The sequence below is a fragment of the Candidatus Avelusimicrobium sp. genome (assembly GCF_056976295.1).
Window position 1 is genome coordinate 57,672 of record NZ_DBMCTG010000005.1, and the last position, 43,844, is coordinate 101,515.

The 43,844-nt window shown below is 47.8% G+C and carries 47 protein-coding genes, 1 tRNA gene and 1 pseudogene (1 of these 49 only partly in view); 18 read left to right on the forward strand and 31 right to left on the reverse strand.

Annotated features, from left to right (window positions below; genetic code table 11):
- A protein-coding gene (locus ACZOTW_RS03330) for a glycosyltransferase family 2 protein (protein WP_483997480.1) crosses the window boundary here: on the reverse strand, window positions 1-320 show its start. Its footprint begins 442 nt before the window's first position; the window shows 320 of its 762 coding nt (coding positions 1-320); the start codon lies at window positions 318-320; its stop codon lies off the left edge, out of view.
- Between the two features lie 219 nt (window positions 321-539).
- Here ACZOTW_RS03330 and ACZOTW_RS03335 point away from each other — a divergent pair, with 219 nt between their 5' ends.
- From ACZOTW_RS03335 to ACZOTW_RS03350, 4 genes are all read left to right on the forward strand, one after another.
- Window positions 540-1,136 (forward strand): tetratricopeptide repeat protein, encoded by a 597-nt coding sequence (locus ACZOTW_RS03335; RefSeq protein ID WP_428046551.1) that lies wholly within the window; start codon window positions 540-542, stop codon window positions 1,134-1,136.
- Between the two features lie 76 nt (window positions 1,137-1,212).
- A tRNA-Met gene (locus ACZOTW_RS03340) sits at window positions 1,213-1,286 on the forward strand.
- Window positions 1,287-1,410: 124 nt separating this feature from the next.
- Window positions 1,411-2,196 (forward strand): hypothetical protein, encoded by a 786-nt coding sequence (locus tag ACZOTW_RS03345; RefSeq protein ID WP_483997481.1) that lies wholly within the window; start codon window positions 1,411-1,413, stop codon window positions 2,194-2,196.
- Window positions 2,197-2,232: 36 nt separating this feature from the next.
- Complete coding sequence (locus tag ACZOTW_RS03350) at window positions 2,233-2,508, forward strand: hypothetical protein (protein ID WP_177747199.1); 276 nt, start codon at window positions 2,233-2,235, stop codon at window positions 2,506-2,508.
- 64 nt (window positions 2,509-2,572) lie between these two features.
- On the opposite strand, the gene ribF is transcribed toward ACZOTW_RS03350, so the two are convergent.
- From ribF to rbfA, 4 genes are read right to left on the reverse strand one after another with little or no spacing between them, the layout of a single operon-like run.
- On the reverse strand, window positions 2,573-3,472 hold the full coding sequence (ribF, locus tag ACZOTW_RS03355; RefSeq protein WP_483997482.1) for a riboflavin biosynthesis protein RibF: 900 nt from the start codon (window positions 3,470-3,472) through the stop codon (window positions 2,573-2,575).
- Entirely contained in the window at window positions 3,469-4,185 is a 717-nt protein-coding gene (truB, locus tag ACZOTW_RS03360) for a tRNA pseudouridine(55) synthase TruB (protein ID WP_483997483.1), read from the reverse strand. The genes ribF and truB overlap by 4 nt, the downstream gene beginning before the upstream one ends.
- Window positions 4,163-5,158, reverse strand: coding sequence for a DHH family phosphoesterase (locus ACZOTW_RS03365; protein WP_483997484.1), 996 nt, complete (start codon window positions 5,156-5,158; stop codon window positions 4,163-4,165). Before ACZOTW_RS03365 ends, truB begins: the two co-directional genes overlap by 23 nt.
- Window positions 5,148-5,507 (reverse strand): 30S ribosome-binding factor RbfA, encoded by a 360-nt coding sequence (gene rbfA, locus ACZOTW_RS03370; protein WP_177747187.1) that lies wholly within the window; start codon window positions 5,505-5,507, stop codon window positions 5,148-5,150. The genes ACZOTW_RS03365 and rbfA overlap by 11 nt, the downstream gene beginning before the upstream one ends.
- 117 nt (window positions 5,508-5,624) lie before the next feature.
- Here rbfA and ACZOTW_RS03375 point away from each other — a divergent pair, with 117 nt between their 5' ends.
- The gene (locus ACZOTW_RS03375) at window positions 5,625-6,128 is read left to right on the forward strand and encodes a type IV pilin protein (RefSeq protein WP_483997485.1); all 504 of its coding nucleotides are present in this window, start codon (window positions 5,625-5,627) and stop codon (window positions 6,126-6,128) included.
- A gap of 219 nt (window positions 6,129-6,347) precedes the next feature.
- Here ACZOTW_RS03375 and ACZOTW_RS03380 read toward each other — a convergent pair whose 3' ends face one another.
- The 13 genes from ACZOTW_RS03380 to ACZOTW_RS03440 all read right to left on the reverse strand — a co-directional run bounded on the left by ACZOTW_RS03380 (window position 6,348) and on the right by ACZOTW_RS03440 (window position 18,558).
- Complete coding sequence (locus tag ACZOTW_RS03380; RefSeq protein WP_177747182.1) at window positions 6,348-6,695, reverse strand: DUF190 domain-containing protein; 348 nt, start codon at window positions 6,693-6,695, stop codon at window positions 6,348-6,350.
- Window positions 6,696-6,765: 70 nt separating this feature from the next.
- Window positions 6,766-7,731, reverse strand: a complete 966-nt coding sequence (gene mltG, locus ACZOTW_RS03385) for an endolytic transglycosylase MltG (protein WP_428045862.1) — start codon at window positions 7,729-7,731, stop codon at window positions 6,766-6,768.
- Window positions 7,731-8,891: a tyrosine--tRNA ligase gene (tyrS, locus tag ACZOTW_RS03390; protein WP_483997486.1), complete on the reverse strand. Its 1,161-nt coding sequence runs from the start codon at window positions 8,889-8,891 to the stop codon at window positions 7,731-7,733. The genes mltG and tyrS overlap by 1 nt, the downstream gene beginning before the upstream one ends.
- 91 nt (window positions 8,892-8,982) lie before the next feature.
- The gene (locus ACZOTW_RS03395) at window positions 8,983-9,315 is read right to left on the reverse strand and encodes a DUF805 domain-containing protein (protein ID WP_177747171.1); all 333 of its coding nucleotides are present in this window, start codon (window positions 9,313-9,315) and stop codon (window positions 8,983-8,985) included.
- Between the two features lie 12 nt (window positions 9,316-9,327).
- On the reverse strand, window positions 9,328-9,882 hold the full coding sequence (locus ACZOTW_RS03400; protein ID WP_483997487.1) for a DUF805 domain-containing protein: 555 nt from the start codon (window positions 9,880-9,882) through the stop codon (window positions 9,328-9,330).
- 9 nt (window positions 9,883-9,891) lie between these two features.
- Window positions 9,892-11,862 (reverse strand): replication restart helicase PriA, encoded by a 1,971-nt coding sequence (gene priA, locus ACZOTW_RS03405; RefSeq protein ID WP_483997488.1) that lies wholly within the window; start codon window positions 11,860-11,862, stop codon window positions 9,892-9,894.
- Between the two features lie 6 nt (window positions 11,863-11,868).
- Window positions 11,869-12,801 (reverse strand): uracil-DNA glycosylase, encoded by a 933-nt coding sequence (locus ACZOTW_RS03410; protein WP_483997489.1) that lies wholly within the window; start codon window positions 12,799-12,801, stop codon window positions 11,869-11,871.
- Window position 12,802: 1 nt separating this feature from the next.
- Complete coding sequence (locus ACZOTW_RS03415; RefSeq protein ID WP_177747162.1) at window positions 12,803-13,099, reverse strand: hypothetical protein; 297 nt, start codon at window positions 13,097-13,099, stop codon at window positions 12,803-12,805.
- Between the two features lie 17 nt (window positions 13,100-13,116).
- Entirely contained in the window at window positions 13,117-13,710 is a 594-nt protein-coding gene (gene gmk, locus ACZOTW_RS03420) for a guanylate kinase (RefSeq protein ID WP_428038329.1), read from the reverse strand.
- Window positions 13,711-13,758: 48 nt separating this feature from the next.
- The gene (locus ACZOTW_RS03425) at window positions 13,759-14,070 is read right to left on the reverse strand and encodes a S8 family serine peptidase (protein WP_483997490.1); all 312 of its coding nucleotides are present in this window, start codon (window positions 14,068-14,070) and stop codon (window positions 13,759-13,761) included.
- A gap of 353 nt (window positions 14,071-14,423) precedes the next feature.
- Window positions 14,424-16,703, reverse strand: coding sequence for a translation initiation factor IF-2 (gene infB / locus ACZOTW_RS03430; RefSeq protein ID WP_483997491.1), 2,280 nt, complete (start codon window positions 16,701-16,703; stop codon window positions 14,424-14,426).
- Window positions 16,681-18,057 carry a transcription termination/antitermination protein NusA gene (nusA, locus tag ACZOTW_RS03435; protein WP_177747149.1) on the reverse strand — a complete coding sequence of 459 codons (1,377 nt, stop codon included), beginning with the start codon at window positions 18,055-18,057 and terminating at the stop codon, window positions 16,681-16,683. The genes infB and nusA overlap by 23 nt, the downstream gene beginning before the upstream one ends.
- A 42-nt stretch (window positions 18,058-18,099) precedes the next feature.
- A complete protein-coding gene (locus ACZOTW_RS03440) occupies window positions 18,100-18,558 on the reverse strand; it encodes a ribosome maturation factor RimP (RefSeq protein WP_428046561.1) in 459 nt (152 codons plus the stop codon).
- Between the two features lie 138 nt (window positions 18,559-18,696).
- Here ACZOTW_RS03440 and ACZOTW_RS03445 point away from each other — a divergent pair, with 138 nt between their 5' ends.
- The gene (locus ACZOTW_RS03445; protein ID WP_483997492.1) at window positions 18,697-19,188 is read left to right on the forward strand and encodes a hypothetical protein; all 492 of its coding nucleotides are present in this window, start codon (window positions 18,697-18,699) and stop codon (window positions 19,186-19,188) included.
- 145 nt (window positions 19,189-19,333) lie between these two features.
- Entirely contained in the window at window positions 19,334-20,206 is an 873-nt protein-coding gene (locus ACZOTW_RS03450) for an outer membrane protein (protein ID WP_428062209.1), read from the forward strand.
- Window positions 20,207-20,290: 84 nt separating this feature from the next.
- On the opposite strand, the gene ACZOTW_RS03455 is transcribed toward ACZOTW_RS03450, so the two are convergent.
- The 7 genes from ACZOTW_RS03455 to ACZOTW_RS03485 are packed head-to-tail and all read right to left on the reverse strand — an operon-like array spanning window position 20,291 to window position 27,723.
- A complete protein-coding gene (locus ACZOTW_RS03455; RefSeq protein ID WP_483997493.1) occupies window positions 20,291-22,012 on the reverse strand; it encodes a proline--tRNA ligase in 1,722 nt (573 codons plus the stop codon).
- A 30-nt stretch (window positions 22,013-22,042) separates the two neighbouring features.
- Window positions 22,043-23,125, reverse strand: coding sequence for a flavodoxin-dependent (E)-4-hydroxy-3-methylbut-2-enyl-diphosphate synthase (ispG, locus tag ACZOTW_RS03460; protein WP_428062201.1), 1,083 nt, complete (start codon window positions 23,123-23,125; stop codon window positions 22,043-22,045).
- The gene (locus ACZOTW_RS03465) at window positions 23,112-24,233 is read right to left on the reverse strand and encodes a M50 family metallopeptidase (RefSeq protein WP_428040453.1); all 1,122 of its coding nucleotides are present in this window, start codon (window positions 24,231-24,233) and stop codon (window positions 23,112-23,114) included. The genes ispG and ACZOTW_RS03465 overlap by 14 nt, the downstream gene beginning before the upstream one ends.
- Window positions 24,234-24,241: 8 nt before the next feature.
- On the reverse strand, window positions 24,242-25,441 hold the full coding sequence (gene dxr, locus ACZOTW_RS03470) for a 1-deoxy-D-xylulose-5-phosphate reductoisomerase (RefSeq protein WP_483997494.1): 1,200 nt from the start codon (window positions 25,439-25,441) through the stop codon (window positions 24,242-24,244).
- Window positions 25,438-26,259: a phosphatidate cytidylyltransferase gene (locus ACZOTW_RS03475; protein ID WP_483997495.1), complete on the reverse strand. Its 822-nt coding sequence runs from the start codon at window positions 26,257-26,259 to the stop codon at window positions 25,438-25,440. The genes dxr and ACZOTW_RS03475 overlap by 4 nt, the downstream gene beginning before the upstream one ends.
- Window positions 26,260-26,311: 52 nt before the next feature.
- Window positions 26,312-27,028: a DNA alkylation repair protein gene (locus ACZOTW_RS03480; protein ID WP_483997496.1), complete on the reverse strand. Its 717-nt coding sequence runs from the start codon at window positions 27,026-27,028 to the stop codon at window positions 26,312-26,314.
- Window positions 27,025-27,723 (reverse strand): isoprenyl transferase, encoded by a 699-nt coding sequence (locus ACZOTW_RS03485; RefSeq protein ID WP_483997497.1) that lies wholly within the window; start codon window positions 27,721-27,723, stop codon window positions 27,025-27,027. Before ACZOTW_RS03485 ends, ACZOTW_RS03480 begins: the two co-directional genes overlap by 4 nt.
- A gap of 171 nt (window positions 27,724-27,894) precedes the next feature.
- Here ACZOTW_RS03485 and ACZOTW_RS03490 point away from each other — a divergent pair, with 171 nt between their 5' ends.
- A complete protein-coding gene (locus ACZOTW_RS03490; RefSeq protein WP_483997498.1) occupies window positions 27,895-28,623 on the forward strand; it encodes a type IV pilin protein in 729 nt (242 codons plus the stop codon).
- A gap of 68 nt (window positions 28,624-28,691) precedes the next feature.
- On the opposite strand, the gene frr is transcribed toward ACZOTW_RS03490, so the two are convergent.
- The 6 genes and pseudogenes from frr to ACZOTW_RS03520 all read right to left on the reverse strand — a co-directional run bounded on the left by frr (window position 28,692) and on the right by ACZOTW_RS03520 (window position 34,023).
- Window positions 28,692-29,255 carry a ribosome recycling factor gene (gene frr / locus ACZOTW_RS03495; protein ID WP_428038137.1) on the reverse strand — a complete coding sequence of 188 codons (564 nt, stop codon included), beginning with the start codon at window positions 29,253-29,255 and terminating at the stop codon, window positions 28,692-28,694.
- Between the two features lie 68 nt (window positions 29,256-29,323).
- On the reverse strand, window positions 29,324-30,055 hold the full coding sequence (gene pyrH, locus ACZOTW_RS03500; protein ID WP_177747115.1) for a UMP kinase: 732 nt from the start codon (window positions 30,053-30,055) through the stop codon (window positions 29,324-29,326).
- A gap of 150 nt (window positions 30,056-30,205) precedes the next feature.
- Window positions 30,206-31,030 (reverse strand): translation elongation factor Ts, encoded by an 825-nt coding sequence (tsf, locus tag ACZOTW_RS03505; protein ID WP_177747112.1) that lies wholly within the window; start codon window positions 31,028-31,030, stop codon window positions 30,206-30,208.
- Between the two features lie 335 nt (window positions 31,031-31,365).
- Window positions 31,366-32,070 (reverse strand): annotated as a pseudogene (gene rpsB, locus ACZOTW_RS03510) (30S ribosomal protein S2); the annotation flags it as partial.
- A 154-nt stretch (window positions 32,071-32,224) separates the two neighbouring features.
- Entirely contained in the window at window positions 32,225-33,388 is a 1,164-nt protein-coding gene (locus tag ACZOTW_RS03515; RefSeq protein ID WP_483997499.1) for an MFS transporter, read from the reverse strand.
- A 119-nt stretch (window positions 33,389-33,507) separates the two neighbouring features.
- Window positions 33,508-34,023 (reverse strand): LA_2272 family surface repeat-containing protein, encoded by a 516-nt coding sequence (locus ACZOTW_RS03520; RefSeq protein ID WP_428042285.1) that lies wholly within the window; start codon window positions 34,021-34,023, stop codon window positions 33,508-33,510.
- 117 nt (window positions 34,024-34,140) lie between these two features.
- Between ACZOTW_RS03520 and nadE the strand changes: the two genes are divergently transcribed.
- The 10 genes from nadE to ACZOTW_RS03570 are packed head-to-tail and all read left to right on the forward strand — an operon-like array spanning window position 34,141 to window position 43,344.
- Window positions 34,141-35,649 (forward strand): NAD(+) synthase, encoded by a 1,509-nt coding sequence (nadE, locus tag ACZOTW_RS03525; RefSeq protein WP_483997500.1) that lies wholly within the window; start codon window positions 34,141-34,143, stop codon window positions 35,647-35,649.
- 1 nt (window position 35,650) lies between these two features.
- Window positions 35,651-36,655 (forward strand): S8 family peptidase, encoded by a 1,005-nt coding sequence (locus ACZOTW_RS03530; protein WP_483997501.1) that lies wholly within the window; start codon window positions 35,651-35,653, stop codon window positions 36,653-36,655.
- Window positions 36,652-38,013 carry an MATE family efflux transporter gene (locus tag ACZOTW_RS03535; RefSeq protein ID WP_483997502.1) on the forward strand — a complete coding sequence of 454 codons (1,362 nt, stop codon included), beginning with the start codon at window positions 36,652-36,654 and terminating at the stop codon, window positions 38,011-38,013. Before ACZOTW_RS03530 ends, ACZOTW_RS03535 begins: the two co-directional genes overlap by 4 nt.
- 25 nt (window positions 38,014-38,038) lie before the next feature.
- Window positions 38,039-38,533 (forward strand): YceD family protein, encoded by a 495-nt coding sequence (locus tag ACZOTW_RS03540; protein WP_428042804.1) that lies wholly within the window; start codon window positions 38,039-38,041, stop codon window positions 38,531-38,533.
- Window positions 38,534-38,576: 43 nt separating this feature from the next.
- The gene (rpmF, locus tag ACZOTW_RS03545; RefSeq protein WP_177747091.1) at window positions 38,577-38,783 is read left to right on the forward strand and encodes a 50S ribosomal protein L32; all 207 of its coding nucleotides are present in this window, start codon (window positions 38,577-38,579) and stop codon (window positions 38,781-38,783) included.
- A 9-nt stretch (window positions 38,784-38,792) separates the two neighbouring features.
- The gene (gene plsX, locus ACZOTW_RS03550; protein WP_428038145.1) at window positions 38,793-39,836 is read left to right on the forward strand and encodes a phosphate acyltransferase PlsX; all 1,044 of its coding nucleotides are present in this window, start codon (window positions 38,793-38,795) and stop codon (window positions 39,834-39,836) included.
- Window positions 39,836-40,579 carry a 3-oxoacyl-[acyl-carrier-protein] reductase gene (fabG, locus tag ACZOTW_RS03555; RefSeq protein ID WP_428038146.1) on the forward strand — a complete coding sequence of 248 codons (744 nt, stop codon included), beginning with the start codon at window positions 39,836-39,838 and terminating at the stop codon, window positions 40,577-40,579. The genes plsX and fabG overlap by 1 nt, the downstream gene beginning before the upstream one ends.
- Window positions 40,580-40,627: 48 nt before the next feature.
- Window positions 40,628-40,873, forward strand: a complete 246-nt coding sequence (gene acpP, locus ACZOTW_RS03560; protein WP_177747059.1) for an acyl carrier protein — start codon at window positions 40,628-40,630, stop codon at window positions 40,871-40,873.
- Window positions 40,874-40,875: 2 nt separating this feature from the next.
- Window positions 40,876-41,541 (forward strand): ribonuclease III, encoded by a 666-nt coding sequence (rnc, locus tag ACZOTW_RS03565; RefSeq protein ID WP_177747056.1) that lies wholly within the window; start codon window positions 40,876-40,878, stop codon window positions 41,539-41,541.
- Between the two features lie 12 nt (window positions 41,542-41,553).
- Window positions 41,554-43,344 carry an ankyrin repeat domain-containing protein gene (locus tag ACZOTW_RS03570; protein WP_483997503.1) on the forward strand — a complete coding sequence of 597 codons (1,791 nt, stop codon included), beginning with the start codon at window positions 41,554-41,556 and terminating at the stop codon, window positions 43,342-43,344.
- Window positions 43,345-43,844: the final 500 nt, after the last annotated feature.

A 43,844-nucleotide genomic window follows, 5' to 3' on the forward strand; every position in this document is an offset into this window, starting at 1 on the left:
CCCGAAAAGGCCGGATTTTTGATGGCTTGGGCAATTTCCTCTTTTAATTCGGGCGAAAGTGTTTCGTCCGCATCCAGGTTTAAGGCCCAGTCGCCCGTTACCTTGGAAAGCGCATAATTTTTTTGCGAGGTAAATCCGTCAAATGCGCGGTTATAAACCTGTGCGCCCAATTCTCGGCAGACGAGGGCGGTTTTATCCTTGGAAAAGGAATTAACGACAATCACTTCGCTCACCAGACCGCGTGTGCTTAAAATGCATTTTGCAATTTTTGATTCTTCGTTTTTAGCAATAATAAAAAGGGAAATTCTAGACTTTTTCATATTCTTATTATACCATTTGCCTTATATAAAAAGGGGAACCGCAGTAGCAGGGTTTGGGACTACTGCGGTTTGGATGAAAAGTAAATTGATTGTTATATTAATAGATTACAATTTCAGGCAGAATTAAAAACAGGGTCTTTGGACCTATTTTTTTAAAAATAAGTACCTAGAAAAAAATAGGTCCAATGTGCTATAATTTTGAAAATACAGGAGGCTTATATGAAAAAAATGGTTTGTCTGCTCCCGTTTCTGTTGGCTGCTTGCACCACGCTGCCCACGTCTAGCGAATACTTGCTCCGCGGAGACGGATACTTTAAAGACGGGCACGCGGGTAAGGCTGTCCAATCTTATACCAAAGCCCTTAAATTAAACCCGGATAACTTGGAGGGATATGCTTCGCGCGGGGCGGTATATTTCTTTTTAGGTGAATACGATTTGGCAGAGGCCGATTTCCTACGTGTGTTGCAAGATAACCCTTATCAGGTGGATGCTTATACCGCATATGCCAGCACTTTGGCGGCCAAAGGCGATTTTGAAAATGCTTTAAGCGTGCTGAATTTGGCTTCCGGTTTAAAGCCGGACAAGGTGGAAATATTTTTTAGCCGCGGCGGGGTAAACTTTATGTTGGACCGCTACGAAGATGCGGTGCGGGATTATACCTCTGTAATCAATTTACACCCGGCGGCGGAAGTATATAATGCGCGCGGGGCTGTGTATATGAAAATGGGCAAAACGGACCTGGCGGAAAAAGATTTTAACACCGCCAAAACAGCCAAAATTCCCGAAAAGTTGAATATTTATTCAATGGTTGATTAAATATTTCTCCGACGGGAAAATGAAAAAGTTTGCGCAAACGGTGTTTGTTTTGTTATAATAAATATACGAGATTTACGTCACCGTAGCTCAGTTGGTTAGAGCGAGCGTTTCATAAGCGCTAGGTCGGTGGTTCGAACCCACCCGGTGACATTTTTTACGCCCTTTGCATTAGCAGAGGGCGTTTTTTGTGGGTGTTATGTTTGCAGGGGTGTATCTGCCCGATTTTCGTGCAAAATGCCCCAAAATGTACTATCATAAAAGTACGGAGATAAATATGAAGAAAACCTTCGCTTCTTTTTTTGTGCTTTTTAGCGCCGCTTTGCCGGCGGTTTGCGCCTCCACTTGTGAAACCCGCGTGGACGCGCACCAAGACGCTTCCACCCGACAGCGCGTGGAATATTGCTTAACGCCCGAAAAGGCCGCCCCTGTCGCCCCCGGGCCGGAAGTGGTATATTATGGTGTTTCCTCTGCCGCCCCGACAAATGAGGCCGCCGCTGATGAAAAACAGCGCAAGCAGGTTTATTTTGATAAGGACGGGGTGGCTGTTTCGCAAAACTATGTGGACACTTCCAAATTCCCTTCTTTTACAAACGATACATTAAGCGAACAGGAAAAAATCGCGCTGGAAGAAGCGCAGAAAAAACAGGCGCTTTTGCAAGCGGAACAAAAAGCCAAATCCGCACAGGAAAAACCGGCCAGAACAATGAGTGCGGAGCAAAAAGTAACCTTGGCAAACGAAACCAAGGCCGGCCTTTTGGCGCGCCAAACCAAGGCTAAACGCTATATGAAAGAAGTTGTGCAGCAGCCGGAGCCGGACGAGTTGGCGCAGGCTTACCAGCAGGGGAATAATGCGCCGGAAGCGTATAATCCTAATTATGAGCCGGAAACGTATTCCACGCAAACGGCTACCGCTCCCGCTAACGATTTTGAGTCGGATCTTAATGCCGCCACACCCGCATACAGTGCAGAGAGTGCCGCCCCCGCTGGGTTTACTGATCCGTCGTTAGCCTCGGACCAAGGCTTTGGCTATAACGCAACCGACCCGGCCATGCAGCAATAACTTGACAATTTGATAAAGGGAGAATAAAATAGTCTTATGCAAGCGATTATTTCTTATTTAAAAAAACCGTATGCCGAAAAGGGTTTTATTATCGGCACATTTGATTCGTTGTTAAAACTCCTGGCCTTGTGCGTGTGGGGGTATTTGGCGGTGATTTTGGGCTCTTTGTTGTGGGAGTCTTTGCTTACGGATTACAACCCGCTTAATAAGTTGTGGTGGTTTTCGTATTGCTTTTTTATTTTCTTCGGGGCTACCTGGTTGGCTTACATTGTTTTGTTTGTACGCAATTACAACGAAGAAGATGCCGAATAAAGTTAAATGCTTTTAGTTAAATATAAAAAACCCCGCCAAGTGCGGGGTTTTTTAATGGAGTGATTTACACCAAAAAGTCTTGTAACTTCTGTCGTGCTTCTTCGCGGTCCTGCTTTAATTGGCGGACCAAAGCCTCTAACCCGTTGAACTTGGTTTCCTCGCGCAGTTTGTCTGCAAACCAAATGGTAATTTTCCGCCCGTAAATACTTTGGCGGAAATCAAAAATATTCACCTCTACCAGCGGCAAAACAGTATGCAGGGTGTTTACGGTCGGACGGAAGCCGATATTGCAAAAGCCATCGTAGATTTTTCGTCCTACGCGCACTTTTACGGCAAAAACCCCTAATGGTAGAATTTTGTAAATTCCCGTATCCAGATTAGCGGTGGGAAAACCCAATTTGCGGCCCAATTTGTGCCCTTTTACTACGGTGCCGGAAAGTTCATACGGGCGGCCTAATAGCGTATTGGCCAGCGTAATATTGCCTTGTGCCAAGACTTTGCGGATAAGCGAGGAAGATATTTTCTCTCCGCCTGCGCGGTAAAAATCTGCCACCGAAAAAGGAATTTTATATTTGGTGCACTCCGCACGCAAGAACTCAACCCCACCTTGTCTGTTTTTCCCAAAGGCAAAATCCGGCCCGACAAGCAGCCCGCCCATTTGGTACTTTTCAAGTAATGTTTGTTGAAAAAAATCTTGCGCGGGCGTTTCCCGGCAGTTTTCAAAATCAAGTGGTTTTGCAGGTAATCCTATATTTTTTAGCAACTGTTTTTTTTCTTGCGGAAGTGTCAAAACGCTCATCTCCGGGTGTGCGGAAAGCAATGTTTTGGGGGGGAGCTGAAAATATAAAGCCAACGGCTTTAACAATGCTCCGGCCGCCAAAGTTTCCAACCGGGCAAACAAGTGGCGGTGTCCTGTGTGGACGCCGTCAAAGGTGCCGATAGTGATAAAATTTTTGCGTTTCATACGTTTATGGACTCCACACGCGCATAGAGAGTGTCCAAATCGCACTCCTTTAACAAGTTGCCGTCAAAGGCATTTTGAACGCTGTGCGGGCCGATTTCAAGCCTTCTTAGCGCGGTTAAATGCCCGGTCGTGCCCAATGCTTGCGCAAGTAAAAAACCTAACGAGCGTACATAAGTGCCGCACGAACAATGCACGGTAAATTCAATTTCATCCGGTTTTGTAAGTTGTATTTTGCGCCACTCTACGGTAACTTCGTTATAACGCCTTTCCATTTCTTTACCTTTTCGGGCAAGGTCGTACATATGCTCGCCGCCAATTTTTTTGGCACTAAAAAACGGAATCGGCTGGCGGATAAGGCCGGACAAGTTTTGCGCGGCTTGTTCCACCTGCGCTTGGGTAACCGGCGGAACGGGCATTTGATTTACCGCGCTTCCGTGCGCATCCCAAGTATCGGTTTCCAGGCCCAGTTTTAAGACGGCGCTGTACGTTTTGGAAAGGGTCAAAAAGGCCGTTTGCCGTTTGGTGGCCTCCCGGCCGATAAGTAAAATCAAAAGTCCCGTCGCCATCGGGTCCAGCGTACCGCTATGGCCTATTTTTTTTGTTTTTAAAATCCGGCGGGATATAGCAATAATATCGTGCGAAGAAAAATCCGCCGGTTTATCTATTAAAAGGAGTCCGCTTTTTTGCGGTTCAGGCAAGTTTTTTAACGACATCTAATACCACTTCGGCCAGGTCATCGGCTACTTGTGCTACACTCTTGCCCGTAACTTTAAAGCCTGAGGCGCGCGCGTGGCCGCCTCCGCCAAAAGTTTGGGCAATACGGCTTACATCTACACTTCCTCGGGAGCGCAAATTAACAGACACTTTATCCGGCTCCTCTTTAATCAGTGCCGATACCTCTACACCGGGAATCATTGTCGGTTGGCTGACAATCCCCTGCGTTTGGGCGGGCGTGGCTCCAAAGGCTTCAAAATCGTGGTGCGTTAGAATAATTTGGCTGTATTTATTATCAAAACGCATTTCCATTTTTTCCAGTGCGCGGCCCAAAAGTTTTAACTCAATGTAAGATTTGGTAAAGTAAATTACTTGGTTAATTTGGTTTACATCCGCCCCCAAGGCCACCAAGGCAGACCCCACACGCAGGGCTTCGGCGGTGGTGTTGGAGTGGACAAACCGCCCCGTGTCGGTAACCAGGCCCGTATAGAGACAGGTGGCTTCGTCGGGGGTGGGGAGTAAATTTTCTTCTCCGGAGGCTTCAAAAAATTGAAAAATAATTTCGGCAGTGGAGGAGGCCACGGAATCAATATGGTTGAGGTCGCCGTAATCGTCGCTCACCAAATGGTGGTCAATGTTAATTAGCGTTTTGGCTTGGCTGAGTACACTTTCCAAATCGCCGCCGCGCTTGCGGTCGGAACACTCCAACAAAATGACGGTGTCAAAGTCGGGCTTTTCGGGCAAAATGCCGACGTGAATTTTATTTAAGCCCGGCAGAAATTTTAAATCGTTACCGATAGCAGGCGCGCAGTAGGCATACACCTCTTTGCCTAATCGTTCCAAAAGCGAGGTCATTGTAAGCGTGCTGCCCAAAGAATCTCCATCAGGGTTTAAATGCCCGGCGATAAAAAATTTCTTTCCGTGGCGCACGGCTTGCCAAATTTGCTCTAAACTCGCTTCTCTATTTTCCATTTTCTTTTTCCTTTTCAATTACCTGAAAAATGGCTTCCACGCGGGATGCTTTTTCCGGTGTGTCGTCATATTCAAACGTAAAGGAAGGAATACGTTTTAAATGCAGGCGTCCGCGCAAATCGGCGCCGATTTCCTTGCGCAGCAGAGAAAGCGCGTCTTGTGTTTTTCTTCTGTCCTCGGGGCTGCCAAAGACGGAAAAATAAACCTTGGCGTTCGCCAAATCTTTGGACAGGCGCACCGCCGTAATGGTTACAAAGCCGCCAAAATCGCCGTTGGCGGCCATTTTGGTAATGAGAGTGTTAATCTCTTCTAAAAAAAGGGTTTCCAAGCGTTTAATTCTGTCTATCATATATTCTATTATAGCATTTTGCTTTTCGGGGAAAGAAAATACTTGAAATTGTGTTAAAATATATCTAAACTATTTAAGTAGCGCGTTTGGGCGCACAAAGAACAATAGGAGAATATTATGAATAAAGGTTTCACGTTAATTGAACTTTTGGTAGTAGTGTTGATTATTGGGATTCTGTCCGCTGTGGCGTTGCCGCAATACACCAAAGCGGTGGAAAAATCCCGCGCGACGGAAGCCATTACCCTCTTGGGTAACTTGGCCAACGCCGAAGAAATTTATAAAATGAGCACGGGCAGTTATACGGGCGATTTGAGCCTGTTGGATATTCAGTTGCCGGGGGTAACTTCTACCTCTGTCAATACGATTAACACGAAGAACTTTAAATTGACGATTACCAATCCGGCCACGGTTGCGGGTACTTCTTCCACTTTTTCTGCGGTGGCGGAACGCGCCAACAATGGCACGGTGTTGACCTCTGGCGATAACCAATATGCCATTACTTTGAGCATTACGGCAGCCGGCGTTATTAGCCGCAAATGTACTTCTGCCAAAGACGGTACTACGGTAAACGCCATTTGCAAATCTATTTCTAACGGTTCTACAGATGGCGTAATCAAATAGTTTTGCTAGCAACTTGAAAAAACGCCCCGGTACAATTCAGTATCGGGGCGTTTTTTGTGGGTAAAGTGGCGGTTGCCTAATGGGCTGTTTGTTGTCATCCCGGCGTGTTTCTCCCCGGGAACTGCCGTTTTTTTAGTTTGCAATCTTACAAAAACAGTGTGGCTCCATTAATCAAAAGGGCGCGGAGAAGTGGCGACGCGCAGCACGCCGTCCGCAGTCCTATTGGGCCTTGGTGCCGTGCTTTTTAAATAAAACCTCAATGTCTTGCACCAACATTAAGCACCCCTTGGGTTGGCTGTTTAATACCGGTTCAATAGTCTTGGCAAACTTGTCAATTTTGCCAGGCTCGTCCACCATTTCAATAAGCACCGGGTATTTTTCCACCAGTTCCAAAAAATGCGCCGAGCGCAGTTTGGTGCTTGGCCCAAACCCGAGCATTGCGCGGTGCGCGGTGGCACCTTCCAGTCCAAATTCTTGCGCTTTTTTGGCAATAATTTCGTAGAGCGGAACGTGATTAATCGTGTCCGTGCTGCTGACGTAAATTTTAAGTAATTTTGCTTTTTGCATAGTACGCTCCCCCGGGAAAGTATCCCTTTTGGGTATCGTAGCACTTGCAGGGGAGGTTTGTAAAGGCAAATTATTTGCCGCGGATTCGGCGGATATGGGCGCGGTGCTCATCAAACGTGCGGGAAAAAACGTGCCGCCCGCCGTGGTCTGCCACAAAGTAGAGCGCTTCAAAGCCGGCTTGCGGGTTAAGTACACCCAGTACGGATTCTTTGCTTGGATTACAAATCGGCCCCGGGGGCAACCCCGCGTTGCGGTAAGTATTGTACGGGGACTTTGTTTTCAGGTCCGAATAGGTCAGGCCTTTTTTCCAATAGCGGTTTTCTCTTAAATTAAAGCCCAGCGCATATTGCACGGTTGGGTCGGCTTCCAACCGTTTGCCGATGCGGAAACGGTTTAAGTACACCGCCGCAATTTTGGGGCGTTCGTCGTGCACAATGGCTTCCCGCTCCACAATGGAGGCTACCGTCAACACTTGCTTTTCGGTTAAGTCCGTTTTGTATTGTTTAAAAAGCGGAGAAATGTGGTTGCGGTACTGTTGTAACATTTCGTCCACCACCTTTTGGGCCGGGGTATTTTCGGCGAATAAATAAGTGGAGGGGAATAAATAGCCTTCTAAATCTTTTTGGCGCACGATATCCAAAAATGCGTGCGGGTCCGTAATGTTGCGTTCGGCTAATGCTTCTGCGATTTCTTCGCTTCGCCACCCTTCCAAAACAGTTATTTTTTCGTAGTGGGTGCATTTGCCGCTTTTAATGCAGTTGATAACTTCAAAGGACGAGGTGTTTTCCCGCAAATCAAAGCGCCCGGCCTTTAAGTCTCGCGCGGAAGAAGTCAGGCGCAAAATTAATTTAAAGAAAAATTGGCTTTTGATAATGCCCTTTTCTTGGAGGGTTCGCGCTACGGAAGAACCGCTTGCGCCCGGTTCAATGGTTACTACAACTAATTTCCCCTTGCTTAAAAAACAAGTTTTTACTGCCCAGCAACCACCGATTACCAGGCAGAAAAACAAGATTAAAAGCAAGAGGAATTTTTTCATTATTTAACCAATTTAAAGAAATGGCGCTTGCCCACTTGCAATACATCACCAGTTTCAAAATGCAGCGGCCCGTCCTGCGGGACTTTTTCGCCTTTTAAACGTACCGCACCTTGTTCAATGAGTCCGCGGGCTTTGTTTTTGCTTTGCGCCGCGCCCGCCGCAAAAATAATGGCGGAAAGAAGCGCGCCGTCCTCGGCTTTAAATTCGGGCATATCCGTAGGAAGTTCCTTTTTGGAGAATACCTTTTCAAAGTTTTCCAAAGCGGCCTTGGCTGCTTCCTCTCCGTGGAAACGCGTAACCATAATGCCGGCTAATTTCTTTTTGGCGGACATCGGGTGCATTGCTTTTATTTCGTCCATATTTTCGGACGTTAAAAGTTCATAGTACATTGGCATTAATTCGTCGGGAATAGACATTAATTTGCCAAACATATCATTCGGTTCGTCGTTTAAACCCACATAGTTGCCGTAGGATTTGGACATCTTCTTTACACCGTCCAACCCCACGAGTAGCGGTACCGTAATGGCTACCTGCGGTTCCTGCCCGTTGTTCTTTTGCAGTTGGCGGCCCACCAACAGGTTAAAAATTTGGTCCGTTCCGCCCAATTCTACGTCGGCTTGCAAAGCAACGGAGTCCTGCCCTTGGAACAAACTGTACAATACTTCCAGCAGGCTGATAGGACTGCCCGAAGCCATACGTTTTTTGAAATCGTCGCGTTCCAGCACCTGGGCTACGGTTACTTTTTGCAAAGTTTGGAGTAAATCTTTCCCGCTTACGAAAGGGTCCAGCCACTCGCTGTTGAAACGGATTTCGGTTTTGGACGGGTCCAATACTTTAAAGGCCTGCTCGGTATAGGTTTTGGCGTTTTCTAAAATTTTTTCACGCGGTAAAACCGGGCGGGTGGAATCGCGGCCGGAAGGGTCGCCCACCGCGGCGGTAAAATCGCCGATAACGAGAACTGCTTTATGGCCTAAATCTTGAAATCTGCGTAAGAGAGAAAGGGCCACGCTGTGCCCCAAGTGCAGGTCGGCGGAGGTTGGGTCGCAGCCGAGTTTTACTTTTAAGGTTTTGCCGCTTTCTAATTTTTTTGCGAGGTCCGCCTTGGACACAACATCCACACAGCCGCGCGTTAAAAAGTTTATTTGTTCTTCCAAAGTCATTGTTTTCTCCATAATATAAAAACGGGTTATCTTCTATATTTTACCATATACAAACTAAAACCGTCCGGTAATCAGGGCCGGACGGAAAAGGTTAATACCAAGGCGAGCCGAAACGGTTATATCCGCGTGTGCCCGGCCAAAAACACAGCACCAGCGTAACAAAAGGAGGAAAAAGGATAGCCAAAATAAACCACCAGCCGGATAAATTCATATCGTGAAACCGCCGCACGGTGGCAAACCACCACAGCAGAAGTGCCAAAAGCACAAAACCGCTCCCCAAAAAAAGACAAATTAGGCCCAAGAGCGATGTTCCCTCTCCGGGCAATGCCAAGTGAACGAGCAGGCCGCCAAGCGCGTAAAATATGCTGATAATACATAACCGGAGCAAATAGCCAAGTCTTGGTAATCTTCCGAAAAAGCCCATAGTGTAATTCTCCTATTTAAATTGCATTTGTTGCGTAACGGCCAATGCGCGCGGCATCAGCACACAGCGGGAATAAAATGTTTGTCCCAACGCAAACAATAAACCTAAAACCGCAAAAACTATTAATAACGGTTTCTTTGCTTGCCTGCGCACGGTTACAGAGCCGAAGCGGTTTTCGTCCGGAGAGCCTTTTTTAAAGCACAAAAAGAGCCAAACTATAAGCCCCAAAAGCGTAAACAGCCACCATTTTTCTTGAAAGAAAAGGGATACTCCTGTTACGGGGATAATGTATCCGGCAATCCACCAGGCGGATAAATTCATATCGTGCAGGCGGCGCGAAAACGAAGCAAAAGCCAACCAAGCCATCAAGATACTAAGGGCAAGTTGCGCAAGACTTAACAGCAAACTTGAAAACAACGCTCCGGCTGAAAGCGAAGCAGAATTTCCCAACACAAGCGTTTGCAAAACAAGGGAAATCAAGCCTAAACCCTGCCACAAGGCTCCCACGCAGGCAAATTCTAGGCGGTTGGCGCGCGGGGCAAAACGAAAGTAATGTTTCCAGTCCATAAAAACTCCTTAATAAAAATCGTACGGGTCTGCTGCTACTTTTATTGTAACTTTTTTTGCGGGAGTGTAGGAATCCAGCACCGCCAATAAATCAAGCCAGCGCGCTTCGTCCGTTTTAAACAGTAAATACTGCTTTTTTAATACGTCCGTTTTTTTGGCGCACCACACCGGGCCTAATACCTCTATGGCGCGGGTATGCCCCAAGCGTTTGATTTTGGCTGTTTCGGTGTTTAACAGGGTTGTATCTTTGGCTTTGATAAGCACTTTAATTAGGTGCGTGTAGGGCGGATAGGAAAAACTTTCGCGCAAAAGCAGTTCTGTTTCTGCGGTTTGGCTATAATCGCCGGATAAGAGGGGGGAATAGTCGTAGGCTTCTTTGTCGGCGGCTTGGACGATTAACCTTCCGTCAGGAACTCCCGACAAATGCCCGCGTAAGCCAAAGAGCATTTGACCGTATTTTTCGGAAGCGCGAAAATCCGGGCCGTCCAGTTCCAATTCCGCGTCCAATACGGCGGCTAATGTAACTTTGGCCCCGCGTAACGCGCCGGAGGCCAGGCGTGTGCCGACAATAATGTCTGCATTTCCGGTTTTTAGCGCATTTAATGCTTCAAAGCCTTGCCCCGCTTTTGTTTTTAAAGTGTCAGAATCCAGGCGCAAAAGTTTAGCCTTGGGAAAGAGTTTTTGTACTTCGGTAACGATTTTTTGCGTGCCTCCGCCGCGTGATTTAAAAATCAGGTTGTGGCACTGGGGGCACTCTTGCTGTAAACTTTCGGTGTGCCCGCATTTTTTGCAGACTAAACGGTCTCCGTGTTCGGGGGTGTTTTCGCGTGATAAAATGGCACCGCACTTTTTACATTTAGCATAAGAGCCGCAGTTTAAACAATAGTAAGCCGTAGAGTAGCCCCGACGGTTTAAAATTAAAAGAGAAGTTTCTTTTTTTTGCAGGTTTTCGGTCAGTTGGCGGACCAAAAAGTCGGATAGAAAGCGGCTTTTTTCGCCTTTTTTATCGGTGATTTTAATTTGAGGGGAAAAATGATGCCCCGGTACAGCCCCGGTAAACGGAATTTGCAAAACTTGTTTCTTTTGTACCATTTTAAGCATTTCCGCGCTCGGTGTGGCAGAGGCAAAAACCAACACCGCCCCGTGCGCTTGTGCGCGGAACATTAATAAATCGCGTAAATGGTAATAAGGTTTATTTTCCTCTTGCTTGTAATTGTCATCACCTTCGTCCAAAACGGCAGCCAGACGCAGGTTTTTAAAGGGTAATAAGGCCCCGGAACGTGTAGAAATTACCACACAGGGGAGTCCGTTGGAAATGGCGGAAAAATACTTTTTCTTTTTGGATAAAAGCATCCGGCTGTGCCAGCAAAATACATTATTTGCACCAAAGCGCGTTTCGGCCTCCGCTATGAACTGCCGTGCGGCCGCAATATCGGGTACAGTAATTAAAGTTTGCCCATAGCCGGCCAATACGTCGCCTGCCAAGCGTAGCACCGCTTCTGTTTTGCCGGTGTATGCAGGCCCGTTAAAAAGCACGGGGTGAAACTCATAGGCGGGGAATGCCCGGATAGTTTTTAAAGCGTTCTCTTGGGAAGAAGTCAGTGTAAAAGCCGGTGTTTTTATATCAATATGTATAGAAACAGGGGAATTATCTACTTTAAAATAAGGTTGGGGGGGAATAAGCGAAAAAAGGATTTGTCCAATAGGACAGCCCCAGTGCGTTTTCATAAAACGGGCTAACGGAAATAAATCGGAGCCAAACAAAGGGCGTTCATCTACCACGGAGACAATTTCTTTTAATTTCATATCTTCGGGTGCGGTACGGACCTCGCTTACAGATACAATCATACCTCCCGTTAAAATCCGCCCGAACGGAGCCGTTACGCGCACACCGGGAACAGCCTTTGCAGCCAATTCATCAGGCACCAGGTAGTCAAAATCGCGGTCCAGCGGTACGTCAAAAACAACTTTGCAATACATAAGGGGTTATTTGGCGGCGCTCTTTAAGCCCAGTTCCGCCATTACCATTTGCAGGTCCAGCCACGCATCTTTTTTCCACCCGGGGTTGCGCAAGAGGGCGGCGGGGTGGAACGTGGCCAATATTTTAACGGGGCGGGGCAAGGTTACGCTGTCTAAATGTAAATCATAAAATTTGCCGCGCAAGGCACCCAAAGATTTTGCGTCCGCAATAAGTGCTTTGGCAGACACTCCTCCCAACGCAACGACATATTTGGGGCAGATAATGGAAATCTGTTTTTCAATATATTTGCGGCAGCAGGCGATTTCTTCGGCATTGGGGGCGCGGTCGTTGCCGTGCTTTTCGGGATGGAGAGGGTCCGTCATTGGGTGGCATTTTGCAATATTGGCAATAAATACCTGCTCCCGTTTTAACCCCATAGCGGCAATCATTTTATCCAATAATTGCCCCGCGCGGCCTACAAACGGGCGGCCTTGGCGGTCTTCGTCAAAACCGGGGCCTTCTCCCACAAACATTAGGTCGGCATCTACATTTCCTTCCCCGGGTACCGCGTTTAAGCGCGAGGATCCCAGCGGACAACGGGTGCAGGATTTAATTGTTTCGGCCAGTTCGGCCAAAGCGGTTGTTTTTTGGGCGGTGGTCATAAGGCTCCCAGATAAAGAGATTTGGCTGTCGGCCGCTTGGCCGGTTTCGGCGGTCGGCTGAACCTCAACCGCCGCAGAGGGGGTAATGCTTTTAGGCTTGCGGGTAAATTCCACGGTTAAAGTTTCGCCCTCCGGCATTTTGGGCAAGGCTTCCTGCGCAGCAGGCTGAACGGATGCAGACGGTAAAATATCGGCCGCGCGCTGTGGCGCGGCCGTTAAAATAAATTCGTCTTCTTCCTGATTGGCAATAAAACGTCGCAGTTCTCCTGCCAACCGGCGCAGCGAATCCTGGGCCATATTACAGTTTCATCGGTTCTTTGGCTTTGCGTTCCGCTTCTTTACGGGCTTCTTCCTGGGCTTTGAGTTCGGCTTCCAGGTTTTTCTTGCTCACGGTTAAAACTTCTTCTTTGGAAACGCGGTTGGACAAAATGTCGTCCAGCGCCACTTTGATAACGACGGCGTTGGGCTGATGTTTGTATTCGTCTTTCTTTTTGAGTTCTTTGGCCCACATAGATGCCAAGACGACTACGTCGTAGCGGTCGCCGTCAAAGTTCATAAGTTTGGCATCAAATTCTTTGTCGTTTTTAAAAGACATATTATCCCTCGCAAGTTTTATTTTAGATTTTTAATTTTTAAATCTTGTCTGCATACGCGGCATTGTTCCGCGGCTACAATTCCGGCCATTTTATCCACGGCCTCCGCCAGTTCATCGTTGAGCAACGCATAGTCGTAACGGTCCAGTTCCTGCATTTCTTTTTTTGCCGTTTCTAAGCGGATTTCAATATCCTGCGTATTGTCGTTACGGCGCAAAATGCGGTTTTTGAGTTCTTTTAAACTCGGTGGAACGATAAAGACGGTGGCCGCGTTCGGGTATTGGGCTTTTACGGTGCGTGCGCCTTGCACGTCAATAACCAAAATGGGGCAAATGCCTTTCTTCATCAGGTCATCTACCGATTTTTTGGGAATTCCGTAATAGTGCGTATGCACTTGGGCCCACTCCAACATTTGGCCTTTTTTAATTGCCTGCTCAAATTGTTTAATCGTCCAAAAGTGGTAGTCCACACCGTTTTTTTCGCCGGTTCTCGGTGCACGGGTGGTGGCGGTAATCACGCGCGAGACAGATGTGTCGCGTTTTAAGACCGCATCTACAATCGTAGTTTTGCCTGCCCCAGAGGGCGAAGAAACAATAATAGGAAAAGGCTTCATTGATATATTTTAGTAAATATTTAGGCTTGGGTAAAGTAACCGGGGCTTTTACATTAAATAAGCCCGTTTGTCCATTTCCGCGGATAGTACGCCCGGCACTCTTTTGTAATATTTAATGGCCTTGGCGGGCGTTTTGTTATCCGGCACGCGCACGGCGGCGCCGTTTAAATTTTTATAATCATATAGAATTTCAGAGCCGTATTTTTGTGCAGCCTTAAAAAGCGGCTCCTTGCCTACTTGGGCATCATAAAAAATAATTAAGGTACGGTTTTGGGGGTATTGGTTGTCTGCCGTTTGGGGAGCAGTGTGGCAGGCCACCAACGAAAATAAAACTGTAAAGATAAAAAATAATTTCTTCATAATTACATTATAGCAGAGTTTGGGGAAAAATTTAGGCATAAGAACTCCCGAATTTTTCGCTTGGAGATTTGCAGAGAAGCCCCGCCAAAGGGCAGGGCTTCTCTGCTTAAATGATAATTGCGGCTTGCGCTTGAATTAATCTTACATCTTAATTCTGCGCGTTACAATCCGCGTTCATAGAAAAGCCCCGCCAAAGGGCAGGGCTTCAATGCTTAAACGATATTTGCGGATTGCGCTTGAATTAATCTTACATCTTAATTCTGCGCGTTACAATCCGCGTGCATAGAAAAGCCCCGCCAAAGGGCAGGGCTTCAATGCTTAAACGATAATTGCGGCTTGCGCTTGAATTAATCTTACATCTTAATTCTGCGCGTTACGTTATCTTTGCGGAAGCATTCAATTACGTCGCCTTCGGCTACGCCTTTGAACCCTTCAATCAAAATACCGCACTCATATCCTTTTTCCACTTCCTTTACATCGTCTTTGAAGCGTTTTAAGCCACCAATTTTGCCGTGGCCCACTTCTTCGCCGTTGCGTTTGATGCGTACTTCGTAGCCGCGTACTACTTTGCCACTATCTACGAGAGAGCCGGAAATTAAGCCGGAACTGAGTTTCATTACCTTTTTAATGGTGGCTGTACCTACAACCGTTTCCACCACATCGGGTTCTAATAAGCCTTCCATCGCGGCTTTGATATCTTCCAGCAGTTCAAAGATAATGGTGTAAAGGCGGATTTCAATGCCTTCGCGCTCGGCTTCGGCGTGGGCCTTGTTTTCTACATCCACGTGGAAACCGATTACCACCGCGTTACTGGCCTTAGCCAGCAGAATATCGGACTCGTTGATATTGCCCGGAGCGGAGAGGATAATATCCAATTCCACTTCGTCCGACGGAATACGCAGGAGCGCGTCTTTGATAGCCTCAATAGAGCCTTGTACGTCAGCCTTTAAAATAAGGCTTAACTTTTTAACGCGGTTTCCGTTTTCGTCCTTTTGCGCCAAGTTCATTAACGAAACTTGTTTGCGGTGGGCTTGGGAGTCTTCCTTCTGCGCCAGTTTACGTTTTTCGGCGGCATAGCGGGCTTCCTTTTCGCTGTCCATAATGTAGAGCGTGTCGCCCACTTGCGGCGGTTCTCCGTTGATACCTAAAATTTCAGCCGGAACGCTTGGCCCGATTTTTTGGTAGCGTTGGGAATTTTCGTCAATCAGCGCGCGGATACGGCCGTAGTTGGTCCCCACGATAAACGGGTCGCCTATTTTCATTGTGCCTTTTTGTACCAGCACGGTTGCCACGACACCGCGTTTATTATCGCGTTTGCTTTCCAAAATGACACCCACGCCCGGGCGGTCCGGGTTGGCTTTCAGTTCCATCATTTCGGCCTGCAAGGAAATCATTTCCAAGAGTTTATCAATATTGATGTTCTTTTTGGCTGAAATTTCCACATAAATGGTGTTTCCCTGCCACTCTTCGGGCACCAGCCCGCGGGCGGACAAGTCTTGCTTGACGCGGTCCGGATTGGCACCTGGCAAGTCAATTTTGTTGATTGCCACAATGATAGGCGCGCCGGCGGCTTTGGCGTGTTCCATAGCCTCAATGGTCTGCGGCATAATACCGTCTGTGGCGGACACCACGAGCACCACAATATCCGTGGCCTGGGCACCGCGGGCACGCATTGCCGTAAAGGCTTCGTGTCCGGGCGTGTCTAAAAACGTCAGTGTGCCGCGCGGAGTGGTTACGCGGTACGCGCCAATGTGCTGTGTGATAGCGCCCGCTTCACCCGCAACAACGTTAGATTTGCGGATAGCATCCAAAAGGCTCGTCTTACCGTGGTCCACGTGGCCCATAATGGTAATAACGGGGCTTCTGGGCTTTAAGGATGCCGGGTCGTCCGGCGTTTCCATAAGCGCGACGGTTTCTTTGCTTAAATCTTCTTCCGCCAGTTCCGCTTTAAAGCCACACTCGTCCACAATCAGTTCCAACATATCTTTTTCCAACCGCTGGTTAATCGTGGCGAAGATGCCCATCATCATTAACTTTTTGATAAAATCATTTGTTTTGATGTTCATCTTTTCGGCCAATTCTTTTACCGTCGGTTGGCCTACAATGCGGATAACCTTCGGGTCTTTGGTCGGAGCCTCTTGCACGGGCGCTTGATGATGATGGTGTCCGTGTCTCGGACCCTGCGGGCGGCTTTCCTTCGGGTGTTTTTCCTGCGGACGGTTTTGGGGCGCAGGCTGCTGTACCGGGGCCGCTTTCGGGGCCGGGGTTACTGGCACAGGCTTCGGCGCGGGAGCGACAGGGGCCGGTTTTGGCATATTGACAGCCTTTTGCTCTTGCGGTTGGGTAGCAGGTTTTGCTGCCGCCGCCGGTTGAACCGGTACTGTCTGTTCCTTTTCCGTTTTTACCTCTTCGGTAACGGGTTTGACGGCCGGTTTTTTAACCGTTGTTTTTGCGTGCGTTTTTTTAACTGCCGTCTTTTTGGCGGCAGTCGCTTTTGCGGACGTTTTTTTAGCCGTAGTTTTTTTGGCAGCCGTCGTTTTGGCGGTTGCTTTTTTGGCAGTTGTCTTTTTTACAGCCGTTTTCTTCTTGGCGGAGGATTCTTCGTCGGTATTAGTTGTTTTCTTTGTCGTCATTAGTTTCCTCCTGTGTGGACTTGTCCGCTAAATATTTTTTAGCGCCCTCAATAATCTTTGCGGCTGTTTTTTCGCCGATGCCCTGAACCGTGGACAAGTGTTCCACATCAAGTTCGGCGATTTGTTCTACGGTTGTAAAGCCGGATTTTTGCAATACTTCCGCCATTTTGGGGCCGATACCTTCTACATCTGCCAAGGTGGCCTGTACGGCGGCAGTGGCTTCTTTGCCTTCTTTTGCCTTTTGGGATTCGCTCTTTACTTCCAGGTTCCAACCTGTCAGTTTGGAGGCCAGTTTAATATTTTGCCAATCTTTCCCAATGGCGATAGCCAACTGGTCATCCGGCACAATAACGGTGGCCTTCTTTTCGGTGAGGCTTTCAATTTTTACAAAGTCTGCCTTAGCCGGGGCCAGCGAGTTCATAATGACGGTGGAAATATCGTCAGAATAGTTGATCAGGTCAATGCGTTCGCCGGATAGTTCGTTCATTACCGCGCGGATGCGGATACCGCGCATACCTACGCAAGTACCGATAGGGTCAATTTTGCTGTCAATGCTGGACACCATTACTTTGGCGCGGAAACCGGGGTCTCTCTGTACGTTTTTGATTTCCACAATGCCTTCGTTGATTTCGGGTACTTCCACTTTAAAAAGTTCTTCCAAGAATTTACCGTTGGCGCGGGATAAAATAACGTAAGGCCCGCGTTGTCCTTTATCCATTTTGAACGCGGCCGATTTGTAGCGGGAGAGCACCGGGTCGTCGCCGATATTGGCCAAATCATTTTGGTTGAGCACCTTGGCAATAATGGCTTTTACGCGGGAACCGTTTACATAGCGTTCCTTTTTGATTTGTTCGCAATACGGCAAAATGGCTTCTACTTTGCCTAAATCTACGATAATGTCGCGGTCGGAGAAGCGGCGCACGGAGCCTGTGATTACTTCGCCTTCGCGGGGTTTAAATTCTTTGTAGAAATTGTCGCGTTCAATGCCGCGGACTTTTTGAATTAACACTTGTTTGGCAATTTGCGCCGCAATGCGGGAGAAATCTTCCACTTCCAAGGTAATCGTTACCACGTCGCCGGCTTTGGGGGCCTTTAAGTATTTTTTTGCTCCTTCCACGTCAATTTCCATTTCCGGGTTGGTTACTACTTCCACCACATTTAGCGTTTGAAAGGCTTTAATGGAGCCGCTTTCTACATCAATTTTGGCTGAAATCTGGGCGGTTTTGCCCAAGTTTTTGCGCAAGGCGGACACCAAGGCATCTTCAATCGTTTTTAAAATGTCTTCGCGTTTGATATTCTTTTCTCTTTCCAAACCTTCTAACGCTAACACTAAATCTTTTGCACTTCCTTCCATTTTGATAATCTCCTTTTTGCTCGGTTTAATACCGCAGCGGGGTTAAAATTCAAGGACCGGGTCCAAATTGGCCTTCTTGATATTGTCGTACGCGAAGCGGAACTGGTTGGTTCCGTCATCAAGCACAAAGTGGTCGTCTTCCGCCGAGGCGATAACGCCCGTAAAACTGCCGCGGCCTTCCAACGGTATTTTAAGCACAACTTTGGCCCGTTGGCCCACGAAGCGTTTAAAGTGTTCGGGCTTTTTCAGTACGCGCTGCACTCCGGGGGAGGATACCTCCAAAATATAAGCGCCGTCAATCAAGTTTTCCATTTCCAAAATGGAATCAATTTTGTCGGTCAGTTCGCCGCAGTCATCCAGCGTTACGCCGCCGGTTTTATCTACGAAAAACTGTAAAAGTTTCTTTCTTCCTTGGTTTTGGATAATTAAATCCACCAGTTCCACGTCTTGCTGGGCAAGTGCGCGGGCTACGGTTTCTTCAATGGTTTTGGGGTCTCTCATATTTACTCCTTTTGTAGAGCCTTATTATGGAAAGAGCGGCTTGTTGCCAAGCCGCTCTTTCTAGAACACTCATATCATAACATATAGGGAGTAATGTGTCAAATATTTATCTTTCTTGCTAAAAAGTATAATAGTTATATGACAATTTCTTTTATGCAGATATCTCCGGCAAAAGCCGTATTGGCATTAGCCTTGGTGGAGCAGCGTGTATTGTGGTTGGAAACCAAGAGAATTGAACAATGGGCGCGCTCGCATTATTTATCCCGCTACAATTTGGCTTATTTTGACAATGCCGCCCGTCTGGGCCGGTTGTGGGGGCTTTTTGAGGCTTCCCGGTTGGTGGCTTCGGCCGTTTTGCTGGATGAGGATCCGCGTTGGCAAGATTATGAAAAAGCCCCCGCGTGGTATGTACATAACTTGGCCTCGGCGGTGGATAAACCGGGGGCCGGTGCTGAATTTTTATACTGGGCTGAAATGAAGGCGCGGGAACTAAAAAAGCAATTTTTGCGGCTTGATTGTAGGACCGGAGCAAAAAAAATTAATGCGTATTATGAAGAAAAGGGTTTTTTATATGCTGGTGAGTGTGAGGAACCCTTCTACAAAGGAACACTTCGGCAAAAGAAGTTATAAAACTGATAAAAAGCATTTGCCCGGGCTTGTACCCGGGTTTTTTTACAAACTAATCCATTTTTGCGGTTGCGCGGAAGAGGTGTGTTGTTTACAATAAAAGAGTAGTAGCCGTAATAAAACAGAAGTATTTTTTATAGGGGGAAAAATGAAGAAAACTGTATTAATTGCGGTCTTGGCGCTGGTATTGGGTGTCTCGTCCGCTTCTGCCCAAGGGGGCAAAACTTCCGGGGCGGCTTACCAACATAAAGCCGGTGCCGCCGCCACGCAAAAAGCCAATGCAGCATCCTTAAAAAAGGGTGAGCCTCGTCTTAATGCAAGTACCACCACTACGAACGTTTATAACGTGTCCGCCACTGACAAGCGCGGCACCACGGACTACGGCGTAATGGAGCAAACCGTTACCAATGCGCAAGGTTCCACCACTACCAATGCGGTGCTGTATGATGAATATACACCCAGCAAAGCCGCGCGTGTGAACGAAAGGGATATGGAAGTGTCTGTGGCGGGTGGTGTTTCTTATACGTTTAATAAAGACGACCGCAAAGACCGCTACGCCAAAAACGGATTCGGCGCGAATATGAATATGCTGTGGAATATGACGCCCAACTTTGCAATGGGGCTGGATTATATGATGCTCCACCCGGGCACCAAGAGCCACAACAAAGACGGCCAAGCCCGCAACTATAAGGACTTTTACTTACACTCTATTGCCTTGGGCGGGCGCTACACATTAAACGCGTGGGATAATTGGCGCGTTTACCTGCCAATGGGTTGGGGAATGATGCAAGCGCGTATGAAGACCACTACCGACGCGGGCGACCGTTCCAGTAAGGATAAATGGGGAACCGGTTTTTATGCGGGGTTAGGTTTGCAGTATGACATTTCTACCGACTTATTTGCCGGCTTGGAATACCGCTATACCTATGCGTTTATTAGTGATAAACATCTGTCCGACTTTGGACGCAATAATGACTTGCAGTTCCACTCGCTCTTTTTGCGTCTTGGTATGCGGTTTTAAGAAAGCAGATTGTTAAGGGTTAAACCCTTTTGTATCAATAAAAATCCCCAGAGCTTAAAATTTCTCTGGGGATTTTTGAATTTTTTATTTACCTGTGGCGGCTAATATCTTTTCCACCGCTTCGGACAAATTCCAGCGGACGGCTTCTTTATCGGTCCGCTTTTTATATTCGCATTGGCCGTCTTTCACCGTTCGGCTGCTGACCACCAGGCGGTACGGCAGGCCGATTAAGTCCATATCTTTAAACTTAATGCCGGCGCGTTCGTCGCGGTCATCTAACAACACGTCTAACCCTTTGGCTTCCAGCGCGGCACAAATTTCGTCTGCGTGTTTTTTTACTTCGGGGTTAGAGTGGTAATCAATGGCAACTAATGCTACATCAAACGGAGCCAAAGGCGCGGGCCAAATGATACCGTTTTCGTCGTGGGATTGTTCAATGGCGGCGGCCACCACGCGGCCTACACCAATGCCGTAGCAACCCATAATCATCGGTTGGGCCTTTTGTGTTTCGTCCAAGAACGTGGCGTTCATTGCCTTGGAATATTTAGTGCCCAATTTGAAAACGTGGCCTACTTCAATCCCGCGCGTAAATGTAAAGGGTTTGCCGCAATGGGGGCAGATATCACCCGCAGAAGCAATTTTCAGGTCGCAATATTCATCTACTTTAATATCGCGCAACGGTGTAACGTTTTTTGTATGGACGTCCTTTTCGTTCCCGCCGGACACGCCGTTAATCACCCCTTTTACATAGTTGTCGGCATAAATGGGCAGTTCGGGATGTTTCTCTTTTAAACCTTGTGCCCCTGCAAAGCCTACAAAGGAACCCGTAATCTTGGTATAAGTTTCTTCATCTGCTTTTACAAGTTCGGTGCATTTTAAAAACGCGCGGAATTTGGGTTCGTTCAATTCGTGGTCGCCGCGCATCAAGGCCACCACAGGCTTGCCGTCTGCCATAAACAAAAGGAGTTTAATGAGTTTAGAGGTCGGCACTTTGAGCATATCTGCCACGTCCTCAATCGTGTAAGCCTTGGGTGTGGAAACCTGTTCCATAGGCAGCAGTTCATCTTCGTTTAACGGTGGAAATTCCGGGCATTTGACGGCGGCCTTTTCCGTATTGGCTGCATAACCGCAATCGGAATCTGCGATAGCATCCTCGCCGTTGTCGGCCAAAACCATAAACTCGTGGGAGAAATTGCCGCCAATAGCGCCGGTGTCGGCTTCTACGGCTTTGAATTTAAAGCCGCAGCGCGTAAAAATGCGTTGATAGGCATCATACATCCGCTGATACCAATCGTCGGCCTGCGCGTCGGTAGCGGCAAAGGAATAGGCATCTTTCATATAAAATTCGCGGGAGCGCATTACGCCAAAGCGGGGGCGGATTTCATCGCGGAATTTAGTGCCGAACTGGTACAGACAGACCGGGAGTTGTTTGTAAGAGGATAAATCTTTACGGACGAGGTCGGTTACTTCTTCTTCGGCGGTGGGGGAAACGCAGAAGCCCGCGCCTTTGCGGTCTTCCAGTTTTAAGAGTTGGTCTCCAAAGTGTTCCCAACGGCCGCTTTCTTCCCAGAGTTCTTTGGGTTGGATAATCGGCATCCAAATTTCGTTGGCGCCCGCGCGGTTCATTTCCTCGCGAATAATTTGTTCCACCTTTTTAAGCACTTTAAAACCAAGCGGCAACCACTCGTACAGTCCGCTGCCCAGTTTGCGCACAAGCCCTGCGCGAATCATTAATTTTGCGGACAGGTTATCTGCATCTTTGGGGGCTTCTTTTAAAGTAGGAATATAATAGTTTGATAATTTCATTTTATGTCCTTTTTATGGTTTCTTATAAATTTATTTCTTCCAGGTGTTGATTTTGTCAATTAAAAAATCAACCCATTTTTCTTGCGGGAGTTTGAACATCGTTTGACCGTGTTCAAAATATAACCCTTCGCCTTTGCCACCCGCAATGCCGAAATCCGCATCACGCGCTTCGCCGGGGCCGTTTACAATGCAGCCCATTACGGCAATTTTCAGCCCGGTGGCCTTTTTTAACAGGTCTTTGTCGGAATAAATCTTTTCTTCCAAGGCGTGTACCGTTCCCGTTACATCTACTTGCGTGCGTCCGCAGGTGGGGCAGGAAATCAGGTTCGGGCCGTATTCACGCAGACCGAGCGCCTTTAAAATTTCGTAAGCCGTGCGTACCTGCATACGCGGGTCCTCGGTTAAGGAAACGCGTATTGTCGCGCCGATACCCTTTTGCAAAAGAGTGCCCAAGGCTACTGCACTTTTAACAGTGCCGCTTAAAAAACTGCCCGCTTCCGTAAGCCCTATGTGCAGGGGAATATCGCTTTGTTTAGCAAAAAGTTCGTTGGCCAGTACCGTCCGTTTGAAATTGTCGGACTTTAACGAAACGACCACATTTTTAAAGTTCAACTGTTCCAAAATGTTGGCTTGTTCCAGGGCTTCGTTGACCATTACTTCGGCCCATTTTTCGTCGGTCAGGTCCATTTTTCCCTGAACGGTTTTTAAATATTTTACGCTCCCCGCATTTACTCCAATGCGCATAGCCACGCCGTGGTCTAAGGCGGCTTTTACCACCTCTTTGGTGTTTTCCACCGCCCCGATGTTTCCGGGGTTGATGCGCACTTTATCTATGCCTTGTTTGATGGCTTCCAAGGCCAATTTATAATCAAAGTGAATATCCGCCACAAGAGGGGAGTGAATACGTTTTTTGATTTCGCCGATGGCTTGCGCCGCCTGCATATCGGGCACAGCCACACGGTTGATTTCACATCCGGCATCTTCCAATGCACAGATTTGCGCCGCTGTTTTGGCGGCGTCGCGCGTGTCTGTGTTGCACATACTTTGTACGCGCACAGGGTGGCCGGTTCCCAAAATATACGGGCCGACTTTTACTTCTCTACTTTTGTACATTTTCCGCCTCCGCGGGTGTTTGTTCGGGCGCGGCCTGTGCCGCCGCGGCGGCTTTGGGCTTAAAGAAGATACGTTTCGCGTCCGAATAGGTGGCATAAACCACGAGTAAAATTAAAAGATACATACCAATATTTACCGCGATATTAAGCGTTTTTTCGGTCGGTAACTTTTTGGTAAGCCCTTCCCATAAATAGACAAGGGCATATCCGCCGTCCAGTATCGGAATAGGAAATAAATTAAACATCCCCACCGCTACGGACAGCATAGCAATTAAAAACACAAAATCTAATAAACTGCGGTGTACCGCTTGGTGAATAATATTGACAATCCCTACCGGGCCGGCCAGTTCCGGGGCTTTCTTTTTAACGAAACTTTGCGTTAAGGAGGTAAGCGAAAACTTGGTCCAGTAGTAGCATTGGTAAAACCCCAGCCCGGCGGCTTTCCACCAAGGAACGGGTTGATATATTACCTCTACCGTTACACCCAGTACGGTAGGGGCATCTTTTTTAAAGGAGTCCGCCTTGGCGGTAGCGGTTAAAGTTTTATCCCCGCGTTCGTAAGTAAGCGTTAAATCGCCTTGGCGCTTGCCGATTTCTTCTACAACTTGCAGCCAGTTTGCTGTTTGAACACCGTTTACGGACAAAATTTTATCCCCTGCTTTTAGGTCCAGTTCGGCGGCCGGATAGCCCTCAGCCACCGCCCCGATAACAGCGGGCATCTTGGCGCCGTCTGTTTCCGGCATCCCTTTAATGTAAATCAGTGCGCCGAAGATAAGAGCGGCCAGCAGATAGTTAAATAACGCACCGTTTACCACCATAAAAAATTTGGCATACCATTTTTTAGCCGCAAATTCATACGGTTTGGGCGGTTCGGGAGCATCCTGGGGGTGGAACATTTGTCCGGCCGGTTCAACAAATCCGCCAAAAGGGATAGCCCGCACCTGATAATCTGTATCGCCCACTTTTTTGTGCCAAAGAATTTTGCCGAAACCAAAGGCAAATTCTTTTACGCGGATTCCCGTCAGGCGGCAAGCCAGGTAATGCCCGAATTCGTGAACAATGACAATCGGGCTTAAAGCAACAATAACAGCAATAATGGATAGTAGCATTTATTCTCCTAAATAGAAGCCTTTTTATAGGTTTTATCTGCCAGACAAGCCTGCGCGGCTTCACGCGCCCAGGCATCAGCATCTAATGCTTGGTTGAGGGTCGCATCTCCGCTTGTTTGCGGGGCGCCTTTAAGCACCGTGTAAATCAGTTTGGCAATATCGGTAAACTTGATTTGTTCTTTCAAAAAGGCATCTACGGCCACTTCGTCTGCCGCGCTTAACACAGCGGGCATAATACCACCTTGGCGGTAGGCCGATAAAGCCAAAGCCAGGCAAGGGAAGCGCTCAAAATCAGGCTCAAAAAATTCCAATTTAGAGGCTTCAAATAAATTTAATTTTTTTACCGGCCCAGGGGCGCGGTGCGGGTAGGTAATTGCATACTGAATCGGTACGCGCATATCCGGCTCGCCCATTTGGGCCAAAATGGCCCCGTCGTTAAACTCCACCGCCGAGTGTACGATAGATTGCGGATGAATTACAATTTGCACCTTTTCCTCAGGCAAATTAAAAAGGTTCATAATTTCAATAGATTCAAAGCCCTTATTCATTAGTGTAGCAGAATCTATGGTGATTTTTTTGCCCATATGCCAACGCGGATGGTTTAAGGCTTCGGCTGGTGTAACAGTGGACAAGGCTGCCTTGCGTTTGGCAAACGGTCCGCCGGAAGCCGTTAAAAAGACGCGGGAAATATCCTGCGTGTGGCGGTGGTATGAATACTCGTCGGTTAGCCCCGCCAAGCATTGAAAAATGGCGGAAGGTTCGCTGTCCACCGGCAAAATAGCGGCTTCCCAACGTTCGCACTCTTTCATTAATGTCTTTCCGGCCATTACCATAGGTTCTTTATTGGCAAGAGCCACCGTTTTTCCGGCTTTAATCGCACTTACCAAGGGTTGAAATCCCACGGCACCGACCACGCCGTTTATCACCAAATCGGCAGACGGCAAGGAGGCCATAAACATTAAACTTTCTATTTCGGGCGGCAAAAGGCGCGTGGCGGCGGGGACCTGGTCTTTAATTTTTTCGTAACTGGCCGGGTTTAACACCGCCGCAAAGCGAGGCTTAAAAGTGTGCAACTGCTTTAAAAATAAATCGGTATTATTATTAGCCGATAATGCTATTACGCGGTACTCTTTCCCTAACCGTGCAATTACGTCCAAGGAAGATGTGCCGATGGAACCGGTGGAGCCTAAAATTACGATGTTCTTCATAGTTTAATTGTGTAAAGGACGACGTAATAAAAAAGCGGCGCGAGCAGCAAATAAGAGTCAAACCTGTCCAAAAATCCGCCGTGTCCGGGGAGTAAATTGGAAGAATCTTTTACACCTGTGGAGCGCTTTATTACCGATTCGGCTAAATCGGATACCTGGCCCACTACGGCAATCAACAATCCCAAAATAACGGCGGTTTTAACCGAAAGAGTATTGGATAAAAACAAGTGCGCCATAAGCACCGCCGCACCGACGGCAAGCAGCGTACCGCCGATAGCGCCTTCCCACGTTTTTTTGGGGCTGACTTCCACATTTAATTTGTGGCGGCCCAGCAAACGACCGCAGAAATATGCGCCCGTATCACTTACCCATACGGTAATAATCATAAAAAGAGTTAAATATTCGCCATATTGCGGGATATCGCGCAGATTGATAAGGTGTGCCAAGGCCCACGGCATAAAAAATACGCCTGTAAAGGTGTTGCATACACGGTCCCACGAGCGTTTAGGGGTTAATACTTCAAATAAAAGCACGCCGAAGGTTACTACACTGATTGCAAAAGGGTACAAGTTATCCGGCAGTTCGGAAACGCTGGGCATACGGCCGACAATCGCCACGGCAGCCATTAACAGGCCGAAAAGCACCAAGGCCGGCATATGGACGGGCTTTTTCCCGGCGGTAAGAACAAGGCCGTATTCATACAAACAAAACAGAATTACACAGCCGACAAAGGCCATATAAATCGCGCCGCCAAAGTGGATAGCGGCCAAAACAACAGGGACCCCAATCAGGGCAGTAATGATTCTCGGTAATAGCATATCTTTATTTTACCATATTGGGGGAGATTAGCAGAGGGGAAAAAACAGATTTTTATTTCCGTTTGGCTACCATTACTTTGGTTTTGGGTAAATTTAACTCCCAAAGGGCATTGTGTGCCACCCAGCGGGCAGAGCGGTTGTCGGGGTAGAGGTCTAAAATTTCGTTGGCACACGCTACGGCGCGCGGCGTTAGGCGCGGGTTTTTTTTGCCAATATTACGCAAGGCCCAGTTGACGGCCTTATGTACCATTGGGCGCGGGTCGCAAGAGTGGTTTTTGATAAGCGGCAACAGTTTGATAAGGTCCTCATCTGTGGTTTTGGCGCGCGGAGCCGATAACGAACAAATAATGGCAAAGCCTGCCCGGCGGACAAATTCGTCCTCTTTTTTTATCCAGCGTTCAGCCAGTTTTAAAGGGTTTTTTACCTTGGAAAAAAGGTTTCCGCAACATAAATCGCAAATATCCCAGGAATTTAATTCACTAGCCCAGTTGTCCAGTTTTTCGCGTGTCATTTGTTCCGGGTCCGCCAACATAGAGGCCATAATGCGGGCCTCGTGGATGCCGCTTTGCCACAAGGCTTCGGCAAGGTCTTGGTCCGGGCGGGGCAGGCCCTTTACCAAGGCGCGCAGGGTGGTAACCGTCGTGCCGACGGCATTATCTGTGCAGATGCCGAATCTTTCCTGCATTTGCTTTTTGGTAGCCGCGGTGGCAAAGCGTTTGATGCGCGCGAGCATTTCTTCGGCGCGGGAGCGGGTAACCGGGGTAATCATATTCCTCCAAAGCGGCGCGTGCGGTGGAAATATTCGGTAAGCGCTTTATTAAATTCATTTTCGTCAAAGTCGGGCCAAAGCACCGGGGTAAAATAGAATTCGCTGTATGCGGCTTGCCATAATAAAAAGTTAGAAAGGCGCTCCTCGCCGGACGTGCGGATAATCAGTTCCGGGTCCGGCAAGGCCGGTTGATAAAGAGCCGCTGAAATATCCTCCATAGATACGGCTGTTTTGCCTTGCTTTAAAAGCGTATTTACGGCTTGGGTGATTTCTTGCCGGGCACCGTAATTAAGAGCCAAATTGAGGGTTAGCGCGGTGTTTTGGGCGGTAGAAGTGATTGCTTTGTTAATTTTCTCTAATACCGCGGGGGGGAGTTTTTCCCGGCTGCCGCTAATTAGCAGTTTTACTCCGTGTTTGTCGGCATCTTTGGCATAGCGGTCCAAGGTTTGTTCCAAGAGTTTAAAAAGGCCGTCTATTTCGTCCTGAGGGCGCGACCAGTTTTCGGTAGAAAAAGCATACAAGGTCAAAAATTCCACCCCGGCCTGCTTGGCGGCTTTTATGGTGCGCTCCACCGCATTAGCCCCGGCGCGGTGGCCGGCCAAACGCGGAAAGCGGCGCTCTTTGGCCCAACGACCGTTTCCGTCCATAATAATAGCAACGTGGCGGGGAGTAGTATTTTGTATTTCTTGGGACATATTTATATTTTACTTTATTTAGCGGCGCGGCGGGGCAAAGGGGAACCTGTTTTGAGGAAAAAACAGGGGTATTTATGGCGTTTGTTGGCTGGGTATTTTAAAAGGGCTTGACTCGTTTTTTTTTTGATAAATTTTGAGTTGTATCAAAATTTATCAAAAATGGTGGAAGTAATGAAAAACGCGCGTATGGGCCGATTAGACGGGTTATTGAGCGGATTGAATAAAGCATTGTTTCTTTTGTCATCCCCGATGAATTTAGTCGGGGATCTGTCGTTATGCAAGGGATTAACAAGGATGAACAACGGATTCCCGACTACGACATTCGGGAATGACGGACACGACAACCACGACAACCACGACAACAACAGATCCTGGACTACGACTTTCCAGGATGATGGCAACTACTACTCGGCAAGCCGTGGCTTTACCTTAATAGAACTGTTGGTAGTTGTACTTATTATTGGCATTTTGGCATCGTATGCGGTGCCGTCTTACCGGGTGGCGGTGGGCACCAGCCGCGCGGCTACAATGTATGCGTTAATGCATACGATAGATGAAGCCCAGCAGCTTTATTTAATGAGAACTAACCACTATTCAGCCAATTTAAATTCTTTGGTAATTTCTATGCCTGCCGGATTTAGAGAAGTCAATGCTAGTGCAATTTCCACCGATAATATGCAGTGTCTCATTGTCAGTTTTAATGAAAATAATCACTCCTCTATAAGGTGTTGGGACTTGAAAACGGATGTATCCCTAGAAAAATATCACGACTCTACCGAGTGGTTATGTTGGGCGCGCCAAAATAATGCATTAGGTAATCGCATTTGTCAAAATATTTCAGGCAAGGATGAACCTACTTCTTCGGGGGGCGATAACGAATACCGCTATAATTATCAATAATAAAATGAAGCAAAAAACCCCGGGCTAATAAGTCCGGGGTTTTTACATCTATCAAACCAGCCAAAAAACTAAATTTTCATAATTTCGGCTTCTTTATTTTTAATGATTTGCTCAATCTGGGCAATGTGTGCATCCGTCGTTTTTTGTACGTCGGTTTCGTAGCGTTTCAAATCATCTTCCGTAATTTCTGCCGCTTTTTGGGCTTTTTTCAATTTTTCCAGTACGTCGCGGCGTTCGTTGCGCACGGCTACTTTAAAATCTTCGCTCATTTTGGAAATGTTTTTTGCCAACTGTTTGCGGCGGTCTTCCGTCATAGACGGCAAGGTAATGCGGATAACTTTCCCGTCGTTTACCGGGCTTGCGCCGAGGTCGGCCTTTTGCAAGGCGCGGTCAATATCGTTTAAAGAAGAAATATCCCACGGCTGGATCTCCAAGGTTTTGGCATCCAAAATATTGATAACAGCCATTTGTTTAATCGGGGTCGGCGTGCCGTAATAATCCACGCGGATGTTTTCCAAGAGTCCCGCGCTGGCGCGGCCCGTGCGGATAGTGGCCAAGTCGCGTTCCAAGCGTGCGACATGTTCGCCCATATTGTTTTTTGTTTTGTTTAGCAGATTGGTAATCCCTTCCATATAAAAATCCTCTTAATAGTGAAATGTTACTTTATTATAGCAATTCCGTACTGATATGTCAGTCGGTGTTAGTAAATAATCGTGCCGACATCTTCGCCGCAGAGCGCTCGTTTGATATTGCCTTTTTTGTGCAGATTAAATACTTGGACGGGCACTTTGTTTTCTAAGCACAATGCAAGGGCGGCCGTATCCATAAACTGCAACTGGCGGGCAATAGCGTCCTTGTAAGTGATTTTGTGAATTAATTTAGCCTCGGGATTTTTGCGGGGGTCGCTGTCATACACGCCGTCAACCTGCGTGGCTTTTAACAGTACGTCCGCGTTAATTTCGCTGGCGCGTAAGGCGGCTGCACTATCGGTGGTGAAGAACGGGTTGCCTGTGCCGCCCGCGAAAATGACAATGCGTCCTTTTTCCAAGTGGCGCAAGGCTTTGCGGCGCACAAAAGGTTCGGCTAACTGATAAATGTTAATAGACGTAAGTACGCGGGTGGGGGCTCCGGCTTCTTCCAACGCGGATTGGAGCGCAAGCGCATTAATCACGGTGGCGAGCATACCCATATTGTCGGAGTTTACGCGGTCAATCACACCGCCGCCGTCGCGAACGCCGCGCCAAATATTGCCGCCTCCCAATACAATGGTCAGTTCGCAATTACCGCAGCGGTAAGCATCAGCAATTTCTTCGGCAATTTCTTTTAAGGCTTGCGGGTTAATGCCGCGGTGCCCTTCGTTGATGAGGGCTTCACCGGACAATTTTAATAACACTCTTTTTTTGTGCTGGGGTTTGCAGCAACACGTTTCCATACAAATTCTCCTCGCTTTTAGCGGATATTTTTATTATTCTACCACAAAACGGCGCCTAAATACTGCGGGCGGGTGGGCTTTTCTTTGTGCCGCGGGGAAAATAACAACCCACAGCATAAAAAAAAGCCCCTCGCAAGAGGGGCTTAAAAACTAGAAGCGTACAAAGCGTACAACTTTCAGTTCGCAACCAAGAGCCTTGGATTCTTCGTCCAAATAGGCGGCAACGGTTTTCTTGTTGTCTTTAATGGTCGGCTGTTCCAAGAGACAGTTTTCTTTGGCAAACTTTTTAACTTTGCCGGGCAACATTTTTTCAATGGTTTCGGCGGGTTTGCCTTCGTTAATGGCTTGCGTTTTGTAGATGTCCAATTCGCGGTCAATTACTTCTTGCGGAATATCTTTGGCATCTACCCAGCCGGTCTGCATACCTACGGTGTGCATCGCGAGGCCGCGGGCAATTTCTTGTACTTTGGCGGCATCGCTGCAAGCGCCGGTAACGGACATTTCCAACAAGGAGGCTTTTTTATTGTCGGAGTGGACATAGTAAGCCATTACATTACCGTCGGCCGGGGCCCAGTTATAACCGCCCTTAAAGGTGGTGTTTTCACCGAATTTGGGGGCTTGTTCCAAAATCATATTTTTGATATGTTCGTCTTTGGAATAGTCCAAACCGGGGTGTTCCAACACATATTGGGCGAGGTCGTCAGCCAATTTGATGAAGGCATCGGTCTTGGCTACGAAGTCGGTTTCGCAACCCAAGTAAATCATTGCAAAGTTTTTGCCGTCGGTCTTAACGGATACTCTGCCTTCTTTGGTTTCGCGGTCAGAGCGTTTGGCCATATCCGCCAAACCTTTTTTGCGCAAGAATACAATGGCTTGTTCCATATCGTCTTTGCATTCAATTAACGCTTTTTTGCAGTCCATCAAACCGGCGCCGGTTTTTTCTCTTAAAATCTTAATATCTTCGGCTAAAGACATTTTGTTCTCCTGTATATAAGATAAATCGGATAGAAAGTTCCCGGACGGACCGGGAACTTTCAAGATTATTTGGCTTCTTCCGCCGCAGTTTCCGTTTCGGCTTTGGCCTTTACGGTTTTTTTGGCTTTCGGAGCGGCTTTTTTAGCAGCCGTTTTCTTTTTGGCAGCGGGTTTCTTTTCCGCTTTTTTTTCGGCGGCTTCTTCGGCCACTACTTCTTCGGCTTTGACAACTTCCTGCACCGCTTCTTTTTCCACGGCGGCAGGTTCAGCGTTTTCAGCGGCTAACATAGCAGATTCAAACGCTTGGGCCATTACCGGGTTTTCGGCGGGTTTGTTTTCAGCGGTTTTGACGGCTTCCAGTTCGGCTTTGCCTTCCAGAATAGCATCGGCAATTGCACCGCAGAACAATTTGATAGAGCGGGCCGCGTCGTCGTTACCGGGGACGGGTACGCTAATCATATCAGGGTCGGCGTTGGTGTCGCAAACGGCTACCACCGGGATACCCAAAGCGTGGGATTCGCGCACGGCACCGGCGGTGTCCACCGGGTCAATGACAAATACCACATCCGGCAATACTTTCATATCGCGGATACCGCCCAACAGTTTTTGCAAGCGCTGCATTTCTTTGGTTAAGCGGCTGGCTTCTTTTTTGGAAATGGCTTTAAACACGCCGGAAGCTTCCCATTTTTCCAATTCGTTCAAGCGTTCAACGGATTTCTTGACGGTTTGGAAGTTGGTAAGCGTACCGCCGAGCCATTTTTCGTGGATGCAATAAGCACCGCAGCGGGCGGCTTCGGCTTGGATGGCTTCTTGGGCTTGTTTTTTGGTACCGACGAACAAAAATTTAGCACCTTTTTTGCTTTCTTCTTTGATGAAAGCGCAGGCTTTTTTAAGTTCTTTGGCGGTTTTTTGCAAGTCTAAAATGTGTACGCCGTTTCTTTCTCCAAAGATAAAGCGTCCCATTTTGGGGTTCCAGCGGGAAGTTTGGTGGCCGAAATGCACACCGGCTTCCAGCATGGCTTTCATAGATACGTTGCTCATTATTATTCTCCTGTGGCCGCTGCCTAAATTAGGGAAGAGCCCCCGGTGGCATTGGCCTGGGTGTCGTCGGGACAGGCTTTGATTTACAAACTTTTTTCGCTCTCCCGCTCAAATTACACCTATGACTATTATAGCATATAACAGAAATCCGCGCCTAGCGGGCTTTTGCTTTTGCCGCCACCAAACTGACCGACAGCCCCGCACAAGCCATTATAAAGAAAGCCACGCGCATATTGCTGGCCTGCGAAATAAAGCCGATTAATGGAGGGGTAAACAAAAAACCAAAAAAACCAATAGTGGAAACCGTAGCCACAGCCATACTGGGCGGCATACGGGTAGTTTTGCCCGCTAAACTATAACACAGCGGCACAATGGAAGAAAACCCAAGCCCCACCAAAAAGAACCCGGCAACCGCCGTATAAAAGGAGGGGAAAACTACCGATAAGACAAAGCCGATAAATAAAATAACCCCGCTTCCTTTAATCACTTGTGAGGAGCCGAAACGGGTGGCAAAGAAATCAGCCGAAAAACGCCCGATTGTCATGGCCGTCATACAGGCTATATACCCGGTGCGGATTAAATTGTCCGCCGGATGCACTACCTGCATAAAATACACACTGCTCCAATCGTACATAGTGCCCTCGCAGGACATAGAACAGAAGGCCATTATCCCCAAAAGCGCAATATATAAGGAAGGCTTTACAAAGGTTTTTTGGCGGACATCTCCCACCTTTATTTTGCGGTCGCGCGGCAACATAGAGGCATACATAGACAGCAAAATAACAAGGCAGACAAAGAACGTCATCAAAAAATGTTCCTGCGTGGAAATGCTATGCGCGGCCATCCACGCGCCCAAAAGGCCGCCGACCACTCCGGCTAAACTCCACATCCCGTGGAAGGATGCCATAATGCTGCGGTTGTAGAGTTTTTCCACACCTACACCTTGTGTATTAACGGAGATATTGGAAAGGTTGGACGTTATCCCAAAGAAAAACAGCGCGGCCATTAACTGGATCTTGGTGGTTACAAATCCCAACAATACCAAGGCCAACGGGTAAATGACGGAAGCGATTGTCAACATTTTGCGGCTGCCGAAACGGTTGACGAGCCAGCCGGAAAGCATCATAGCGGACAGTTGGCCTGCGGGAATTAAAAACAACACTCCGCCCAATTGTGCATCAGACAAAGATAACGCAGATTTAACATCAGGGATACGGCTTGCCCAACTGGAAAAAACAATCCCGTGAATAAAGAAAAAAGAAGAGGCCGCTAAACGGTAAAACCGTTGGGTCCGGTGCGGAAGAGATACAGATGACATATATATAATTTATCTTTTTAAAGCGTTTTAAAAATAACTGTTTTCCGGCCTGGCCGGTGGTTCTTTGTACCCAAAGAAAAACCGCGGACGTTATGCGCCCGCGGCCTTTCAAAAAATAATTAGAAGCGGCCGTTTACCAATACCATAGCCGGGAACCAGCCGTTTTCGGCAATATTCAAAATCCCAACCTGTAAGCCTTCAATAGTGCGCGCATAGTTTACAAACCCTATCTGCGCGCCGTGGATGTATTCGGCCTGGTTAAACAGCCCGAACTGCAAGCCGGAAATCTCCCGGTTGGACATATTTACAAAACCAAATTGTGCCCCTGCGATATTTTCCGCCTTTGCCAGCAACCCAAATTGCGCACCGTACACATCGTTAGCCAGGTTGATAATCCAAGCGAAACTGACCCCTTTCAATTCATATTCCGTTTGCGCAAAAATCAGGTCAAGTTGCACCCCGGATATGGTTTCGGTTTTGGAGCCGATACCCAAATCAATACCTGTGATGTCGTGTATGTTATCCGGGCTGGCGATAGCCGTTTTGTCCCAAAGGGATAATTTAAAAATGCCCGGCTCGGCGGCCGCAGGCCACGCGGCAAATAGCGCCAAGGCCAAAATTAAAAGTTTCTTCATACAAAATTCTCCTTTATAGTAAGTCTTGCATAATAATTATTTTAGCAATTTATAACCTGGTTTTTCAGTTTAAATTTTAGGCAAAAATTGTACAATATTTTAAGAGGTATTTTTACTATGCAGATAAACCTGGCTTCTTTTAACCCGTTGGCGGCGGATATTACTTTTAACGCCAAATCCATTATAGATTTGCTCCGTGCTCCCGCTCCCAAGGCGGACTTACTCGTCTTGCCCGAGGCGGCCTTGTGCGGCTGTCCGCTCTTTGATTTATTTGACGATAAACGCCTGCTCTCGCAAGCGGCTCCGGCACTTAAAAACATTGCCAAGGAAACAAAAGATACTGCGGTTGTTTTCGGCTTAGCGGAGCGCGTAAATAAAGAATCCGCCACTGCGCTTGCCTTTATATATAAAGGTAAAGTTACCAAAATTTACGATTGCGAAACGGTTGATTTCAAAGGCCTTCATCTGCAACTGGTGTTAGGTATGCCTGATGATAAAAATTTTTCGCCTGACCCGGATGCCGATATAGTGCTGTTTTTAATGGCCAGGCCCTATTTAAAAGGAAATCTTGCACTGCGATTAGAATCTCTTAAAAAATACGCCAAAAAGCACGCCCAGCCCGCCTTGATGTGTAACTTGTTAGGCGGCGGAGACGGTATGATTTTTGACGGACTGACCGCCGCGGCGGACAAAAAGGGCAACCTGGTACTGTTGGGGGAACCCTTTAAAGAGCAGGTTCTTACCTACGATACCGAAGCCGCATATAAGCCCGTATCTTACGAAATGCCTTGGCAAGAGGAACTCATTAATGCTTTGGCGTTTGGATTGCGCGATTATGTGCATAAAAGCGGGTTGGACAAGGTTGTGTTTGGCCTTAGCGGCGGAATTGACTCCGCCTTTACGGCGGCGTTGGCGGCCAAGGCTTTGGGCGGGGAGAGCGTGTATTGCGTTTCTTTGCCGTCCTATTGTACAAGTGATTTAAGCAAAAGTTTGGCGGGCCAGTTGGCAAGGTCGCTTGGGGTGAATTTGGAAGAAATCGGCGTAATGCCCGGACTGACGGCATTAAAAGAATCTTTTGCGCATATTGTTTCTCATCCCAAAGATGCCACAGAACAGGAACTGCAATCCCGCCTGCGCACGACTATTTTGGGGGCACTGGCTACGGAATATAACGCTATGCTTCTATCCACGGACGACAAAAGCGAATCGGCGGTAGGGGCATTTATTCTCTATGGCGATGCCGGCGGTGCGCTCCGGCCGATTGGTGATTTGTATAAGAGTGAAATCTATGAACTGGCCGCCTATTTAAACCAAACGCAGGAGGTTATCCCGCAGGGCATTATTGAGCGTGCGCCCACGTCCGAACTGCGCCCCAACCAAAAGGACGAGGACCAACTCCCGCCCTATGCGGCGTTGGATAAAATTTTGCGTTTGTATTTTGAAGAACAATTAACGGCGGCGGAAATTGCCAAAAAGTGCCATACGAAACTGGAAACCGTAATAGATGTTTTAACGCGCATTAACGCGGCGGAATTAAAACGCAGCCAGACGGCTCCCGCATTAGAGGTTAGCGCGCACCCGCTTAACGGCGTGCGTTGGCCTGTCATTAAAAAAATTAACTTATAATATGAAACGCTTGTTTGTACTGTTTGCTTTATTTGGCTTATCTGTATCCGTAATGGCGGACCCGATGCTTTTGGGGCCGACAAATTTACGCATTAGCGACGACGGCGACTTTTCCGCCGCACCCAAGGTACAAAAGGATGAGGACCCCTTTGATAATTTTTGGGCTTACCGCCTTTATCCGCCCCTTAAAAACCTGAAAGGAAAAGGTGTAAAGGTGGCGGTGGCGGACAGCGGGATAGTCTCGCACGCAGAATTTAACGGCAAGCACATTATGGGGCAGGATTTTACAATGTCCGGCTCGTTTACCGATATTAAAAATCACGGAACGGGCGTGGCCGGCATTATCGGTGCGCGTGGCGTGCAGTTTACGGGTATCGCTCCGCAGGCCTCTCTCGTGGTCTATAAGATTGACGACGGCAGCCGCTTAATCGGCCCGCAGGCGGTAACCTCCGCCATAAACACCTTGCTTACTTATAACGAGGAACACCCGGACGATAAAATAACCGTTTTAAATTTAAGTTATGGTGTATCCGCGGGCGGTTCTATTCCCCTTACAAACGCGATTAACAAAGCGCACGATTCCGGCGTAACTATTGTGTGCCCGGCGGGAAATTATCCGTTCCCCGGAGTGTTTTACCCGGGCAAACTTTCTACGGTGATTGCGGTGAGCGCCTTGTCCGCAGACGGAAAGAACATTTATCACCAATCGTCTTACGGTCCCGAGGTTGATTTTATTGCGCCCGGCGATAAGGTTTTTACCGCCGCGGCTGACGGAGACTATACCTTAATGAGCGGAACCTCCGCCGCGGCCGGATTTGTCAGCGGTGCGGCTGCCCTAGCCGTGGAAGGTCTTAAAAAGAAACTGGGCCGCTATCCAACCGCACAAGAAGTAAAAGATTCCTTAAAAAAAGCCGCTGTTAAAATTCCAGGTCTGCCCGATATTGCCCAAGGCAACGGGATGATTGATATCCGCAAGTTGGAAAAGCAGTTTAGTGTAACAAAATGACGCAAGCAAAGCAAACCAAAAGACCGCGCAAAATAATCCGCAGACAACTGTTCAGTTTGGCCAGCCCCATTTTTATTGAAACGCTCCTTATTATGTTCACGGGCGCGACGGACGTTTTTATGCTCAGCCGTTACTCCGACGAAACCGTAGCCGCCGGGGGAGTGGTCAACCAACTGTTAAACCTTGTATTTATTTTGTACGGCATTACCACCTTGGGCACGTCCGTATTGTGTTCGCAATATTTGGGGGCCAAACAAAAAAAGAACGTGGCGCAGGTGATTGGCATTTCCCTGTTGGTAAACCTGATTATGGGGGGGATTGTCAGCGTGGGGCTGTGGTTGTTTGCCGCCCCGTCCTTAAAGTTAATGGGGTTGGATGACAATTTGGTAGGATATGGCGTATCTTATATGACGCTTGTCGGCGGGTTTTCGTTTTTGCAGTCGTTAGCGATGACGCTTTCCGCCATTTTGCGCAGCCACAACAAAGCCTATTACCCGATGTTTGTTACGCTTCTTATCAATGTTATTAATGTCGTTGGTAACTATTTTTTGATTTTCGGAAACTTTGGGGCGCCGCGTTTGGGGATTACCGGGGCGGGTATTTCCACGGTTATCAGCCGCACGGTAGCGGTTATCTTGCTGACGTACTTACTGTTTTGCAAGGTGGCTCCTGTGCCGCCCTTAAAATATTTTAAACCGTTCCCTTGGGATAAAATTAAAAACTTACTGCTGGTCGGTTTGCCTGCGGCGGGGGAACAGGTGTCCTATAATTTATCCCAAGTCGTGATTACTTATTTATCCGTAATGATGGGTAATGCGGCCCTGACAGCCAGAACATATGCGATGAGTATTGTGATGTTTTCGTATGTGTTTTCCCTGGCTATCGGCAACGGCGCGGCAATTGCTATCGGGCATTTGGTAGGCGCGGAAAAGGGAAATGCCGCTTTTTCACTTGAAAAATATTCTATCCGTCTCGCACTATGGGTTACGGTGTTCGTGTCCGTTTTGACGGCCTTGGCGGGTACGGATATTTTTAAATTGCTTTCTTCTAATCCGGAGGTTATCCGCCTGGGGGCAATGGTATTATATATTGATGTGGTGTTGGAAATTGGCAGAGCGGTTAATATTACCTCTGTGGATTCCCTGATAGCCGCGGGCGATGTGATGTACCCGTTTGTTACAGGCATTATTGTAATGTGGTTGGTGGCTACGCTTCTCTCCTATGTGCTTGGCATTTGGTGGGGCTGGGGGCTTAACGGTATTTGGCTGGCGATGGCACTGGACGAAAATATCCGCGCCGTAATATTTGAACGCCGTTGGAAGAGCCGCAAGTGGATGAGTAAAGGTTTTACTCGGTAGGCGTGCTTTTTGCTAAAATATATATATGAGCGAAAATTCCTTTTATCAAGAATATGATGTTCCGCAGGACTTGCAGTTTAAAACTGCCGATATTTTGCGTATGGGCGGGTTGGATTGTACCGCACAGTTAAGCACAAAATATTTTGAGGATGTTTTTTCCGCTCCCAATAAAATTACCAAAGTGGCGGTGTCGCTTTCGTTCTCGGTAGCCTCCAAGGAAATATTGGTTCGCGGCTCCGTAAAGGGGGAAAGACTTATCCAATGCGCCCGCTGTTTAAAGATGAGCACACAGCCGTTTGCCGAAGAATTTATAGAAACATATAGCACCAAGCAAGAAATAATTGATATAATATCAGTTGTACGGCAAACGCTGGCATTGACGGAGGATATCCGTTTTCTGTGCAGGCCCGATTGTAAGGGCCTGTGCCCGACGTGCGGACGGGATTTGAACGACGGTCCGTGCGGTTGTAAACCAGCGAATTTGTCTCCTTTCGCAGCATTGAAAGGAAAATTTAAGTAACAATTCTTTTGAATTTTACTAATAAGTAACAGGAGTATTACCAATGCCCAATCCAAAGAAAAAACACACTCGTTCCCGCCGGGATATGAGAAGATCCCACAATTCCGGAGTAGAATTGCCGCAGTTAGTGGCCTGCCCGAATTGCAAATCTCCCCGGCTGCCGCACAATGTCTGCCCGACTTGCGGGTTCTATAAGGACAGAGTGGTAGTGGCCCAAAAAACCAAAGCCGAAGAGCCCGAAGCCAAATAACGGTCCGTTATGAAAATAGCCCTGGACGCATTAGGCGGAGATTACGGCGCAAAGCCCAACGTATTGGGTGCTTTGAAAGCCGCCAAGAAACTGAATGTTGAGGTTATCTTGGTGGGGGACGAAGTTGTCTTGCGCCGTGAACTCAAAGCGTTAGGTTATTCGGACGTTCCGAACAATATCTCTATCGTCCACGCGCCTAACACTATTGATATGGGCGCAGAACCGGCCAAAGAGTGCCGCCAGAAAAAAGACGCCAGCATTGTCGTTTGTGCCAATTTGGTTCACAAAGGGGTTGCTGACGCTTTTGTTTCTGCCGGGCACTCCGGCGCGGCTATGGTGGCGGCCCTGTTCGGTATGGGGCGCATTAAGGGCGTACAACGCCCGGCGATTGCTACCCCAATGCCTACTTATAAGGGTGTAAGCCTGCTTTTGGACGGCGGTGCCAATGCCGATTGCAAGCCGATTCATTTACTGCAATTTGCGGTAATGGGTTCGGCCTATATGCAAAAAGTCTTTGATATCCCCGCTCCGTCGGTTGGTGTATTGTCTATCGGCGAAGAGGAAACCAAAGGCAACTTTTTGGTCAAACACACCATTCCGCATATGCGTGAAATCGGTGTGAACTTTAAAGGTACTGTGGAAGGCCGCGACGTAAACACCGGCGATACAGATGTTATCGTCTGCGACGGCTTTGTGGGAAACATTGTTTTAAAAATGGCCGAAGGCTTGGCGAAAACAATGATTAATATGATTAAACGCGAAGTCAAAAAGCGTCCGCTTGCCTTATTAGGCGCGCTTTTGTCAAAGGGTGCGTTTAAAGCCGTAAAGGACCACACCAACCCCGATTGTTACGGCGGTGCTCCGCTAGTAGGGGTAAACGGCGTGGCGATTATTTCCCACGGAAAATCCAATGATTTTGCCATTTTTAATGCCATTAAAACGGCCAAACGTTTGGTGGAAAAAGATTTTATCGGTGATATTGCGGCTAAAATGAGCGCGTTGAAACCGACTTTTGATGAAATTGAAAAAGAAATTCATCAGGAGGAAAAATAATGGCGGATTTTAAAGGTAAAAATGTGATGATTACCGGCGCTACGCGCGGTATTGGCCTGGCCTTGGCGGAAGAATTTGCCAAAGCGGGGGCTAATTTAGCCGTGTGCGGTACGCGCGAAGATGCGCTTGCCCAGGCTGCCAAAACGTTGGAGGCTTACGGCGCAAAAGTCTATACGCAAAAGGTAAATGTAGCGGACGCAAAAGATTGTGATTCTTTTGTAGAAAATGCCGTAAAAGCCTTGGGCGGTTTAGACGTGCTGGTAAACAATGCGGGCATTACCAAAGATAACCTGACTGTTCGTATGAGCGAACAGGATTGGGATGACGTAATTGCCGTCAATTTGAAAGGGACATTTTTAATGTCCAAGGCCGCTTTGAAGGTAATGTTCAAAAAAAGAAGCGGCAATATTGTAAACATTTCTTCCGTAGTGGGGGAAATGGGCAATCCCGGCCAGGCCAATTATGTGGCCAGCAAGGCGGGCATTATCGGTTTAACGAAGACGTTGGCTAAGGAATTCGGTTCCCGCCACGTCCGTGTAAATGCGGTGGCCCCCGGGTTTGTTCAAACGGCTATGACGGACGCTTTGCCCGAAGATGTAAAAAACAAAGCGTTGGAGGCCGTACCGCTTAAAAGATTTGCTACGACGCAAGATATCGCCAAAGCAGTAATGTTTTTGGCCAGCGAAGACGCTTCGTATATTACGGGGCACGTTCTCGCCGTCAATGGCGGGCTTTATATTTAATTAATTAGTAACAAGGGGAAGCCCCTTTAAAAAAACCGGAGGACTAAAATGTCTGTAGAAAATGTGCAAGAAAGAGTAAAAAATATCATCGTGGAACAGTTGGGTGTTGAAGCCGACCAGGTGAAACCGGAAGCGCAGTTTGTAAATGACTTGGGCGCTGATTCCTTGGATACTGTTGAACTTATTATGGCTTTGGAAGAAGAATTTGATATTGAAATTCCGGATGAAAAAGCCGAAAAAATCAAAACCGTTGGCGAAGCGATTGACTATATTGAACAAAACGCCAATAAATAATTGTGTACACGGATATAGAGCATATCATTGGATATTGCTTTAAAGATAAGGCCGTTTTAAAGGAAGCACTCACTCATAAGTCTTACGCCGGGGAGCACCGTAGCGTTAAACATAACGAACGCTTGGAGTTCCTGGGGGACAGTATCTTGGGCGCCATTGTTGCAGATTATATCTACAACAAATGTCCGCACGTAGAAGAGGGAGTGCTTTCTAAAATTAAGTCTAACTTAGTTTCCAGACGCAACCTGTATCTTTGGGGCAAACAACTGGACCTGGGCCGCTATATGAGCCTGGGCCGCGGTGAGTTGGCTACCGGCGGCAGAGAACGCGACAGCATCATCTCCAACGCGGTGGAAGCCGTTTTAGGCGCTGTTTATATTGACGGCGGCTATCCGGCCGCGGAGTCGGTTATCCTTCCGTGGGTAAAAACGCAGGAACTCACGCAGGACGAAAAAGATTTCAAAAGTTTATTGCAAGAATACTTGCAAAAATCCGGGCCGCATACGCCCGAGTACGAAGTTATCCAAACAGTCGGCCCCGAGCACAACAAGGTGTTTACTGTGCGCGTGAGCCTGGACGGAAAAGCCCTGGGGGTGGGCAAAGGCCATAACAAAAAACTGGCCGAACAAGCCGCCGCGCAGGACGCTTTTTCTCACCTGAAAAAATAAACGGAGAAGAGGATGTTCCCGGGTAAAAAAAAGAACACAACCATCGTTTCAGCACCGACGGAGCGGAAGGTGCCGCAGGCACTGTCCCGAGCAGCCGGTAAGCCTTGGCTTATTTTGGCGGTAATCGCGGCGTTGCCCCTTGTGTTACTTTTGGCCTTTACCTTTAAAAGCGGATATACACCCTCTTCCAAGGGCGGAAAATTTGATAAAATCGTTTCCGTCAAAACCTCTGCCGAACTGGCGGACGAGGCCACCGCCGCTTTGCAAAAGAACGACTATCAAACCTTCTCCGATATTCTGCAAAATAAAATCAAAAACGATATAAATATTGTCAACAGCAAGGGCGACCCCCTTATTGTAATGGCGGCCACCTTTGGCAATTTACAGGCAGTACAAGATTTGGTGTTGGCCGGCGCGGATGTGAATAAACCTAATTCCTTTTCCAAGGATACGGCTCTTCTGCGCAGTTTGTATGGCAATTTCCCGGATATTACGCGCTTTTTGGTTTATTCCGGAGCGGACATCAACGCGAAGAATAACTATAACCACTCTCCTATGTATTTGGCCTTGGAAAAACGCCAGGGCGAGTTTATTGACTTGTTTCTTTCCAGCGGTGTGCGGGAGGGGCTGAATAGCGATTATTTGTTCCGCGCTTGTGCCACCAAAAACGCAATGGGCGTATTGGCAATGCTCAAAGGCGGGGTGGACCCGAACGTAAAAAACGAGAAAGGCAATACTCCGCTGATTATTTCGGCTTCGCTTGGCGACGTGCCGAGTGTACGCTCGTTAATGGCTTACCGTGCCGACGTAAACGCCGCAAATAATGACGGGAACACCGCGCTCATTTACGCGGCCCGTTACAATCACCCGGACACAATCCGCGAACTGTTAAAACCGCAGACAATGCAAACCCCCATAGACGTAAATATGCAGAATAAATTGGGGCAAACCGCGCTTTATTGGGGAGCATCCAAGGGGTTTGAAGATGTTGTCCGCCGTTTGTTAGCCGCAGATGCCGATCCTACCTTGGCCGATAACAGCGGATTAGTGCCGTATATTGCCGCACAGAAAAACGGACGCGGACAGATTTTGAAATGGTTTAATAAAGATTTGCGCGAAGTTAAAAACAGCGTAATTGACGAGGACAATAAGGCCTTAATGGCGCAGGCCAAGGCCGAGGGGCGCGAACTGCCGGACCCGAACGCGGCCCCGGCGGAAAAACCGCTGACGGATGACGATATTTTTACAGCCGCCGCACAGGGAGATTTAGATTTAGCCAAACGTGTGTTGGATATGAATAAGGCCGTTGTGTTTAATAAAAACAAAGCGGGCTTTACACCCTTGCATATTGCCGTAGAAAACGGACGCACGGAATTGGTAGATTTTCTGATTACCAAAGGAGGACTCTTGTTTGAGGCCTCTCCCAAGGGAAATATTTTGCATTTGGCAGTTTTGTCTCAAAATATTGATATGTTAAAGCATTTGGTGCTCCTCTCCCGCCGCGAGGGCCGCTTGGCGATGATGCTTGAATATAAGGCCGTGCCAGCGGGCTACAAACAGGCTATGACGCCCTTGGCCTTTGCCGCGATAGCCTGTAACAAAGAGATTTACAATTATTTGGTTTCGGTGGGGGCTAAGCCGGGCAATTTGACTACTACGCCCAATATGCTTGGCTATGTAACGCCTGCTGATTTAATGGCCCAATGTAAGGCCAAAATTACGCAAGCCAAACAACTTACGCCCGCTCCGCAGGCAAAGCAGCCCGCCAAAAAGGCGGCCGCCCAATCCCGCCGCCGCAGATAGTTTTTTGAGTGGCTAAATTTTGATAACTCCCAGGGAAATACCCCGGGAGTTTTTTTTGTATCTAGCAAACCACCGGCTAGGCCGGGGGATAGTGATTGGGGGATGTGCCCAGGTGCTTTATAAAGAGGCTCAAACAATATTCATACTTTTTGTACCGACAAAAAGTATGACAAAAAACTCCCCGTCCAAAGCGTTATAAAAGCCAGGATTAGCCGGGCATTTTTATAACTCACTATGTTCAAACAAATAAAAATGCCACTCCGCCTAATCCGGCTTTTATAGGCAACGCACGGACGGCATTAACAACCAAACGACATAGCAGCAAACAGTTTGCACGCCAGTTATATGTGTCAGGACCCGCAAAATAAAAAGTTATCCTGAATTGCCGCCCATACCGCTAGGCATCACCCCGTAGTGTTTCTGTACGGGGTCTATTGATAGGTTTCAGTATCTGCTTTTTGGGTTTTTGGTTGTTGCTTTTCCGTCGTTTTCTGTAAAGG

What these genes read in the sequence shown, in the direction of transcription:
- ACZOTW_RS03335 (WP_428046551.1), top strand. Translation starts at nt 540, where the DNA reads ATGAAAAAAATGGTTTGTCTGCTCCCGTTTCTGTTGGCTGCTTGCACC.
- ACZOTW_RS03345 (WP_483997481.1), top strand. Translation starts at nt 1,411, where the DNA reads ATGAAGAAAACCTTCGCTTCTTTTTTTGTGCTTTTTAGCGCCGCTTTG.
- ACZOTW_RS03350 (WP_177747199.1), top strand. Translation starts at nt 2,233, where the DNA reads ATGCAAGCGATTATTTCTTATTTAAAAAAACCGTATGCCGAAAAGGGT.
- ribF (WP_483997482.1), bottom strand. Translation starts at nt 3,472, where the DNA reads ATGAAACGCAAAAATTTTATCACTATCGGCACCTTTGACGGCGTCCAC.
- truB (WP_483997483.1), bottom strand. Translation starts at nt 4,185, where the DNA reads ATGTCGTTAAAAAACTTGCCTGAACCGCAAAAAAGCGGACTCCTTTTA.
- ACZOTW_RS03365 (WP_483997484.1), bottom strand. Translation starts at nt 5,158, where the DNA reads ATGGAAAATAGAGAAGCGAGTTTAGAGCAAATTTGGCAAGCCGTGCGC.
- rbfA (WP_177747187.1), bottom strand. Translation starts at nt 5,507, where the DNA reads ATGATAGACAGAATTAAACGCTTGGAAACCCTTTTTTTAGAAGAGATT.
- ACZOTW_RS03375 (WP_483997485.1), top strand. Translation starts at nt 5,625, where the DNA reads ATGAATAAAGGTTTCACGTTAATTGAACTTTTGGTAGTAGTGTTGATT.
- ACZOTW_RS03380 (WP_177747182.1), bottom strand. Translation starts at nt 6,695, where the DNA reads ATGCAAAAAGCAAAATTACTTAAAATTTACGTCAGCAGCACGGACACG.
- mltG (WP_428045862.1), bottom strand. Translation starts at nt 7,731, where the DNA reads ATGAAAAAATTCCTCTTGCTTTTAATCTTGTTTTTCTGCCTGGTAATC.
- tyrS (WP_483997486.1), bottom strand. Translation starts at nt 8,891, where the DNA reads ATGACTTTGGAAGAACAAATAAACTTTTTAACGCGCGGCTGTGTGGAT.
- ACZOTW_RS03395 (WP_177747171.1), bottom strand. Translation starts at nt 9,315, where the DNA reads ATGGGCTTTTTCGGAAGATTACCAAGACTTGGCTATTTGCTCCGGTTA.
- ACZOTW_RS03400 (WP_483997487.1), bottom strand. Translation starts at nt 9,882, where the DNA reads ATGGACTGGAAACATTACTTTCGTTTTGCCCCGCGCGCCAACCGCCTA.
- priA (WP_483997488.1), bottom strand. Translation starts at nt 11,862, where the DNA reads ATGTATTGCAAAGTTGTTTTTGACGTACCGCTGGACCGCGATTTTGAC.
- ACZOTW_RS03410 (WP_483997489.1), bottom strand. Translation starts at nt 12,801, where the DNA reads ATGGCCCAGGATTCGCTGCGCCGGTTGGCAGGAGAACTGCGACGTTTT.
- ACZOTW_RS03415 (WP_177747162.1), bottom strand. Translation starts at nt 13,099, where the DNA reads ATGTCTTTTAAAAACGACAAAGAATTTGATGCCAAACTTATGAACTTT.
- gmk (WP_428038329.1), bottom strand. Translation starts at nt 13,710, where the DNA reads ATGAAGCCTTTTCCTATTATTGTTTCTTCGCCCTCTGGGGCAGGCAAA.
- ACZOTW_RS03425 (WP_483997490.1), bottom strand. Translation starts at nt 14,070, where the DNA reads ATGAAGAAATTATTTTTTATCTTTACAGTTTTATTTTCGTTGGTGGCC.
- infB (WP_483997491.1), bottom strand. Translation starts at nt 16,703, where the DNA reads ATGACGACAAAGAAAACAACTAATACCGACGAAGAATCCTCCGCCAAG.
- nusA (WP_177747149.1), bottom strand. Translation starts at nt 18,057, where the DNA reads ATGGAAGGAAGTGCAAAAGATTTAGTGTTAGCGTTAGAAGGTTTGGAA.
- ACZOTW_RS03440 (WP_428046561.1), bottom strand. Translation starts at nt 18,558, where the DNA reads ATGAGAGACCCCAAAACCATTGAAGAAACCGTAGCCCGCGCACTTGCC.
- ACZOTW_RS03445 (WP_483997492.1), top strand. Translation starts at nt 18,697, where the DNA reads ATGACAATTTCTTTTATGCAGATATCTCCGGCAAAAGCCGTATTGGCA.
- ACZOTW_RS03450 (WP_428062209.1), top strand. Translation starts at nt 19,334, where the DNA reads ATGAAGAAAACTGTATTAATTGCGGTCTTGGCGCTGGTATTGGGTGTC.
- ACZOTW_RS03455 (WP_483997493.1), bottom strand. Translation starts at nt 22,012, where the DNA reads ATGAAATTATCAAACTATTATATTCCTACTTTAAAAGAAGCCCCCAAA.
- ispG (WP_428062201.1), bottom strand. Translation starts at nt 23,125, where the DNA reads ATGTACAAAAGTAGAGAAGTAAAAGTCGGCCCGTATATTTTGGGAACC.
- ACZOTW_RS03465 (WP_428040453.1), bottom strand. Translation starts at nt 24,233, where the DNA reads ATGCTACTATCCATTATTGCTGTTATTGTTGCTTTAAGCCCGATTGTC.
- dxr (WP_483997494.1), bottom strand. Translation starts at nt 25,441, where the DNA reads ATGAAGAACATCGTAATTTTAGGCTCCACCGGTTCCATCGGCACATCT.
- ACZOTW_RS03475 (WP_483997495.1), bottom strand. Translation starts at nt 26,259, where the DNA reads ATGCTATTACCGAGAATCATTACTGCCCTGATTGGGGTCCCTGTTGTT.
- ACZOTW_RS03480 (WP_483997496.1), bottom strand. Translation starts at nt 27,028, where the DNA reads ATGATTACCCCGGTTACCCGCTCCCGCGCCGAAGAAATGCTCGCGCGC.
- ACZOTW_RS03485 (WP_483997497.1), bottom strand. Translation starts at nt 27,723, where the DNA reads ATGTCCCAAGAAATACAAAATACTACTCCCCGCCACGTTGCTATTATT.
- ACZOTW_RS03490 (WP_483997498.1), top strand. Translation starts at nt 27,895, where the DNA reads ATGAAAAACGCGCGTATGGGCCGATTAGACGGGTTATTGAGCGGATTG.
- frr (WP_428038137.1), bottom strand. Translation starts at nt 29,255, where the DNA reads ATGGAAGGGATTACCAATCTGCTAAACAAAACAAAAAACAATATGGGC.
- pyrH (WP_177747115.1), bottom strand. Translation starts at nt 30,055, where the DNA reads ATGGAAACGTGTTGCTGCAAACCCCAGCACAAAAAAAGAGTGTTATTA.
- tsf (WP_177747112.1), bottom strand. Translation starts at nt 31,030, where the DNA reads ATGTCTTTAGCCGAAGATATTAAGATTTTAAGAGAAAAAACCGGCGCC.
- ACZOTW_RS03515 (WP_483997499.1), bottom strand. Translation starts at nt 33,388, where the DNA reads ATGTCATCTGTATCTCTTCCGCACCGGACCCAACGGTTTTACCGTTTA.
- ACZOTW_RS03520 (WP_428042285.1), bottom strand. Translation starts at nt 34,023, where the DNA reads ATGAAGAAACTTTTAATTTTGGCCTTGGCGCTATTTGCCGCGTGGCCT.
- nadE (WP_483997500.1), top strand. Translation starts at nt 34,141, where the DNA reads ATGCAGATAAACCTGGCTTCTTTTAACCCGTTGGCGGCGGATATTACT.
- ACZOTW_RS03530 (WP_483997501.1), top strand. Translation starts at nt 35,651, where the DNA reads ATGAAACGCTTGTTTGTACTGTTTGCTTTATTTGGCTTATCTGTATCC.
- ACZOTW_RS03535 (WP_483997502.1), top strand. Translation starts at nt 36,652, where the DNA reads ATGACGCAAGCAAAGCAAACCAAAAGACCGCGCAAAATAATCCGCAGA.
- ACZOTW_RS03540 (WP_428042804.1), top strand. Translation starts at nt 38,039, where the DNA reads ATGAGCGAAAATTCCTTTTATCAAGAATATGATGTTCCGCAGGACTTG.
- rpmF (WP_177747091.1), top strand. Translation starts at nt 38,577, where the DNA reads ATGCCCAATCCAAAGAAAAAACACACTCGTTCCCGCCGGGATATGAGA.
- plsX (WP_428038145.1), top strand. Translation starts at nt 38,793, where the DNA reads ATGAAAATAGCCCTGGACGCATTAGGCGGAGATTACGGCGCAAAGCCC.
- fabG (WP_428038146.1), top strand. Translation starts at nt 39,836, where the DNA reads ATGGCGGATTTTAAAGGTAAAAATGTGATGATTACCGGCGCTACGCGC.
- acpP (WP_177747059.1), top strand. Translation starts at nt 40,628, where the DNA reads ATGTCTGTAGAAAATGTGCAAGAAAGAGTAAAAAATATCATCGTGGAA.
- ACZOTW_RS03570 (WP_483997503.1), top strand. Translation starts at nt 41,554, where the DNA reads ATGTTCCCGGGTAAAAAAAAGAACACAACCATCGTTTCAGCACCGACG.